Source organism: Paenibacillus sp. FSL R5-0713, from assembly GCF_037973325.1.
In the GTDB taxonomy this organism is placed as follows: domain Bacteria; phylum Bacillota; class Bacilli; order Paenibacillales; family Paenibacillaceae; genus Paenibacillus.
Map to the genome: position 1 here is coordinate 6,399,876 of NZ_CP150229.1, position 57,671 is coordinate 6,457,546.

The window sequence follows — 57,671 nt, forward strand, 5'->3', positions numbered from 1 at the left end:
ATATACAATTATGAAGGTAAACAAAACAGTAAAAACATACTTCTTCATTCTAAACTAACCTCATTTCTTTCTGATCACAGCAAAAGATCCACCGTCCATATCAAATTGGGAATTCGGGTTATTGAGATCAATGTAGTTAGCAACCCATAATCTTACTCCCTTATTGTTTTCTTTGAAGAATTGCTTTGTATTCATGTTAGGCAAATTAATGTACCCATACTTTTCATGCAATTTGTTTACTATTTTAGATCCACCTGTAAAATCAATAACACCATTTAAATAATGAATTACATCAAAGTCTTTAGCCTTAGGATAAATAGTGATTTCCGAAAATACTGGTAGTACATTTCTCATTTCATCATAAAAGGACTTATCATCTGCTGCGACAAAGAGTGGCGCATAGATGCTTTTCTTTTTATTCCATTCCTGCACATCCACAGCAATTAAACGGTGAAACACCAGACTCCCAGATCCATTTCTAAAGGTTTTTCTCTTACCTGAAATATCAGAGATAGAGGTATTTCCTGTTGTCAAACTAGATACTAATTCAAGATTAGATTTTTCTATTCCTACCATACGTAGCTCGTTTAAATCATCAAATGCAGCCGCATTCTTTTTTAGCACATTTTCGAGTCTTAGCAAAATGGCAGAAGATTCAGCTCGTGTTGTTGTTTTGTCCATTCCAAACGATCCGTCCGGAAATCCGTTCATCAGGTTGGTTCCCATTGCAAGCGCGAGGTAAGGAATTTTGTCTTGCGCGATTCCTGGTTTAAAGGACTCTTTGACTGGAAGTAACGTTTCTTTCGTTTCAGCAAATGCTGTTTTATACTCATTACTGGATGCAACCAATCCGGAACTCAGCCATTTGGCCATTTCTTCGCGAGTAATCGGAGTACTTGGTTTAAATCCGTTTGGATAGTCTTTGGTATTAATGAACCCCAAATTAACTGCCCGATCCACCTCCGCTTTACTCCAGTGTCCATTCAGATCCTTGAATGAATCCGTCTGGGCATCTTCCGGAAGTGTCATGTCTTTGGCTACTCGTGAAATTAGGGACGCAAACTCTGCTCTTGTTACCGAAGCATTGGGCTTGAACAATCCATTACCGTATCCTTTGAAGTATCCCTTTGAAACCGCAGATTCAATAGCAGACTTTGCCCAGTGATTAGCTTGTACATCTTTGAAGGTTGTTGTTGCGGCATAAACCTGGGAAGAAATCAATGTCGATACGACTACTACAGTGCTCATTATAGGTAACATTATTTTTTTCAACTTTTCCACTCTCCGATTAGTTAGATTTTTGGTTAGTTAGGTTCTTTTTCGTTTCTACATGTTCTTTGTGACGCCTTTGTTTTTTCGCACGGTTTACTACTATGTAAATGTTCACTGTGCTCCGGAATCTGCTTGTATAAAATCTTCTGCCTTCTGATTAATGTAGTCCACCAATTCCGACGTATGTCCCAGGTGCCATTTATCCAGTTGCTTAATCCTCATTTGAAGATCACACATGATGGTTACAAGTCACTGACTATGGTTACTTTAGGTACTTTCCGTTGAAGAATTTAGTCAGCCTGAGAAATTTTAAAATCCATCCACCCTGTGTAGTTTTGAATGTATTTTCCGTTTTGGAATTTATCTAACTGACTTACAACTGGATAGTTATTAATCCTAGTTTATCCTCATTATTAGCCATTTTCTAGCTTCTTCACCTATTAGAATAATTGGTTTTTCTTGCGTTCCAATATTGATACTTTTTATATGAGCCTCTCCTACACCTTTAATATTTTTTAATGTCACTCCTTTTAATAATGTTTCTTCAAATGTCGATACACTTATATCTACATCTTCTAATTTTGCATTACTGAAATCAGTGAGATGGAAAAGTGCATTATTCAACTTACAATCTATTAAAATTGCATCTTTAAATCCCACCTTCCAACAGTCACTCTTACTAAATCTAGATTTTTTAATGATACATTTAGAAAAATCAGCATATCTAAGATCAGATTTATAAAAATCGCAGTTATTTAGATACGCATTTCTAAAAGTCGAAGAACATAATAACGATGTATGAAAATCAATGTTTTCCAATTTTAATTTATCAAAGTTACGTTCTATTAAATATGCTTGTTCAACCATCTTATTGGATAAATCTATTCCTCTAAAATCACCCCCATCTAAATTTAACATTTCGCCTTCTTTACCAATTGTATCAATCCATTTTTTAAGAAGTTTAAATATTCTTATTGAGATTTACTTCCATATCCATACCCCTTATTGATACCATATTACTACCGCCTCTTCTTAATTATTGTAGAGAGACAAAGCAGAACCATCGTCCATATAATACATACCAACTAACCCTTTTCGATCTACGTAAATATTTTCTTTGATCCACAATTTCACTCCTGAACTAGTACTATACTTTGCAAAGAACTGTTCTGAGTTATAGGCTGGCAGCGTCAGGTAACCATATTTTTCAGGTAGTGAAGAAGGTGTAATTCTTTGTCCGCTCAATGCAGTTCTCAATCCAGTCCTAATATGATCAGAGCTAAAATTTTTCGCTTTAGGATAGATTGTGATTTCATGGAATACGGGAATAACATTAGAGTACTCTTTGTAGAAATCTTTATTTTCTTCCGATACAAAGAACGGTGCATAAACGCTCTTTTTTTTTGTCCAATTAGTAGTGTTAATATAGATGGTTCGATGCAAGACTACTTTACCCGCACCATTTTTTAATGTTTTTGTCTTCCCAGAAATCACTGCATATGTTTTATCATTTGCTGTTGAAAAAGGTGTCACTTGACTCAAATTAGACTTAGTTATCCCAACGGCTCTTATCTCATTCAGATCAGAAAATGAAGAAGCCTTTTTACCTTCCATATTTGCGATTCTCAGCAATATTACAGAAGCTTCTGCGCGAGTGGTTGTTTTGGTCATCCCGAATGAGTTATCTGGATATCCAGTCATCACGCCTGTTCCGATAACCACTGAGATGTATGGAGCTTTAGCTTCTGAAATTCCTGGAGAGAATGATTCCTTAACTGGTACAAGCGTTGTTTTAGTATCTTCCAATGCTTTTTTGAAGTCAGTGTCGGCGGTTGCTAATCCGGAACTAATCCACTTAGCCATTTCTTCGCGGGTAATAGGAGTATTTGGTTTAAAACCATTTGGATAGTCTGCAGGATTTATGAATCCCAGAGAAACTGCACGATCAACTTCCTTTTTGCTCCAATGATTGGATAAATCATTAAATACATTGGATTTGTCGACGTTGGGATCTACTTTAGACACACGTGCAAGCAACGAAGCAAATTCAGAACGTGTAACTGAAGCGGATGGTTTGAATGTCCCGTTGCTATATCCTTTGAAGTATCCTTTCGATACCGCTGAATCAATGGATGTTTTAGCCCAGTGATTGCTTGGAACGTCTTTAAACGATGCAGCTGCTTGTATGGACGCCCCCCCCATTATTGTTGTTACAGCGGTAAGTCCGGCAATAAGAGTAACTAATACTTTTTTCATGAATTGTGTTCTCCCCTCATTTTTTCATTTTCTTTCAATCTTTTCCCTTTACTTGAATGGATTGAAGATGGCCACAGCGTACTCATCCAAATCACCATCTCTCAAGAGAATATAATCTGCTGAAACTTCGTGTAATCATAATTCTCTACGAATTTTCCATCTTGAAAAAGATCCAAGCTACTTACTACTGGATAGTTATTCATTCCTGTTTTATCACCATTATTTATAAAAGCTGCATCTAGCACCGAACGCCCCTTTGCGAAACTTTTCACTAGGAACGTTATGGGATTTCCTCTGACACTACTTCTAATCTGTACCACATCGCCGCTACGTCCAGGACCCTTTTACCAAATTAATGCTGTACACCACTTGACTATTCCCTTGTTGAATCGGTAAATCACTCTCTTTGATAATCTTCACGCCAGGGTAAGTTTCCTTCTCCAAATTTTTAATATATTCCGTACTTTTTGTATATGCTTTAAAATAACTTAACTTGGTTAACTTAAACGACTTTTCATCTGTACTCCGGAAGTCTTTGTTCCCGATCCAGACCCAACGACCAATTTTGTCCCACTCAACCTTTTGGCCAAGCCCTTCACTCACCAGACGTAGGGGAACGAAAGTCCGATTTTGCTCCAGAATGATTTGCGTCTCGCCTAACCAATTATTCCATGGATTTTCTTGTGATACATTAGACGCATGAGACATATCTTGTTCTCCTCTGCGGGGGGTGGTTTGTGGTACTTCTATTTTACGCAGAGAGTCAGGTTTGTCTTTATTCACATTTCATGGAACTGATTTTGAGCAAGTACAGAATATTATTATTTTTCACGTGGTATGTATTGTGCAAGCATTCTCCAATAAGACAAAAGACGCAAATATATCAATACTATCTTGAGTTTTAGGACTCATCTGATATCAATTCTTCAATAAGTAAAGACTTGTCCTTCTATTCACCAATCTTTTTAAGATCTAAAGGAATACCAGTTCCTGTAACTTCCAAATCACGGTAATCCAAACTTATTTTAATCTTATCTTCTTCTTTACCTACAATATATCCGTATAGCACCACTCTAGTTGTAATATAAGAAGCCATAACTTGTGAGTCGACAAATTCAACCTCCACACCATAATTATCTATAAAGTACTTCTCGCCTATAACCGTAGCTTTCTCAACAATTTGTTTATCAGTCAAGTAATTCTTAACAATTAAAAAACAAATAAACAAAACTACTATAGATATAATAATCAACAGGACTTTAGAATTAAGTTTAATAAGAATCACCCTTTGATTTTATCAGGAATAATATGTATTACCTAATAATAAATAGCTTGGGAAATAAATACAGTTAGTTTCTTAAATAATGAGCTTTTACAAGCCATGTCTAAAGAATCATATATGTCATAATTAGAGCTCCCTGTCCAAAAATTTACTCCGATTCAAATATCCAGTCTGGTCCAGTTACATAATTAACTTCATAAGTATTATAATTTAATCGCAATAGAAAATATCTCGTTTACATCGTGCTCCACATATCCATAAAATACCACCTTCGAATCTATATAACCCGGAAAAACCTGAGAATCTGTAAATTTAACGGTAACGTTATACTTACTTTTAAAATATTCAGTTCCTATGGGAGTCGCCTTTTTAACAATATTATTATTTTTCACTTAATATGTAATTGCACATCCACTCACTAATAAGACTAAAGACGCAAAAAATATCAATACCCTCTTCATTTTAGGACTCAATCAATATTACCTCTCTTTACAGAACAGATACTGCAAAATTATACATTATTTCAACAGCAGATACGCTTGATAAAATGAAAGGGTTCGGCCCCCATGCATTTCTTATTTCAAGAGTGTCTACATTAATGGGAAGAGATGCTGGATGACCAAGACCTACCCCGACTTAAATTTTGTGCTTATATATTCATAATTAATCTTCTTGCCATCTGAAGGCCACATAAATCCCTTTTTTTCAAATAAGGGCTCCTTGTCCAAAAAGTTGTTCCGATTCAAACATCCACTTTGGCCCACCCACATGTTCAACTTCATAAGTATTATAGTTAATCGCAATAGAAATTTTCTGGTTAACATCACCCTTGACATATCCATATAAAACAACCTGTGGATATACATAACCCGCAAAAACCTGAGAATCTGTAAATTTAACGGTAACGTTATACTTACTTTTAAAATATTCAGTTCCTATGGGAGTCGCCTTTTTAACAATATTATTATTTTTCACCTGGTATGTAATTGCACATCCACTCACTAATAAGACTAAAGACGCAAATATTATCAATACTATCTTCAGTTTAGGACTAATTTCCTATGTCACCTCCTTGAAAAACACATTATTCTCAGGTAATATCTCCTATAATATATTAAATAAAAGGAGAAATATAGATATTGTTCATCTCTGATAAGACTTACCATAAAATTTCTGTTACAACCGGTCACTCATTGAGTGGAGCACTTGCGCAATATACAGCTATACATAACAACCTGTCATCTACTACATACAATCCGGCCAGCATTCGAGCAGTTGTATCCGATGATATCCTAAAGAAAATAGATGCCGGAGAATATGATAAGAAAAACACCGCTTATGTCAACCCAGGAGATGGTGTTGGAGCAGGTTTTTCCAATACATCGACGCGGCATGCAGCCAATACAATCATGATTAATAAGACGTACGAGGAAGCGAATAGACCCAAAATCGTTATACCTTTAATAACCAAACCAACCGATACCTCTTCCGGTTTCTCTACACCATTTTGGAAGAATCCGACTTTTGTTTCAACTACGCTTCCATCTGGTACGCAAAACATGGGAGTCAAACTTTTCAATTCTTTCGGTGGAGAAAAGGCCCCCGGCCTGGAGAACTTCAAGTTTGACAAGAATGGCTTTATTACAAATACACTTTATACAAGAGATGGTGAAGTGATTGGTGGAAATCCAAGGTACACGGAATACATAAATACCCTGCTTACCAATGAAAAAATGAAGGATACCGTAAATAAATTAATTGAAAAGTATGGTGCCAACCTAGGACCTCTTGGACAAATGGCTGCTGCCGGTGCTGGGGTTACCATCCAACTCTCACTAGAGAATCTTCAAAGAGCCGGACAAAAAATGAAGCAGCATGTAAATGAATTTCAATCTAGCCTCCCCACAGCAACCAATGCCATTCTCAGACTTATTGAGTCCAGCGATAGCCGCTCTCTTGAACCTATTGTGGATCGGTTAACAAGTGATTTGCACAAATTTAGCCGCTGGTATGAAGAAGAAGCACATGTCATTGCAGAGTATATTAATCAAAAAGCGGAAGATTTCAGACAAGCCGACGAGGGTTAAAAAGGAGCGACGAAGCATATGTCACGGAGCATTGTTGTAGAATTAGTGGATCTGATGAATGCCGAGAAGGAAATCAATGACTTAATGGATATGCTTGAAGCTAACAAACGTCATGTAAGATCCATTGATGAGAGTATTGGAGATTGGAAAGGTAAATCTGCGGAAGAATTGCGAAGAAAGATGGATCGTTTCCAGAACATTTTAGGAGAATGGATTGCAGATTTCAAGCAGCAACAGATTGAGCTTGTGAAGTATACATATCGTATGGAGCGTGCAGAGCGGGGCAATTAGGATAACGCTCAACTGATGAATAAGATACGAAAAAAGAGGCTTCTTACCATCAAAATGGTAAGAAGCCTCTTTCACTATAAATTTCATTTAAACGAAATACGACCAGACGGATGCTCAGGCAAAATGGACGATACCAACTGCTGCACAGCCGGATGATCCGACTGCATGACCGAATTCCCGGCATCACCGCTATAGACAATCCTACCCTGATCCATCACGGCAATGCGGTCACAGATGGTCATGGCGGCCCGGATATCATGCGTGATAAAGAGATACGACAACCCATAAGATGCTCTGAGCTCCGCCAGCAAAGATAAGATTTGTGTCTGGTGCACCATATCCAGGCTGCTGATCGATTCGTCCAGTACGATTAACTTTGGCTTGAGCGCGATGGCTCGTGCGATGTTGACCCGCTGTAATTGGCCACCGCTGAACTGGTGCGGAAGCTTGCTCCCATCCTCTGGTGTAAGTCCGACCTGCTCAAGCAGTTGTCCAACCACACGAAGTTGTTCTTTTGCCGACAAACGCTCGTAATTATCCAGCGGCTCACCGATGATCTGCGCGGCAGTCATAAGCGGATTCACAGCCGAATAACAGTCCTGGAACACGACTTGCAGATCACGTCGTAATCCCTTAAGCACGGGTTTGCTGGATCGATAGATATCCTGACCTTGAAATAAAACCTGACCCTGTCTGGGCTTCTCCAGACCAAGAATGATTTTGCCCAAGGTGCTTTTACCTGCCCCGCTCGTACCCAACAGTCCCAGACAAACACCCTTTTCAATCGTAAGTGAGATGTCTGCCAGCACAGGAGGACGTGCTCCCGAACGATCTAGCCAATTGCGTTTGCCATAGCTATGGCTCACTTCACGTACCTGAAGCATCAGGTCATCCTCCTCTCTTGTACTTGGCAGAAGCAATCTCCGAAGAAGACGAAATTACACATCACCATGTCCATTCCACCCCTACACTACCCACTCAAAATACAGTTCATACCCGCTCGCTCCACACATACACTCACTGAACGATTCAACTCACCTGTAATCACTATCGTCCCAAAGACATACTGGGTCTAGCATTTAACAACATCCGGGTATACTCATGCTGCGGCTGATCGAACAGCTGATACACATCTGCCTGCTCTACAATTCGTCCCTTCTGCATGACTGCGACCTCATCTGCCATTTGCGAGATCACACCCAGATCGTGGGAGATGAGCAAGATGGATGTGCCGTATTCGGTACGTAGTCGATCCAATTCCTGAAGCACCTTCAACTGATTCACAACATCCAGTGCCGTCGTTGGTTCGTCAGCAATAACCAGAGCGGGGCGCAGGCACATCGATATGGCGATCATCACCCGCTGCAACATGCCGCCACTGAGTTGGAAGGGATATCGCTTCATCAGCTTGGCCGGCTCGGGCAGGTTCATATCTGCCAAGGCAGCAATGGCCCGCTCTCGGGCCACGGCTTTGGACATTCCCGTATGCGTACGCAAAGTTTCAATGAATTGAGATCCAATCGTATATACGGGTGTAAAAGCATTCATCGGATTCTGCATAATAAATCCGATGTCCTTGCCACGGATGCGCCGCATCTCCTCGCCAGACAACGAGCCCAGCTCCCGTCCATTCAGACGGATGCTGCCCGATACCTCCATCCTGCGCGGATTAAGCAGGTGGAGCAATGCGTTACATGTAACCGTCTTGCCGCTGCCACTCTCGCCGACCAGACCGAAGACACGACCTTTTTTTAATTCGAAATCAATAGGCGCAAGTAACGGGACGGAACCCTCCGCTGTTCTAAGATTCACTTGCAGACCTCGAACTTCGAGTACTTTCGTTGCATCATCCACCGTTACGTTCACCTCCGTGTGAGTTTGGTTCCGAATCAACTACTGTTTTGCAATGCCATAACGCTCGGATAATGCTTCACCCAAGATGTTGAACGTAATGACGACCAGCAGAATCAATGCACCCGGGTAGATCATTAACTCCGGATGACTGCGAATATAACCCGTTCCTTCATGAATCATGGCGCCCCACTCTGCATTGGGTGGTTGAATACCGAGTCCCAGGAAGGACAGTGCGGATATATCCATAATCGCCCAGCCCATCTCCAACGTACCCATGACAACAATGGGACGCTGCACGTTGGGGATGATATGTTTGCGAATAATCGTCCACGAAGAAGAGCCGCTAATCCGCGCCGCCGCGATGAAATTCCGTTCCTTCAGACTCACGACCATATTCCGGCAGATGCGTGCATAATGCACCCACTGTACCATCATGAGTGCTAGGAGCACCTGCATCAGACCTGGACCAAAAATCCCCACAATACCGAGCACCAGCACCAGATTCGGAAACGCCATAATGCCTTCACACAAGCGCATTAGCAGACTGTCCACCCAGCCACCAAGATAACCGGAGATCGAACCCACAATGACGCCAATGAGCAATGAAGACAGAAAGATCAGGGTAGCAAAGCCGAGCGATACCCGCGCTCCATATATCAGTCTGGTGAGATTGTCGCGTCCCAGATGATCCGTTCCGAGCCAATGCTCAAGCGATGGACTCGACAGCTTCTGCAACAGATTCACCTTCACCGGGTCATGAGGGGCAATCCATGGAGCAAGTATAGCAATCCCGAAGAAAAGCAATATGATCACCGAGCAGATCTGGATGGCTCTCTGTCCTTTAAATACCGCACGCCATTTGTTTATCAATGTTCTGCCCGTCCCTTCGCCGAAATCCGTGGGTCCATATAGAGCTGCACCAGATCAACGAGCAGATTGCATACGATGAACAGGCATGCCGCGAGGAAGACATAACATTGAATCACGGGAATATCCCGGTTAAATATCGCATCAACAAAATATCGTCCGAACCCCGGCCAGGAGAACACCTGCTCTACAATAATCGTGCCTGTGAGCAGCTTGCCCATACTCATCCCCATCCCCGTAATGAGGGGGGATATAGCGATCTTCAGGACATGCTTGAGCATAATGACTCGTTCGCGAATTCCACGTGTTCTCGCGTACTGTACATACGTTTCCTGCAATTGCTCCAGTACACTGGAACGCAACAATCGGGTGTAGACCGCAATAAGAATCAAGGAGAGTGTAATCGTAGGCAGAACCAGATTCTCCCACGATCCACGCCCCTCCACAGGCAGCCAGTCCAGCTTCACCGAGAAAAAGAAAATCAGCAGATAACCGAGCCAGAATTGCGGAATAGATGCTCCAATATAGGAAATGGCCCGGCTGAGCATATCAATCCAGCTATTCTTATACACCGCTGCTAGGACTCCCAAAGGAATACTCACCAAGGCCGATAACAATATACTCCAAAAGGCCAGTTCAGCCGTAGCCGGAAGCCTTAATTTCACTTCATCCCATACGGGTTTATTGGTGAGGTACGAGGTGCCGAAGTCGAGCTTGGCAATCTTCTGAATCGTATGCGCATATTGGGTTAACAAGGGCTGATCCAGACCGAATTCATGCCGTTTTTGCGCAAGCAGCTCCGGTGTTGGATAGATATGAGCTGCTGTCAGATAAGCCTCGGCCGGATCAACTGGTGAGATATGAATAAGTGCAAAGGTAACAAGTGTAGCGATAAAAACGATAGGAATGATCGCGATCATTCGTTTACCAATATAGCCGATCACCAAACGTTCCTCCCTTTCATCAAGCTACATGGCCTTACCAAGGACCATCCACTTCCCTAATTAAAGTATTTACTATTTATTGATTGCCCAGTTCAATGCCGACAAACGGATTCTCATCACGGTTCGCCGGGAAAATAAAGTTGGAGATTTTCTTCTGATATACAGCCGTTTTCTTAATGTAAGAGATCGGTACGATCGCCGATTGCTCCTGAAGAGTTTTCAGGATGGAGCCATATAACTCCTGGCGTTTCGTCTCGTCTGTAGATGAAAGGGCTGCATGCACCTGATCGTCCAGTTCCTTTTTCATCGGCAACGCACTCAGGGTCTCGGAAATCCCGAATCCAGGGCTCGCTACAACGTTAATGAAAGAATGGGGATCATACGGCGCGCCATAGTTATACCAGAAATACAGGTCGAAGTCATTGGCTTTCAGACGTTTGATCTGAACCGTCAGTTCCAGTCCAGTGAGGTTTACTTTAACCCCCAGCTCGCTCCACTCAGCCTGAATGGTCTCCGCCATCGCTTTCTGAATCGGGTCCGTTTTGTCAAAAATCATTTCGAAATCAAGCTGCTGTCCGTCTTTCTCACGAACCGTACCACCAGCCGGCAGCTTCCAGCCCGCTTCACCCAGTAATGCTTTGGATTTCTCCACGTCATACGTGATCGGTTCCAGGTCTACATTGGTGTACGGATAGTTTTTGGACAATACGGTGTCGGCTGGTTCTTCCAAACCGGAAGTGACCCCCTCAACCATCGCCTGTTTGTTAAACCCTTGCTGGAGCGCCATCCGCACTCTGACATCGGACAGCTTGGGATTGGAAGAGTTCAGCAGCAGACTGCGTGTGCCCACCGGATCAGACAATTGCGTCACATATTCATCGTTGTCACGAAGCTGTTGGAATGCATCCAGACTGATCACACCTTCCCCGTAGATCAGGTCGAGATCGCCTTTTTCAAATGCAAGGACACGGGTTTCACCGTCAGGAATGATTTTGACCGTAATCTGATCTACCTTCGGTGCTGTTCCCCAATAATTCGGGTTGCGTTTGAACACAGCATATTCGTCCTGCTTGTAATCAGCCAGCATCCACGGGCCCGTTCCAACTGGCTCTTTGATGCCTTGGGAAGTATCTCCGTTATCCGGGAATCCAGCTTCACCCAGGAAGCGAAAAGGACGAACCACCGACAAATCCTGAAGAACAGGATAATACGGCTCTGTAAGTGTCAGTCGGAAAGTCTGGTCGTCCACAACCTCCGTCTTGTCGAGCACGCCTACAATGCCCAGCCAGCTATGTGTATCTTTATTTTTCATTACAGCATCAAAGTTCTTTTTCACAATCTCAGCATTAAATGGCGTACCATCTGAGAATTTCACACCTTGGCGAAGCTTGAATGTATATACTTTGCCGTCATCGGAGATGGTCCATGATTCTGCCAGCGCAGGTTCCAGTTTTCCGTCCTTCTGGTAACTGATCAATGGCTCATAGAGCATGGATTGGGCAAATAATTGCGAAGGATTGTACGTATGCGGATTCATTGTACCGATATCACGCGGCCATGACATCGTAATCGACTTCGTAGATGTTTGATCCGAGGCAGCAGATGAGGACTCATCTCCACTTCCTGTATTGCTGCAGCCCACGATAACCAATAGCAACAACAGCATCGTTGCCAGTGTGAGAGCCGAAGATTTGCGATGTTGTACAGACATGGATGTTGAACCCCTTTTCTCTATTTTGTGATAATGATTATCATATTCATCCATTAAGAATAGGCAGGAGTCCTTCTTTTGTCAACAAAATTCGACATTATATGTATCCCTATTAAATATGCCAAAAAAGCCCTTCCTGTGGGAGGAAGAGCCACTTGACCTGAATATGCCCACATATATAGGAATAAGCTTGCCTTTACGAATTATTCCTTGCTCACAGCACGAATATCATCAAAGATAACGTGCCCGAAACAGGTTGGGTTGAATCCACCGCATAGTATAGATGGAGAACTCCTGAATGATGATCTACATCTAAAGCTCCAAAAACGCCTGTAACGTTCGATCAGATAAACCCGGAATGTACTCGTGCCCGTACTCGTGATAGACTACCAACTCTTTATCCGAACGAATCCGGTTGTACGTTGCAAACTGGGTGGATGGCGGGCAGATGGTGTCTGCAAGTCCGGTAACAAACAAAACCTTGGCCTGAATTCGTTCAGCCAGATTGGAGATATCGATGTATCCCAGCTTGTTGAAAATAGCATCCTCCCGCTCATGATTTGGATCAAATAACCGGAAGTAATACACCAGTTCCTCATAGGCAGAGGTTGAGGCACCCAGTTCCCAGGCTTGTCTGTAATCTGATAAAAAAGGATATACCGGCACCGCCAGCTTCACGCGTGGTTCAAGTGAAGCACACGCCGTGGCTAACGCCCCACCCTGTGAACAGCCGTAGACACCCACCCGCTCCGCATCAACATGTGGCATTGACATCAGTATGCGTACGGTCTGTACCGTATCGAGGAAAACATTACGGAAATATAACTTATTGGGGTCAGGGTCATCGATGCCCCGAATGATATGTCCCCGCAGAGTTGTCCCCTTAACTTGCAGGTTATCCTCGGAAAGGCCTCCCTGTCCACGGCAATCCAATGCCAGCACGGTGATGCCATGAGCTGCATATGTAATCTTGTCGAACCAGTCGCCGCTATCACCGGAATATCCATGAAACATGGCCATTGCTTGGCCCTTGTCATCAATAGATGCTGCTATAGGCCGAACCAGCTTACCATGTATACGTGCGCCTCCCACACCCGTGAAATAAAGATGGAAGCATTCTGCAAGCGGCGATGTGAAAGCCGCTGGAATCAATTCATATTCAAGCGATTGCGCATCAAGCTCCGCGAGGGCCAGGCTCCAATAAGCATCGAAATCTTCCGGTTTCGGACTGCTTCCGCTGTATTTTTTCAACTGTTCCAATGGCATGTCGCCCATGGGATTCACTCCTGTCTGCATGCACACAACACGTCTCTTCGTGAGTCATGTTCATCTCGTATTTTAAATTGATACCAAAAGAGACGCATATGAGGATATCACTAAAGGTTCATCTTCACATACGCCTTCTTGCTTCTCGTTTAAACTTCTACAATGATGCCCTCATAGAACCGACGAATAACCTTCTCCGCTGGCTTACCAAATACTCCATATCCGTCATCCATCAGCGCATCCTTCTCTGCGTACAACTGTGCGCTCCAGTCCCATAGGCCGAATCCACGTACCCAGTCACGCTGACTGACATGCCGGAACATGGCTTCATAGAATCGCTCCTGTTCCTCCGCGCTGACCTCACCTGCAAGTCCCCAATCGTTCGGTACATGAGCTGATCCGCTGCGGCTAGGACAACCGGCTTCCGCAAAGAAAAAGGGTTTGCCATACGGAGCAATCGCCTGCTCGATTCGATTCAGCTGTGCCTCCCAATCTCCAATGGGGTAATAACCGCTGGATGAGATTACATCCACAGCATCCCACCACTTCACATGGGCTTCCTGATATTTGTCCGTGTTGTATGACACCAGTCCAGTGTACACTTCACGCACGCCAGCGATCACCTCGCGCCACTCCTGATCCCGACGCTCGGATTGCACCATCTCACAGCCCACGATAAACATCTCACACTTTTCCTGCTCTGCAATGGCTGCATAATGCTTCTGAAATGCCGTGTAGCTGCGGAACCAATCCTTCCACTTCGGTTCACAAGGCACATCGATATCAAAAAAGTTAATATGTGCACGCCATGTGCCATCGGTGCAGTTGACGGTTGGTTTCAGAATGACACGCAGCCCGAGTGCCCTGGCATAACGCATCATATCGACCAGTTCATCATCATCCACCAGATGGTCACCCCGATATTTGACCTCTACCGCCTGCGGATGATCCTGATGTGCCGCCAGTGCAAAAATAACATGCGAACTGCCTGTACGTTCAGCCATCAGGCGCAAGGACTCCTTCGCTTCCGGCTTGCGGAAGTCTCCCCTGCCACTCATCCAGCCAAATGTAAATCCTTTGATATATTCCATGTGCAATACTCCCCTGTGTCCCATTCACTTCATTTAAAAAACAGTCGAATATATTCACTTCCACTACGATTGCAGTACCATCTTCCGATCGCCGTTATCCCCAGATTTCTGTAAATCCCTTTTATACAAGGGAGAAATCCGGGGATAAATGCGACCACTTCGCTTCTTCAGATTGGTTCTGCACTTTCACTTCAATTACAACTGGCCTTCCTCGTGGTCTCCGGCAATGACTTCATCCGTCTCGATCACATATTTCACGATCTCTTCGACGGTCGTGTAAGCCACGCCCACATACGTGTCGGCAGCGCCGTAATAGATGGCGATACGCCCGGTCTCGGCATCATGCAGTGTTGCACACGGGAAGATGACATTATCCACGAAGCCTTGCTCTTCATACCATTTTTCCGGGGTCAGCACAAAGTTGGAGGAACGATATTTCACTTTGGACGGCTCATCCAGATCCAGGATGACCGCCCCCATGCTATAGACGAAACCGTTGCACGTTCCAGTTACGCCATGGTAGAACATCAGCCAGCCTTCGGACGTTTCGATCGGAGCAGGCCCGCCGCCAATTTTTACCGATTGCCACCAGCCTTGGCCGCCTTTGCTCATGACATGACGATGTTTGCCCCAGTACACGAGATCCGGGCTTTCACTCAGGAAGATATCCCCGAATGGCGTATGTCCACTGTCACTTGGTCTGGACAACATCACATAGTTATCGTTGATTTTGCGCGGGAACAACACACCATTCCGGTTGAACGGCAGCATCGGATTTTCGAGACGGACAAACGTTTTGAAGTCATCCGTCTTCGCCAGTCCTAATGCAGCGCCGTAGAAGTCCGTACACCAGATGATGTAATATGTATCCTCCACTTTGACCAGACGTGGGTCGTAAGCATAGTTCGGCATAAACGGATCGCCATTTTCATCGACAAAGGCAATGCGTTCCTCTTCAATCGTCCACTCCAGACCGTCCTCACTCGCTCCCATGTGAAGATGCGGACGTCCATTAACGGTTTCAGCGCGGAATACCCCAATGAATTTCCCTTCATAAGGTACAACGGCACTGTTGAAGATACGGGCAACGCCTTTAACCGGGTTACGCGGAACTACCGGATTCGCCGAATGTCTCCATACCGGCCCTTCTGTTCCCTCCGGTTTGGCTTCCCACGGCATATTCGGCAAAGCATCCCCCACAATGTGTACGTTTTTCTTTTCAGCAACTGACATTTTCATTTCTCCCTTCGGTTAGGCTTTTATGAAATGAACATTTTAAATTTACACAAGGCCACTTTGATGACAGAACAACCTTCCGATCGCCATTATCCCCAGATTTTTTGATCCCTTATGGAAGGGGAACATCCAGTTATAGCGTCTGCTTACGAAGTGAGCTTTCTTTCAGAAATCTTTTAGCGAACACTCCGTTTCTCCTGCTTTTTTCTGTCCTCTTCGTTCCTGTGCATTCTCATTGCATTTCATAAAACCTTTCGTCGTTTCATTCATTTAACAGAGCCTTGTGCGAAGCCGTTATAGATGTACTTCTGTAACAGCAGGAAGATGATCATCGTTGGTATAATGGCGATCATGATGCCGGCACTGATGACCTCCCACTGCGATCCGAACGGTCCCTTGAATTTGAACAAGGCAGTGGATATGACCTGTAGATCGGTCTTCGGCATGTACAGAAACGGTGTGTAGAAGTCGTTATAGATGTTAACGCCCTTCACGATAATGACCGTTACAATGGCCGGTTTCAGCAATGGCAAGATGATTTTCCAGTAGATCGTGAAGTACGAAGCACCGTCCAGCATGGCGGATTCATCCAATGCACTGGAGATGGAGCCCAGAAATTGCAGGAAGATATACACCGCGATGATATCTGTACCCAAGTACATCACGATGGCTGCCCAGCGTGTGTTGAACAGGTCGAGCGCGTTGATGATCTGGAATGTGGCAACCTGCGTTGTCACACTGGGGATCAGGGTAGCGAGCAGGAATGCGGCGACCATGATCTTTTTGCCTTTGAATTTGAACCGATCCAACACATACGCAATCATGGAACCCGTTAAGGTTGCACCGATAATGGAAATGACCAGGATAATAATTGTATTTTTGAAACCGACCAGCATGTTGCCGTCCACAAATGCCTTCGCATAGTTCGCAAAGTTCAGCCAGTTGGCTGGTGGGGCAAGCGGGCTGCTGGTGGCGTATTCCGCATTGGTTTTGAGGGATGCAAACAGGATCACCACGATAGGTAACAGTGCGATAAACGCCGCAATAATCAAGGAAGCATATTTAACTACGCTCGCAAGGGTGTATTTGAATTGTGTCACGTTCATTCCTCCCCTTTCATGGTGACGCGCTGCACGAGCGTAACGAGAATAACGATGAAGAGCAGCACGACTGCCATGGCAGATGCCAGTCCTAGCTTGCCATATTTAAACGCCAAGTGAACCGTTTGGATGACAAATGTCATACTGCCGTTGGAACCATCGGTCATGATATATGGAATATCGAACGCACTAATTGCGCCGCTAATGGCCAAGATCAGGTTAAGCTGCAGGATGCGCGTAATACTCGGCAGAATGATATGGCGGAATTGCTGCCAGCGATTGGCGCCGTCAATATCCGAAGCTTCATATACATCCTTCGGGATGGAGGAGATTGCACCCAGGAAGATAATAAAGTTGAAGCCCATGTATCTCCATACCGATGCACCTGCAAGGGACACATTGATGATATTCGGATTACCGAGCCAAAGCTGCGTGTATTGTCCCAGCCCTACAGCATGCATGAGCATATCGAGTGTGCCGTCCGGTTTGAAGAAAAAGAGGAAGATAAAACCGATAGCTACCCCATTCAGCAAATAGGGGAAGAACAGTATGCCTTTGAAGAAGTTTTTGCCTCGGACTTTGAAACTCAGAATCGTGGCAAAGTAGAGCGCCAAGCCCATCTGCACAAACGTAGCTGCGAAGTAGTACAAACTGACAATAAATACTTTGAAGTATTCCGGATCACTGAAGATGCGTGTATAGTTCTCAAACCCAACATAATCGAATCTTTTGCTGTATCCATTCCAATCGGTGAAACTGTATTTGAACATGTTGATGACCGGTAAGTATGCAAACGTGAACAGCAACGCCAGCGGAATAATTGAGAAGGCACAGATGATAAATATGCGTTGCGCTGAGTAACCCCAATTTGAAACCTTTAAGTACTTCATGCTCTCCACACCTCCAAGCGGTTGACCCGCCTATATATCGAAAGACTCCCGTTCAGGAAAATTGGGCTGAACAACTGCCGGGGAAGGCATCCGGCACCATAACTTCAGACACCATTTGCCCCCATACAACATGGATTTTCACCCATGCTCCCGTAGTCTGTTCACCACCTGACCACTTACGTTAATCCCATTATTTCGTGAGTTCTGCTCGTGCTTTTACCCACTTATCATTCAGGTCCTTCATGATGTCGTCATAGGATTCCTTGCGGTTACCAATACCTGCTTCGATAATGCGTTTCTTAAAGTCAGGCTGCCAGAGGCCGATTTCGCCTTCGTTATCAATCTTGTCAACGAGACCTTCCTGACCTTCTTTGGCAGGGGTGAGCGTGGAGAATTTCACATCTTTATATTGATCCAAAATCGGTGGCAATTCCGCGTTTTTGTCTGCATCCATACCGCCGCCCTGTTCAACTGCATAGTTTGACTTCGCCAGGAACCAGTCAATCCAGGCTTTAGCAGCAGGTTTGTTCTCGCTGTTCACGTTCATCCCGATGTTATAGTCTGCGGAGAGTGGTACCACAACATCACTTGCATTGGTTGGGAAAGGAAGAAATCCAATGTCGTCCGGCGTATCTGTCATCCCTTGAATCTGTGTGATGGCCCAAGAGCCAAGTGCCATTGTGGCAATTTTGCCTTTGGCCAGATCCGCTTTGGAGCTTTCCCAGTCGGTTGTCGTTGGGTCTTTCTCGATCAGACCATTCTTGGCTGCATCATAGAGCACTTTGTACAGTTCATAGTGCGGCTGACCAGGCACAAAGTTATCATCTGTGTTCGGTTGGTCCACGTTCACATAATCTACGCTACCCGCAACGGTTGGCAGATCCGCTTCCCATTGAGTAAGCGCCCAGCCGGATGCATAGTTGGTATACAAAGGAATTGCATCGGTGTTATCTTTCACCAATTGAAGCGCTGCCTGGAATTGCTCAGGCGTCTTAGGCACTTCATTGATACCGGCATCCTTGAATACCTGTTTGTTATAGATGATTCCTGAGAACGTAATAACGGTTGGTATACCATACACTTGACCGTCTACCATACGTTCTTCAATGGCCGTGTATTTGTCTTTCAATTCATCATAAGTGCCGAGCGGCTCGAAGAAGTCAGGGATATCCGCGATTGGAACACTGGTCGGAATCATCAGTACGTCACCATAATCCTTGGTGCTCATACGGATCTTCACTTGTCCTTCATAGTCAGCCAGCGCTTGGAAGTTTACTTTGACATCCGGGTATTCCTTATTGAACTCGGCCGCGTAGTCTTTGAACACAGTATCCACAATATCTGTCCGTTGTGTAAGGACGGTAATTTCACCCTTAATATCTGCCGGATCTGTACTGATCTCCTCTCCTGCCTGCGAAGATCCACCTCCGGATGAACATGCAGCAAGTAGTGAAGTGATGAGCAGCATCGTCAGCAACATCATCCAACCTTTGTTTTTTCTCAATTGTTTCGACCCCTCTCTTAATTTAATTAAGTTATCGTTAAGGTTACAAAATGAATTCTATTATGGTAACGCTTACCTGTCAATTCATTTATTTATAACCTAACAAGACAAATTGCGAGGCAATTCGTTGACATCTGTTTTTCAGAGCACTAATATTGTTTTATAAAGTTACCGTTAACTTAATAAATTGGATTGATGCACTATTTTGAAGGAGCGCTCACTTATGAATACAAAAACATCCCAACTCCAATCTGAGATTAAGGCGCATTGGGAGAAGCGGATTTTACCCTTCTGGTCCAACCTTAAAGATACAACCCACGGTGGATTCTACGGTTGGGTGGGCAATGATCTTCAGGTGAATCCGCAAGCACCCAAAGGCGGGATCGCCACGGCACGTCAACTCTGGTCTTTTGCAGCGGGGTATCGGGTTACCGGAAACGAGAGATGGCGCGATCACGCGGAACACGCATACCGTTTTCTCGCCGATCATGTGATGGATACCGAATATGGTGGTATGTACTGGATGGTAGATTACACAGGGGAAGCACTGGACACGAGCAAACATGTATATACGCAATCCTTCGGTGTGTACTCACTCAGTGAGTACTATCGCGCTACCGGGGATGCTTCTGCATTGGAACTTGCGAAAACGCTTTTTGCTCTCATTGAGGATAAAGGTCTGGATGCCGAGCTACCTGCATACAAGGAACAATTTGATCGCACATGGAAGGAACAGCCCAATGAAATGCTGAGCGAAAACGGGGTGATTGCGGATTACACCATGAATACGCATATCCATGTGTTAGAGGCCTACACCACACTCTATCGCGTGTGGCCAGATCAGCAAGTGAAGGCGGCGCTGGAACGCCTGCTCGGCATTCTATATGAACGGGTGTATGACCAAGACACCACGTTTCTCGGGGTATTTTTCAACAAACAGTGGGAGTCCATCATTGATCTGCGCTCGTTCGGACATGACATTGAAGCCAGCTGGCTGATCGACGAAGCACTGAAAGTTCTGGGGATGGAGCAACATCCGGAGTATGCGGCGATGGTAACGGATATTGCCTATAACATCTCCAATGTGGCCGTAAATGCCGATGGTTCCCTGCTCAATGAACAAGAAGGTGAACATATCGATGAGAAGCGAATCTGGTGGGTTCAGGCGGAGGCGATGGTCGGTTTCTATAACGCGTATCAGCGCACAGGTGATCCACTGTTTCTGGAGAGAGTGGAACGGCTGTGGAACTACACGAAGGAGAACATCATTGATCAGCGTGCTGGCGGAGAATGGTACTGGTCGGTGGACGGGAACGGAACACCGGATCAGAGCGAAATTGCCGGACCGTGGAAATGCCCGTATCACAACAGCAGATTCTGTATTGAACTAATCGAGAGGATGGGATCAGAATGATACACCCGAAATACAAGGAGTTACTGGAGGAACAGGAGCAGTTGCTTGCCCGCCCCAATGAGATCAACTCTTCCTTCTACAATGGCGTATATGATCGGTATCAATATCCGGTCATCACTCGCCATCATGTACCGCTGCATTGGAGATTCGATCTGGATGAGACGACGAACCCGCATTTTATGGAACGCCTGGGCATTAACGCAACGCTGAATCCAGGAGCCATCTATTTCAATGGCAAATACATCATGGTCATTCGTACGGAAGGATTGGATCGTAAATCGATCTTTGCGCTTGCGGAGAGTGACAATGGAATTGACGGGTTCCGTTTCACGGGTAAACCACTGGTCTGGGATGATATCGATGCCGATGAAACGAATCAGTATGATATGCGCCTCGTTCAACATGAAGATGGCTGGATCTACGGCATCTATTGTTCGGAACGCAAAGATCCGGAGGCTCCTGCATTTGATACATCCAGCGCAGTGGCACAGGCAGGACTGGTTCGGACACGAGATCTCACAAGCTGGGAACGGTTGCCCAACATCACAACGAATTCCCCTCAACAGCGCAATGTCGTACTGCACCCGGAATTCGTGGATGGAAAGTATGCCTTCTACACCCGTCCACAGGACGGATTCATCTCGACTGGCAGCGGCGGCGGTATCGCCTTTGGTCTATGTGAGGATATCTTGAACCCGGTCATTCATGAAGAGACGGTTATTGATGAACGGCAGTATCATACGGTTTACGAAGTCAAAAACGGCCAAGGCCCTGCTCCGCTCAAGACGGATCGTGGCTGGATTCACATTGCTCACGGGGTTCGGAACACCGCAGCAGGACTGCGTTATGTGTTATACACTTTCGCAACGGATCTGAATGATCCGACGCGTATGATTGCCAAGCCGGGCGGCCACTTCATTGCCCCTTATGACGACGAGCGTGTAGGCGATGTGTCCAATGTTATTTTCTGCAACGGTGCCGTAGTCAATGAGAAGCAAGAAGTCTTTATCTATTACGCATCCAGTGATACCCGCTGTCATGTGGCAACTACCACTCTGGAGAAATTGGTTGATTACACGTTCAACACACCGGCCGATCCATATCGTTCCCTGGACTGTGCCAGCCAGCGGGGTCAGCTGATTGAACAGAATGAGAAGCTTTTACAGAAACAATTAACGTAACATCGGTAGAGCGTCCTCTCAGGGAAACCTGCAATGTGCTGAAAATTAGCGAAGCAACAGCCAGAATGGCTTTATTCCAAGTGGGTAACGATGTATACTGATATGGATTGTTATTATGTTGGAGGAAAGCACTCATCATAGTGACAGCACATTGTGCCTATACCGGCTTGAAGGAGGCGACCATACTGAAGAACAATATCACCATGCGGGATATCGCCGACAGGCTCGGGGTCAGCAGTGTGACCGTCTCGAAAGCGTTGAATGATAAAGATGGCGTGAGTGGCGAATTAAAAGAAAAAATTAAAGTGCTTGCTGCCCAAATGGGCTATCGGTATAATGCCGCTGCCCGTTCGATGAAGGAAGGCTTAACCCATAATATTGGCGTAATTATCCCGGAGCGTTTTACCGGACCTACGCAGTCGTTTTATGTACGCGTGTTCCAGCGCATCACCAAACATCTGGAGGAACAGGGCTACTACGGCATTCTTCACATTCTGAATGTGGAGGATGAGGAAGAATTAACATTGCCCAAGCTGTACAGCGACAACAAAGTCGATGGTTTTATCGTGCTCGGGCAGATCAGCAAAGAGTATATTGAACTGGTGCGATCAATGGAAGTTCCCAAAATGTTTCTCGACTTCTATGATGAACATTCGGACATTGATTCCGTCGTTACCGATAACTTCTACGCTGCCTATGAGCTGACGAACTATTTGGTTCAGCAGGGCCACCGTAACATTGCTTATGTAGGGAACCTGTATTCCACGAGCAGCATCCAGGACCGATTCCTCGGGTATTACAAATCCTTGCTGGAACATCGGTTGCCGATGAATCCAAATCTAATTCTGAATGATCGGGATGAACGGGGTACCTTTATTGAGATCGATCTGCCCGAGCAGTTGCCAACGGCCTTTGTATGCAACTGTGATCAGGTCGCCCATCTGCTGGTTCAAAAACTGAATTCGATGGATATTCAGGTGCCTGGCCAATGCTCTGTTGTTGGTTTTGATAATGATATCTATGCCATGCTCTCCGATCCCAAGCTGACAACTGTCGAAGTGGATGTGGAACAGATGGCGCGCACGGCAGTCCAGTCGATGCTCAAAAAGGTCGACAACCCGAACCGCAGTTTCGGCCGTGTTCATGTGAAAGGTAATATCATCTATCGTGACTCGGTGAGTGCTGCGTCTGACTCACCAGATATAAATGGATAGCTAATAATAGAATTAAAAAAACGAACACAGATGACTGGCCTCTATCTTATTGGCCAGTCTTTTCTGATGCTCCGGGGCTTAATAACAACGACGATCGGTTGAATCCATCAAAAATGTAGTCGTTCTCCAAATCGAGAGAATGAGAATCAGCTCATACACATTGGTTAAAGCCCCACTCTTCACGGGCAGGGAGATTAGCTGCCCTGCAAACAATAACGCAGTCCCAATAAACAGCCATACCCATTTATGTTTGAAAAGCACAATCAAGCTAACAAACAAGAGTACAATGCCCACGATGATAACCATCATCGGCGGACCTCCATGACCTTCTGCCATATAACGCAGTACTCCATACTCTTCTATAGCAGTGAGATTTTTAACCTCGGATAAAGTAAAGCCTGCAATCTGATAGATAACCAGACCCAGTGTAAGCAGCCAGGCGATCACTTTCGTTATACTACTATCTGCAAACTTCGCACCCGAGCTGCGCAAGATATGGTAGCCAACAAGAATAAGGGTTGGCGTAGCGAAGGCATGTAGCCAAAATCGAAGGCTACTAAGAACGGTTAACAATTCCCCTTCTCCTATCAGGTTACCTACAGCAATAATTCCATTATCATATGCCAAGCTAAACGCTACGAATAGCTGAAAACTGGAATATGTGAGCCATTGCTTTCTCTGGGTTAAAACGACGGCCATCCGAATAACAAGTATCAAATAAACAAGAGTCAGTGCGGAGTATAGCCATACATCCAAGCTGCTTCACCATCCTTATATCCAAACTCATATTCACTTGCTCATTTTTGTTTATAATTAACTAGTTATCATTTCCATTCATTTATTATATTTACCAGTAAGTATAATTACAAGACGAACTTGTATTAATAACTGTTTATAGAGCTAATTTATACAATAAAGAGTACTCCCGGCTATCTCGCAGCTGCAGGAGTACTCTTTTCTTGTTTGAAGAATGAACCAGCAACAGGATACCCTGATACCCCTCGCTTTGTTCTCAGACTTACATCACATCATCGCCTAATAACTCGTCTTCAACCAATTGTCCTTGGACCAAGTCAGTTTACCCGAACCCGCCCCATTGGATGCTGTGAGGCGTGCATTCAGCGTAGATGGATCATCCGTGGTATAGCTATAGGGAAGTGTCGAGAAGCCATTCCAGGAGAATGATTTTACCACGGCCGGGACTGGTGCTAGCGGACTGCCAGATGTATCACTGCTGCCTCGGAAGGAGCTTCCATCCAAAGAATACATCGTATCGGTCACTCTGATTTTGCCGGTATAGGTCGGATCTGCCGGATCGGTCTGATTGTTACGAACAGGATACAGCACGTCCTTGATGACCGATTTCTCCACCAATACAGCTCCGCTTTCCGTAGAGATAGCGCCATTGCCAATAATATCGAACTTATAACCTTTGGACGCAATCGCTGTTGCCATTGCCGTTGTAATTTTGGCTTTAGCGGCACGTGCCCCTGTTGCATCCATCACGATGTTATACGCATGTGCGTTGCCTCCACGCAGGCGTGGCATCCGGTCCTGAATGTCTTTGTAGAGATTATGGTGTAGCGTCATGGACAGATTGGCATTAGCCGACTCCAGGCTGGTGGAACCGACCAGATGTCCTTTCTTTTGCGGTCCAGAGATGGCAATAATATCGGCTTTGCTGAGACCTACAGCACTGCTGCGCAGGTAGTTATACATCGGATAGGAAGCCTTATTCGCTTCCAACTCGTTAATCTGCTGGGTAACCCAGCTGTTCGAGCTGCCGTCATCCCCTTTGAAGAGGGACCAGGAGATGGTCACGCCGCTGGTTCCTTTTTTCGAATCGATGAGTCCGTCATAGGCTTTATTGAATGTACAGTGATCAATCCACACGTTGCTGTTCTCTTCCAGGGTGATATAATCCCAATCGTTCTTGTCGTAATCGCCTTTGGTCGATTCATCCCATTCCCATAACTCATCGAATTCCAGGTTGCGGATGATCACGTTGGAGCTTCGCTTCACGCTAATCGCAGCGTGTTTGATTTTGGAACCGTTGGCGGAGAAAATGGTGAGTCCATTGAAACCGTCCACTGTAATTTTACTTACACCTGTCTGTTTCAATACAGGATGCGTCAACGCATCATTATGCTTGGCAAACGGCGAAGTCTGCGCTACACTCGGAATCTCATTCCATCCCAGATTCAGATCGTTCATGATCTCAACGACTTTGACACCGGAGTTCTTTTTCAGAGCCAGTGCCAGATCAATCGCATTATACACTTTCTTATACGTAGCTGTGTTGGATTCGCTGACGATGCCGCCGCCCGCGTTGCCTTGGGAGAAACCTGTAAGATTGTAGTCCGCATTGCCCGCTGCCTGCACACTTGCCGGTCCGGACAATAATGTTAGCCCCAAGGTTAGAGCCAAGGCTGCGCTGCACCAGCTTCGAATTGTAGTTTTCATAGAATTCATTCCTCCCGAAATATGATGATTACATTCGTCCATCGCTGCCAAGCCATGTTACGAAGGACATGCCCTCAATGTAAGTGTTGAGAGCGATTACAACAATAATCCCTGTCTCACATGTAGGAGGAACTGCCGATGTGGCAAGGATCTGTACTGTAAGCAACCTTGAATCGTACAGAGTTAACTTGAGGAGTAAGATTTCCGGGATACTTTGAGACAGTAAGATGATGTCGGATAAATTGAAAACAAAAAAGCAGGACTGCATCTGCTGCAGACCTGCTCGATTTTACTTTTTGATGGAACGTGTCCAGAAGCCGCCATGGAACTGTTTAGGCTCTACGGTAATGACAAATGCTTTGGGGTCCAGATCGAGAATCGTCTGATAGAGCAGTTTCTGGTTTTTGCGTTTCGCCAGAATCTCCATCACAAGCCGATCCCCGTCACGTCCGCTACCCACCCATGCAGTAACGCCGTACCCTTTATCTCGAAGTGCATTCGCGACGTTGCCCCCCATCTGGTTACAGATGACTTTAACGGTAACGTAACCGAGTGCAATCTTTTCTTCAATCCAGGCTCCGAGCAACACACCAAGTCCGTATCCCACCGCATACACGATTAAGGCAGAAGGTTGGGTCAGATATTTGAGCACCAGATTCAGGCCGAGCACATAGATCACAATCTCACCCATGCTGATCAGTGCGGCGATATATTTCTGTCCTTTGAGCGTCAGAATCATCCGGAGTGTATAAGCCGATACGTACACAATCTGGATCAAAAAGATAAATACCAATATTTTAAACAATCGTAATCCCTCTTTCCTGGCCTTCACAAGTGAATCGGCCCTTTGCTGCATCTACTCGACGATTTCGTTTTATCCATACTTCCTGTACGTTCGCTCTATCTCCATCATTGGACGTTATACCCTTATTCTAAACGGTTGAATGTCAATTCGTAGGCATTTTCTGCTCTTCGTCATGCCGGAACTGCCATTATAGAACCGTTTATACCGATTATCAACCCGGGCGAAGGTCCCAGGGGCGAAAACTGGTGACTGTGAATATGCTATATCATCATAAAATCGAGCATAATTGCACAGGATACCGGGTCAGAATCAGGATGGATGAGGCAAAACAAAAAGGAGGTACCGGCATGCAGCTATGGAAGGAGATGGAACGGGAAGGCATGGAGGAACTCATTTTTTGCCATGATCCAGTTAGTGGGTTGAGGGCAGTCATTGCGATTCATAGTACAGCCCTTGGTCCTGCACTGGGTGGATGCCGCTACTGGACGTATGCATCCGAGGAAGAGGCTGTTCGGGACGCCGTGAAGCTTGCCAAAGGCATGACGTACAAAAATGCAATCTCTGGACTGCCCTATGGCGGCGGGAAGGTGGTCATATGGGATGGTCCTTTTGCAAGGAATGCAAAACCGGATGAGGTTAGTTGTGAATCTCAAAGCGTTGAGCATGTCGCTGGAGATCTGAAGATAGAGCAACGAAAGGCCGCCGGCGGGGAACGGGAAGTTGTTGCTGAGGAAGTGTCGCATCCTATAGATGGGAGCCCGGATACAGGCGTATCCAGGCGGGCGCAGCGCTTTCGCGCACTGGGTCGTTGTCTGGAGCGGCTGAACGGGCGCTACGTGACTGGCCTTGATCTGGGTACCACGGCGACAGACATGGACCAGATCCGAATGGAGACCACACATGTGACGGACACCACCGGTTCGCTTGGGGCGCAGGATGACTTCACTGCCGAGATGACCGCCTATGGTGTACACATCGGCATTGTGACTTCGCTGCGCCAGCAAGGCATTGCATCTTTGCAGGGCATTCCCGTTGCCGTCCAGGGACTGGGCAAGGTCGGGCATGCCCTGTGCCGTTACCTGCATGCAGCCGGGGCACGGCTCATTGTGGCAGACGTTGTACCGGAGCGTGTACAACGTGCCCTTGTGCAGTTCAGCGGCGCCATTTCGGCCGATCCGGCCCATATCCATGCCGCTGACTGCAAGGTCTTCGCCCCCTGTGCCCTGGGGGGCGTACTGACCCCGGCAACGGTGGAGGAGCTGCGCTGCTCCATCGTTGCCGGGGCGGCCAACAACCAGCTGAGTGAACGACAGCTGGTTGTTGGCCGCATGCAGGCGCGCGGCATCCTGTACGCGCCTGATTACGTGCTCAACGCAGGCGGAATCATCTCTACCGCCTACGAGCTGGAAGGCGCCGGGCCTGACCTGATCCGCCAAAAGGTGGCGGGGATTGCAGGCACGCTGAGCAAGGTATACGCAGAAGCTGCGCAATCTGCGATCTCTACAGCCGATGCAGCCGATCGGCTAGCGGATTCCATCCTCCGATCAGGCCATACAAGATAGGGTGCCCCCACTCTGCCACAAGATGCAGATAGAGAACCATTCCAATCGTTGACTCCTACGCCGTAAACATGTCGAGACCATCCCGTATTAGCTCACTCGCTTATCACAATTCAAGCGGCTGATTGGGTGCTCATGCGTCCTCACACGCCTGAACCTCAACTATGCTCTATGGACGGGACGTTACTGCGAGTCCTTATTACTAGACTGATTACAACATCTGTATACAAGCAAGCCCCTGCCACTTAAGCATATTCACAACGCCAACACATCCTCCGCCGCGTTATTCATTCAAAGGTATAGTATTACTCGGAACTCATCATGAGCTCCCTCGATTTCGGTATTTCGACATTCCGAAAGTGAGCCTCCACCGCTTCAGTCCATTTTTAACGAACCTGATACACCCTATTTGGTCCTTTTAGCATGGATCTAATATCTAACGAATCTCAGACACGTTATTGTGCCTAATTCGCTCCTTTTTCAAGCTATATAGCTACTTTTCCGAAGGATAGCGTTCCTGAGGTTCGTTAGAATTTATATTTCATGTTTTTTCCCCGAATAGGTTGTCTGAGGTTCGTTAGCGCTGAGGCCGAAGATTTCTTTGGGGCAGTATCACCTATCAAAAAGAGCTAACCCCCGACATCCGTGTTCAGGTTAGCTCTTATACCCTCTCTTATTGTTTAGCCCTCTTACTCTCTTTCTCTACTACTCTATTCTTAGACGGCAACCGGCCTCTTATCCGCTGTCTTCTTCTCCCGAAACAGCAGCGTCCACAGCAACACATTCGCCACAATCAGAATTGCACCATAGATCCATACGCCACCCGACACTGAGCGGAAAAAGACATGGACTCCCCATAACATGGCAAGCACAGGGAGGGCGGCAAATACATACCAGCCATCACTTTGTTGCGCCATACTGAAGGATTGGGAGAACGGCGGCTTCCGCAGCAACAACTTGCCTGCCAGCGGAACAAGGGCAGTCGCCGTTAACAAGATGATCGCAATATCCGGCAGTATCCGTAATCCAAATGTCCAGGTGAACAGAATGGCATTTGCCAGAAATATAGGCAGGAACATGTTGCACAGGAATGCCTTCAGAGCGCCTTTATACAATGCACTATCATTCGCCATCGGTGCAGCGCGAAAGGTCCAGAACGCCTTGTATTGTCCCGAAAATTTCAGCATGACTACCACCGTTACAACCAGCATCAGCACGATGTAAAACGTATATACGAACGAACTTTGCCTGAACTCCGCCCAGGTGGAGGATTGCAATTGGGTAAACCAAAATATATAAGGCAAAACAAAGGATAAGCCAAGCGATGGGTACACCTTCAGCTTGAATTCCCGTTCATTACGCATCATGCTGGCGGACAGACGGAAGCAAGCCTGCTCCTCTCTGGAACGACTGACCACCTTGGAGATTAACCGATCCCAGGTTCCGCGTCTGCGTCCAGAAGACTCACCCGAGTGTGCCATTTTCTCCAAATACAACTCAAAGGAAGGCATTAGCTTCACATATACGATCAGACTCACCAAAGGAACCAAGACTGCGAGTGCTGTAAAGGTATACATCCATACATTCCCGCCCCCTGCAAATAACCATTCATAGGCAGCCGCATACCATAACGGTGGCAACAACAATTGCCACCAAGCGGGGGTAAATACCATACCAAAATCAAACATGTCGAACGAGCGGATGACCAACTGATAACCAATTGCAATTCCCACGGACAGCAGAATCTGCACCATATTGATCATATCCTTCAGCTTCTCGCCATCCAGAAACTTCATCATGAGAAGATAAACCAAGGACGTGGTCACTAGAATCAGCATGTTGATCAGAATTAATTCCACAAGGAAGATCAGAAAGAATCCGATGCCATGCGTAATTAATGCGGCAATTAGCGGTACACCTGTTAACGAACCCGTCAGCAGGAACAGATAGACACCTGCATGAATGGCTCGGGCCATACCTACCGTTCGCCCATTAACAGGCTTCGTCATGATAATATTACGGTCCCGGATGTCCAGCAGTACGGAGGAGAAATCCGAAATCATGGACGTCATGATCATAAACATTAAGATGCCGAACACCAGACCCATCTGAAGCATGAAATGCCCTGTATCCCACACAATAAAGGGAACCATCATCAGTCCCATTAATCCATACAACCACAGGGATCGATGAAACTGATTACCTTCCTTGCGCTCTTTTTTCCCTGAATTGTTGGACAAAATAGTAGGAACTCTGCGTTGATCCATCTGGAATTTCACCCGCAAAATCAGGCGCAGTGCATCATAATCTGCTCCTGTTCTGGCGATGATTGGACGAAAGCGATCCAGAATCTTCAGCGTGCGGAAGTCGGAGTTTTCCTCCATATCAGTACACCTCCTGCACAATCGATACGAATCGCTCAGCAATGGCTTTGTGCTCATTGAAACCCGTCAATTGATTAAATACTTCCTCGAGCGTGCCTTCCATGGATTGTTGTTGGAGCTGCTTAAACGTACCGTCTGCCACGACGCGTCCTTCAGCGATCAGTACAATCCGACTGCTGATCTTCTCCACCACATCCATGATGTGGGACGAATAAAAGATGGTTGTACCTTTGGCTGACAACTGCGATAAAATCTCTTTCACCACCATCACACTATTGGCATCCAGTCCGCTGAGAGGTTCATCCAGGAACAACAGATCCGGGTCATGCAGCAGTGCAGAGATTAACAACACCTTCTGCCGCATACCTTTGGAAAAGGAGGCAATACGGGAATGATATGATTTTTCGAGTCCAAAACAATCCATCAATAGCTTGGCTTTATAATCCGCATCTTCATAGGACATGCCGTATAACTCTCCCGTAAACGTCAGGTACTCCGCAGGAGTTAATTGTTCGTATAATTCCGCGACCTCCGGAACATAGCCTATTTTGCGTTTATACTCCACATCCCCATCCGCAATATCTTTACCAAAGATTCGCACCGTGCCCACATACCCTTCAACCAGCCCGAGTAAAATCTTAACCGTCGTACTCTTGCCAGCCCCGTTGGGACCAATATATCCAATCATCTCACCGCGATTCACTTCCAGATCGATGCCATTCAACACATAACGCCCGTTGTATCTCATACGCAAGCCTTCAATGGATAGCACATGTTGTTCACTCATTTCGTTATCCACTCCTGTCTCTACTTTTTTCTACAATTCTACTAGTTTACCACAGTTTGGTATGATGTTGATCGGAATTAAATCATGATATGACCCAACATCTGCATATTCCATGGAGTAAGAGCATCACATAACAAGCGTGAACACATCACAAAGCCCCTGTCTCACCTTAAGGGAAGAGACAAGGGCTTTATCTGTAGCTTTATCTATAATGTAGCTTTATCTATAATGTAGCTTTATCTATAATTGGAATCTTATTTCTAATATCTAACCGTCTTACTGCACTTTAACAATCTGAAAATGCTGATTCGTACCGCCATTATCCGTCCACTGGATGGCCGCAGCACCATCTGCCAACGATTGACCGGAGATGTCCAAAACCTTGCCTGTACTGCGGTTCTTCAGTTTATAATAACCACCACCTACATGGACGAGCTGCCATTGCTGGCTAGCCCAACCCCCGTCATTCCACTGTTCAATAACAGCCCCATCGGCCGTGGAACCATTCTCCACACCGATCAGCTTGCCGCTGGAACGGTTGATGATATTGACATAACCGCCACCTGCATCGGTAATCTGCCACTGTTGACTCGTTGTTCCCCCATCTGCTCGCTGCTCCACATCCGCACCGTTGGCAGAAGAACCCCCGATGACATTTAGCAACTTGTTACTCTTACGGCTAATCAGCTGATATGAAGCATTCGGGTCCCAGACATCCGGTGTATTCACTCCGGTCACGGTACCTGTTGCTGTATCAATCGTGATACTGCTGGCCCAGTTCATCGCCAGACTGGTTGCACTTGGGAACGAGAGTGGCAGCCAGACATACTTGGAATCCTGCACAGGCCCGCTCCACGCTCCAGCCCAGCGATCGCCCATGTAGAGATAGGATGTGGTCTGAGAACCTTCTACCGGAACGACATAGGTGGATTGGGAACCATACGTTGTGCTGTCTCCGAAGTTGCTAAGGCCGCTCCATGTACCTGTAATACTGGAAGCTGTTGCATATTTGGCCTGATTCGGATTCCAGCCAGTTGCACCCGAGGTGATCAGGAAGTATACGCCATCTTTTTTGAATAAAGCAGGTGCTTCACGATATTGTCCGGGCCACAGTGTTGTGACAAGGGATTCCACACCCAGGAAATCCGGGGTCAGCTTATATATATTCAGATCTGCATTCACTCGGGTCGCGGAGATTAGGTAAGCCGTTCCGTTATCGTTGTAAACCGTCATATCTCTGGAATCATACCCAAGTGGACGATAGCTGCCCACATACGTGTAGTTCCCATCAACCGTACTAGAAGTAGCTACAGCCACTCTGGCTTCGTCATAATCCAGACCATTCTCCTTGTGCATCCAAAGCACGTATTTGCCCGTGGCACTGTTGTAGATGACCTTCGGGCGTTCAATGTTGGAGATATTTAATTCGGCTGCCGAGCTGCTGGTGAGCACATCATTGCGATACTCCCAGTTCTTCAGATCGGATGAACGATACACGGACACGGCCTTGAACGTTCCATTCGCATTGCGGTTCTCCCCAAACCAATAATAGTACCCATTCGCCTTGATCATCCCGCCCCCATGAGCATGAACAATGTTGCCATTGGTGTCCTTGAACTGTACCCCGTTCGTTACATTGAGCGGAGCAGCTGAAGCATTTGGTGCGGGTGCGAGCAGCATGCCTAATGATTGCAGCGCTAGCACCAAAATAAGCAGATAACTCAAGCGCTGAGTAAAGCGAAAGCGGCGTGAGTGTGTATTCTTTTTCAACCATCCATCGTTCATAGCCATATCGTAATGCACCTCCATGTTTTTTTTATGAAGCGCTTACATAAAATAAAGTCGATATGTCACATCTGCCTCCGATCGATGATGCATTTAACATTAGAATTCCTGGCAAGATTAATTGGCTCAGCTTCACCTCCTTGTTTCCGATTGTAGCTGCCATGTCCCTGCTCGAATAGTGAACAATCCGGCGGAACATGTACAATTCCATACTCCCCGCTCTCCAAAGAAAGCAAAAAGACGCTTCCTCCGAAGCGTCCTCTGCTATACCTGATCTGCCCCTTCATGATGTAACAATCTCTAGCTGTGTAGGCTGTTCATAGGCAGGTTTTAAATATATGTTTTATCAGCGTATACTCGTCCTTATAGCTTAGTCTCGGTCGTCAAAATCCTGGTCGAACGATAACACTTTACCCGTGTTGGCATCGATATCTACATCTGCTTCACCTTGAGCGGTTCTCAGTTCGATCTCATACACATAGCGTCCATCATCATGATCCAGCTCGACTTTGGTTACTTTACCACCCGTAACTTGTTTCAACGCAATGTTTGAAGCTTGGTATGCCGTCAATTTGACCTGCTTGGAGGCAGAGCTGTTGGATGTATTGCCTGTAACAGAGCCTTGATAGTCATCGTCATCATCGTAGTCTTCATCATCCACGACCGCCAGGATCTTGCCGGTATAAGCATCCAGACGAACGACAACATCATTTTTGCCTTTTCTGTCGATCTCAACTTCATAGAACGTTTGGCCGTTTCTGCGCTCCAGATCCACGTCATCCACTTTCCCATCGGCTGCTTTTAGCGCCAACGCTTTTGCTTGGGATGCATTCAGCATTTTGCCTGTGCTGTTCTGATTCTGTGTTACGGATTGTGTCGTTGATGTTGGTGTAGTTTGCACCGGTTGTCCGTTCACATTCCCGCTAGCCGCTACTGCCGATCCTCCGAGCAGCACCGCTGCTGACAAGCTACCAATCCAAAGTTTATGTTTGTTCATCATCATCATTCATCTCCTCGTATGTTGTTTCGTTCTCGTCTACATTCATAGAATAACCTGCCGGAATGAGAGATCAGCGAGAGTTAGATTAGAATTTGATGAGAAAATGAGGAGATTGCTCATTTAGATGTTGTTCATGATGCATGTATTCAAAAACATGTATTTAAAAGCAAATGAAAAAGATGACTCCACATTAGGAATCATCTGTCCATCGAATTAACGCTATATTCAATCGGTCTTTTGCAAAGGTTAATCCTCGTCATCATCCCATGTCACCGAACGGATGGCTCCCGAGATCGCGTTCACTTGCACAATGGCCTCCCGGCCATCCTCCAGATCAATTTCCACCAGATAATACGGATTCCCGCTGTTGGTTCCACGCAATTCGATGTCATCCACTTCCCCCGGGACCTCCGCAAGTGCCTTCTGCTTGGCTTGTTTCTCGCTCAGAAACTGGGGCTTGGGATCATCCTTGGTTGGTTCAGTTGTTGGGGCTGCTATTGTTTTGGAAGATATCGTCTCTCCCGTATATGGATCAATCGTGAGTTCTTCACGGCTGTTATCCTTCGCCTTCACTATCGCAGTGTATACCGGACTGCCTTGTTGCTCTACAAGTTCAAGCGAGACCAATTGGTTATCTGCTTGTCGTTTTAACAACGCCGTCTTGATCTGCTCGCGGCTCCATAACGTCTTCTCTTCCGCTTGCGGGTTCGACTCCAGCCGTTTGATGGAATTCACGGTAGCCGTAACGGCATCCACCTGAACGTCATATAATCCGGTCTCCGAACGGAGCTGCATAATATACGTCCCGTCCTTCAACGTGGAATTCACAATCTCGCCCGGATATTGATCCAGTACGGATTGGGCTGCCGCATCTGCCGTAAGTACCGCTCCAGTCGATTGCCAAGGCTTCCACCAAGCAACTGCTGCCACAATCAGCACAATGAGAAGCCCTGAACCCCACCAGAGTGATTTGCGCGATTTCGCCCATCCACTGTTCCCCTGTTCATGCCGCTTCATTTCCGGTGGCCGCTGCTCATGCTCTGTCATCACGTATCCCCCCTTATAGCTCTCCCCATAGCCCAAGTTCAAATGCTATATATTCGGTCTGAGTTTAGTTTCCAATGGCTACTACATAAAATGAACTATTCTTTTACACAGCGCGGAGAGGACAGAAAAAACCTGAAAAAGCGAAGCGTTCGCCTTTATCCCCGGATTTTCCCCTTTGAGCAAAAGAGAATCCAAAAAATCTGGGGATAACAGCGATTGGAAGGTTGTTCTGTCATCGTAGTGTCAGTGTGAACAATCTTTAGTTCAGTTTATATAGTATATAAGAGAAGAATGAGAATTTCATGAGAGCGGCCCGTTCTGAACCGATAAAGGCAAAATAATTGAAGCCTCGGTACCTTCACCCTCGGTACTGCTCAATTCAATTCGGGCTCCCACTGCACCTGCCAGTTCTTTGGCTAGCGATAATCCCAGACCCGAACCGCTTGCACCCAGGCTGCGTGTTCTGGCCGGATCAACCCGGTAGAATCGGTCAAATACCTTCTCCAGCTCGTCCTCCCGCATACCAATCCCGGTATCCACGATTCGAATTTGGCACTCCTGCCCCTTGGCTTCAAGCCTGACTTCAATGGAATCTTCACTATACTTCCGGGCATTATCCAGCAAAATAAACAACAGTTGCTTCAGCTTGCTCTCATCGCTGATTGCCCAGATTGGACCTGGATCGACACAACGGACTTCCCGGTGGTAGGCTTCGCGAAAAGCTCGTGTAGAATCCATCGCAAGTCTCGTGATATCCACTCGCTCCAACTGTACATTCCACTGCTCCGGCTGCTTCGCAAGCAGTAACAGTTGCTCGGTCATCTCCCGCATGCGAACCGATTCGGACAGGATCGCTTCTACAGCTTCATCGAACACCTCAGGTCGCTCTTTTCCTCGCCGCTGAAGCAGACTGGCATAGCTCTCAATAATGGTCAGCGGCGTTTTGAGTTCATGAGATGCATCCGATACGAATCGCTCCTGCCGCTCAAAGTTGGATTCGAGCAGGTCCATCATCCGGTTGAACGTCTGTCCCATCGTTTTCAATTCATCCTTCGATCCTTCCTCCAGAGGAAGACGTTTGAATTGTCCGCTGGACTGAATGTCACTCATCGTACGTGTCATCTGCTGAATCGGTCTGGTCATCCGGTTCGCGAGAATTCGGCTGGAGATAATGGCCGGAATCAGGGCAATAATCGTCACTGCCACCAGCACGGTACGCAGTACAGACAGACGATTCTCCGTCTCTGCAATGCTCTCGGTGACCTGTACATTCACCACCTCACCATCAGGCCAGATGACCGGAACGGAAACCCACACATAACCAACCTGTTCCACTTGCGTATACTCCGATTTCTTCTCACTTTCATACTTATAGGGCAGCTTGCTCAGCTGCTCGGAAGCTGATGTTGTCGTCACCGGAGAACTGGTGCCGTCTTCATTAACGATCCGAAGCATGCCGTTCACAGGCGCGTAGGCCCGCAGCAAGTCGTCCGGCGGAATGGAGCCGGCAGACTGACGCACTCCTTTGACAATAGACTCTGCTTCCGCTTCCACCCGATTAACCTCGTTATCAATCGACATTCGTTCAAACACGATATAGACCGACAGGTTCACCGCGATTAACAGCACAGCAAATAATACAGACGAATATCCGTAGATTTTACTGCGCAGACTCATGACTGTTCCTTCAGGACGTAACCTACGCCCCGTACCGTATGTATTAAGGGCGGTGTGAATCCGTTATCCACCTTTTTGCGCACATAACGGATGTACACATCCACCACATTGGTGTCTCCATAATAATCGTATCCCCACACGGCCTGCACAATCTGATCACGACTGAGCACCTGACGTTGATTCTGCAGCAGATACACCAGCAGGTCGAACTCACGTGGCGTAAGCTCAATGGCCACACCATCTCGGGATACCTCTCGCGTTCCTTCATTCAGTTTCAACCCGGCAGCCGTCAACCAGCCTGCATCAGCTTCAAGCTTATGTCCAGGCGAGTCATTGCCTGTATCAGCAGGTGTAGACGAAGAAGCGGAAGAAACAACCGATGCCACTGCCCCAAGACGCAATGCGGCCCGAACTCTGGCAAGCAGCTCTTCAATCTGGAACGGCTTGGTGATGTAGTCATTGGCTCCGAGATCCAGGCCAGATACCTTATCTTCCACGGAATCTTTGGCGGTGAGCATAATAATCGGAACTGTAGCATCTTTGGCCCGAATTCTGCGCAACACTTCAATTCCACTCAGGCCAGGCAGCATCACATCAAGCAGAATCAGATCCCACTGACCTTCCCCATACTTCTCCAGTCCTTCTGTTCCACTCCCCGCCTTGCCTACCTGATATCCCTCATACTGTAATTCCAGTTCAAGCAGACGTGCTATTTTGGGCTCATCTTCTATGACCAGCACGGCTTCGTTCATGCAGCGCTCCCCCTCATTCCCATCATTTCATTCTCCCGTTATCTTACAATACCTTTTACAGTTTGCCCAAGGCATCATCAATCTGATGCTCCCCAGCAATTAGATCAAAGGCCATCCTGTATGTCTTCTCTTCCTGCAAAGAAGCCACGATGACGCGAGCTACATCTTCACGCGGAATACTCCCGGGTTCCAGATCAGTCCCTACCGCAATCTTGCCTGTGCCTGGTTCATTCTTCAGACCACCCGGGCGGATAATGGTGTAATTCAGATCACTTGCAAACAAAGCACGATCCGCATAGTGTTTCGCCACGTAATAAGGCTTGATGGACTCTGACCATTTCTCCCGTTGATCCGCACCATATGCACTGACCAGAATATATCTGGAGATGCCTTGCTGCTCTGCCGCTTCCATCGTTTTCACTGCTCCATCGAGATCTATCAACAGAGTTTTGTCCTGACCCGTAGATCCGCCAGAGCCTGCTGTAAACACTATGGCATTATGGTCCTTCATGGCTTCAGTCAAGTCCTCCACACTGCCCTCCAGATCCCCGATCACCACATCGGCACCGAGTTCCTTCAATGCATTCGCCTGCTCCGGTTTGCGGATCATGGCCGTTACCTTATGTTTGCCTTCCTGTGCCAGCTGCTCTACCACAAACTTACCGATTTGCCCATTTGCTCCTATAACTAAAACGTTCATACATCATTTCTCCTCTCGGTTGAACGGACCACTTGTTGCAACTATCCGTTCGTTATAAATATATAGATACTCATCTATAATTTAAACGAAAGCCGGCGCTTCTAAGCGCCGGCTTCCAGGTTCATATTCGTTAAGTACATCTCTGAAATGTGAATTTTTCCGTTGTCCCATTAATATGCCATATCCCATATGTGGTTTATACACGATCTCACATCGACCATCCACTGACAACCAAAAAGGACGCCCAAAAGGGCGCCCTTGAATAGCATTTAAGATTAGTAAGCCAGTGCGAACAAACCGTGAATATGAGCCAGGTAACGGATGTTACTTGCTTCTTTCATCATGGTTGCAGGCAGACCTTTCAGACGAGTCTGGTTGCCACCGATCATGCCGACAGCATCTTTACGACCCAGACTTCCCAGCGTACCGGAGAATACTGGTGTGAAGGATTCCATTGCGCCACCTTTGAACATTACGCCCAGGTTGTGACCGATGGTTTCACCCATTTGCCAAGCCAATTGTGCTGTTGGAGGATAAGGGCGAGCGCCTTCGCTTGGGAAGACCACTGCGCTGTCACCAGCAACAAACACGTCTTTGTGAGAAGTGGATTGCAGAACTTCCGTAACTTTCGCACGGCCACGATCCACTTCAATTCCGCTGTTAGCAACAACAGCGTTGCCTTGTACGCCACCTGTCCATACGAGTGTATTCGTAGGGATGGAGCTGCCGTCTTTCAGCAGAACTTCATTTTCTTTCATCTCGGTAATCGCTACGCCAACGATGAAGTTAACACCACGTTTCTCAAGACTTGATTTCGCACGCTCAACCAGCTCTGGCGGGAAACCTGCCAGGATGGAAGGACCTGCTTCAACCGTGTACAGGGATACTTCTTTGAAATCGATCCCTTTTTCTTGACATACTGCAGGGAGCAGGTCAGCGAATTCGCCAACAAGCTCAATACCTGTCAAGCCGCCGCCACCAATAACAAACGTAGCGTCTGCTTTGTTGCCGGACTGTTTGTAAGCATCAAGACGAGCTTCAACGTGTGCACGAATACGGTTTGCATCGCTAACCGATTTGAGCGTGAAGCTGTACTCTTGCAATCCCGGAATTCCGAAGAATGCCGTTTCGCTGCCCAGAGCAACGACAAGTGCATCGTAAGAGTATGTGGAGCCGCTAGTCATCAGAACTTTCTTTTCGTCCGGCTTAATTGTATCCACCGTATCGATTTTCAAGTTCACGTTTTTGCCACGCAGCAATTTTTCAAGTGGAAGAGCAACAGCTTGTTCAGCAATGCTTCCTGCTGCAAGACGGTGCAGTTCCGTGATAATTTGGTGTGTAGGGTAACGGTTAACGACAGTAATTGTCGCTTCTTCCGGAGACAAGTATTGACGTGCAGTCAATGCAGTCAACAGACCGCCGTATCCTCCACCCAAGATCAAAATTTGCTTCGACATATCCATCCTCCGTTCTTCTAAGTCTTAACGTTTCGGTTGTTGACGCTCGTTCAGGATGCTCAGGAAAGATTGAGCAAAACGAAGCGATTGTTGTACGTTTGGATCTTTGAGCATTTTCAGCATAGCGAACAAGCCAACTGAAGTTTGCTCTGTTTGCGCACGGTCATTGGCTTCGATGGCAGCAGAAGCTACACCTTTAGCTTTGTCTACAACAGGCTTAGCGAACTCGCCCATTGCGCTCATTGTGTCGCTGATCAGAACTTTGTCTGTTGCTACACTTTGTGCAAAGTCATAAGCTTTCGTCATAGCAGTAACCATTTCAGCCAATTTAGGCAGGTTCTCCACCAGAACGGTTAAAGACTCCTGTACCTCAGGCTTCATCAGTTGATCCAGAACGTCCAAGGACTGGCGCTCGGAAACGTTGGCACCTTCTGTAACTGGCACCTCTTGTTGAGTAGGCGATTGTGACATAAGAGAAAGTCCTCCTTTACTTTGGGATAGAAGTCCGCGACTTTCATGATGCCTGTCAAGCAGAGCCGAACCACAAAATACATCGAATACATCTAAATGTACCAAATTTCACACAATAGGATGAGCGTAGCTCATGGCTACTTCCACATCATGCATTGTATCTTGGATCTATTGCGGACAACATGTGTTGACGCACAAAACGACAAGCAGGCCGAAACCGAACTCTATACCCTTATATTACACCTCTTACACATGAACATGAAAAAGAAATTTTTTACACTTGTGAAGATATTGTGAACATTGTAACAAAATCGATTTTTTTGTCAACCCGTTCAGGCAAGCCAAGGCCGCCAATCCTCCTGTCCAAGATCCGCTTTCCTACCACATGTGGTATTAAGACAAGATCACATATGACCAGATGTGCGATATGTACACAAGGAAGGATTGGTTTGCTGAATATTTACAGGAATTGTTTTCCAAATCCAATCATTTCGCGCAACGAAATTGGTCACTGTCGTTATTATGCAGCGATGAGCTCAGCCTTATTCCATCGTGGAGATATCTTTTCTAGCTCAAGTATGAACCTCTTCGACTGCGAATGCAAAACTTGGGTCAAACTTTTGGCGTTTAGAATGCTGGCATCCCGGTTAATAAGGACTACACCAGACAACGAAGGAGATGTTCGATATGAGTAATTCAACTGGCGATAAAATCAAAGCAGGCGTAAACAAGGCCAAAGGCGAAGTGAAGGATCAGATCGGTAATGCAACCAATAACAGATCCCTTCAGGCTGAGGGTAAGAAAGACAAAGCCAAAGGTGCTGTACAGGATAAAATTGCCGACATTAAAAAAGATCACTAGATCCTTTTGATGTGAGGTCAAGAAGCACGAAGACTTCGTGCAATAGATCGAAGTAAAATAGCCTAACCGTCCCTTTTCGGAGAAAACGGAAGATGAGACGGAGGCGCAAAAAAGCCAAGGAAGGTGTTACTCAATACACCCTTCCCTGGCTTTTTTTGTGCATTTTATACGGCTGGAACTGTGTATCTTGCCATATCAATAATGAAACTGCGCGTTTCCCTTGTTGTATGATATTCACGGCTGAATTGTCTGACCCATTCAGGATGTTCCTGATACCAGCGGAAGGTTTTTTCCAGTCCCTTTTCCAATGTGGTTTGAGGTAACCAGCCCAATTCCGCCCGTAATCTACCTGAATGCACGACCAGACTGGACCCTCTGGACTGGGTTGGCTCTTGCTCCCGAATCTCTACAGCAGCTACGGATCGATCCATCGGTTTCAATATATCCCCGATCTCCTGCATGGTTGTTCCAAGCCCTGTCGATATATTATATACCTGTCCGTCTTTGCCTTTTAGCATGATCTGTTCAATGGCCCGGAGGGCATCATCTACATACAAGAAATCACGCACTGCCGATCCCTGAATATCCAGAGGAAGTCCGTCCAGCATCCGACCGAAGTTGCGAGGAATAATACGGTCTGGCAATTGCCACGGACCATAGAGGTTGGTCAAACGAAAGAGTTTGACTGGAAGCTGGTAACATTGTGCGTAGGAATGAGCAAGCATTTCACAGGCGACTTTGGACGCAGAATAAGGAGAGACCGGCGCATACGGATCTGATTCATGATAGACCCTGCCCCAATCTCCGCCATACACTTCAACAGATGATGCCAGCAAGACAGGGATGTGATGTTCGGTAGCATACTGTAAAATAGCCTGGGTGCTGAGCGTATTATTGCGGAAGACCTCCCCGGGTTGATGATACGAATAATCCACGTGAGGCATGGCTGCCAGATGAATAATGTAATCTGTTCCAGAAGGCAGATGAATCCGGTCCGATGCAAGGTCACAACAGATGAACGGCATCTCGTGCAGAGGAGAGACGTGAACGAGCCTCTGACAATAATCATCCCGATCCAGAAGGGTAATTCGATGTCCCTTTTGCGCCAAATACTGTGACAGATTGAATCCTACAAATCCAGAAGCCCCTGTAATCACAATGTTCACACACGATTCCCCCTTGCGATTTATACAACGAGTGCATTGAAGAGAGTCTATGTACTGAGTATAACCTTAAAATGATACATTTTGTATCATTTTACAATTGTTTTTTGTTCGTCCTTGCGGATATCGGGTAATTTATCATGAGGTGATATGAGATGAGTGATAGGAAAAAGAATATAGAGACGTTATATTTTCAGAATAACGGTGTGATTCCCAATCATCCGACCCTGCCTGTGCTTTTGTATAAAAACGTATGGGCTGAAGAGGCTCTTCATGCAGAATCGTTGCTGAACCGTCATGGATGGGGAAATAGCTGGTTGAATGGTGTGTTCAATTATCATCATTATCATAGTAATGCTCATGAAGCTCTTGCGGTGGTGAGTGGATTCGTGAAACTGATTCTAGGCGGAGAACATGGGCAGAAAGTTTATCTTCAAACAGGTGACGTTGTTGTGCTTCCTGCCGGGACAGGACATAAACGACTGGAGGCCAGCGCCGACTTTCGTATTGCGGGTGCCTACCCAGGCGGTATGAGTTACAACACACGTACAGGTGAAGAAAACGATCGCGCCAAGGCTCTTCAGGAAATCCAAGAGGTTCCGATTCCGGATACCGATCCGGTCTATGGGCAGAATGGTCCTCTAATGGAAATTTGGAGTGGGAAGAAGCCATAATACGAATGAAGATCATAAAAATGAATGGTATTGGAAAGGTATTGGACAATGTTCAGACGATGCTGGTTCAGCACTTCACGAAAAACAAATAGACTGTTCCCCGGACATGTAGGAGTTGCTCACCGGAGAACAGTCTATTTAAGTGGGAATTCTAAAAAGCTGGAATTCGAGATACTTTGTGATTATCTTCTTGTATGAGGAAGGAAACGCTCAGGTCTTCGTCTTATTTCAACCTTTTCGATCACGTAGCTTGTTTTCTATCTGTCAGTTTCAGCCTTAGGCCCTTTCAGCGTTCGGCAAGCCGAACACTGTAATACCTCATTGCAAGTGGCTTTCCATCCATCTCAAGCTGGCCTTGCAGCACCAGTTGTCGTAGACGGTACTCCACGAACGCATCACCTATATGCTGGCTGCTCGTCCCAATCACTTCGCCCACAATACGAGCTGCTCGGATATACTTGCCTGGCTCCCAGTTCGGTGTCAGTTCCCTTACCTTCTGCATAATGTACTCGTCCAACGCATCTTCAGGCAGACTTTGAATCTCGCCATTCTCCATCATACGCAATAGTCCGGGCTGTACCGAGAGTTCCAACCAATCCTGCTCCAGTTGCAGGCGTTCTTGCTTGGACAGCTGCTCTTGCTCAGAGCAGACGTGCCACATCGCCAGAAGCTTCTCAGGAAGAATCTCGCCTGTGTGGAGCACATCATATTGAACGTCAGGTGTATTAAATAATTGCTGATATAAGCCGCTCGTTTCGATCAGATATATAGGACTCTTACTGTCGCGTAATAAATGCATCGCATAGAGTAGTCCCGTCTTCTCACGTGCATTATTCGAATACCAGATGATGATTGACGTCTTGGAATCAAGAGACTGCATTGTGGAGTTAAGCTCAATTAATGATTCAAGTTCATGCATGGCATAAGCCTCGCGGTCACTGAGACACATTCGTTCGGTCAGCCAGAGATGCCTGCGCTGCAGTTCTGCACGATGAGTCAGATCACCTAACGGGCCCACAGCATAATCATCATCCATAGAGAAAAAGCTCCGCTTTTCCTGATTAGGTAAAGTGCTCATTCCCATTTTCAGACTACTCAGAGGTGATTCTCCAAACGTAATATGCATTTCATTTGTCTTGTCGGTCTCAGCCAGAGCTTGTTGTTCCAGCAATTCCAGATCAAAAGGGGTATCCATATTCCGAAACAGAGACTGTACCGACTCCGCAAAATCCACCTTTTCACCTTGCTCCTCCTGCCGCTTGACCACCTGTGCTGATTTCATATAAAGCACACGCAGAGCTGAACGAAGGTCATTCTCATTCATGCGATTCAACACTCGACTGAAAGCAAAGATATCATCAATCATGCTGATCCTCCTTCAAGCTAACGTCAATATTGACAGAGATTAAATATCTGAACACTGATATTCCTTTTGTTTATGAGGAGATTGATTTTCCAGTTGGTTGATTCAGATCACTCAACTCTTCACCATCTGACGATGACCGGGTAAAGTGTCGCTCCAGTTTGCGGCTTGCCCACAAGGAAACCGCAATGAACAACAATACGCCCACCCAGCGTGCAGGGTGCTCCAGAAATTGTTCCACATTGGAACCGATATACGTCACAGAGAAGATCATGATCGCTTTACCACAGCCCACCGCAAGCAGGAAGGATAATAACCGCATTCGCGCGATCCCTGCCGCCACATTAATAATGACGAACGGACCCACCGGGAAGATACTGAGCAGAAAGACATACCCGAACGCGTTCCTCCGAATCCACACCATGCTGCGTTGCACACGAGGTTTGCGTGCCCACCGTTCCACAAAGGCAGATTTCCCGATCTCCCGTACGATCAGAAATGTCACGGTGCAACCGAGAATCATGCCGATCCATGAATATAAGAACCCTGCCCACAGACCGTATACCGCACCGTTCACACCCACAATCAACAGCGTTGGAAGTGGCGGCACAAATGATTTCATAAACGTAAGCAATATTCCCGGTAATGGGCCGAAAGAGCGAAACTTCTCCAGCCAGAAACGAATATTTTCTTCCGTAATATATGACATAATATCCAATGCTGCCGGGGTCATTAGCATCCATCCAATCTATACAATCTACATTCTTAGGTTTGATGCTCACTATACCTTTCATCATTCAAGTGAATGATGAAGCTTCTTTCACAACTCACTCCAAGTATAACGTACATCTTCCATGAACAACGTTGTCAATTTGAAGAAATTATCGCACAGTGAACTGACGTCCCACCGAAATCAAAATGAAATCCAAAAAGCACACCTCGACCCTCTAGTGGTTTGGTGTGCTCTTCATATTAAAACCCGATGTTATCTTCGGGAGTATATCATCCTTCTTCCAGCTGTGCTTCCTGCATTGCGAGTTCAATCAACTCTGCCTGATGGGCAGCATTCCATTCAGGAATCCCGGAACGCATGAACTCTTCAGCATCCATTGCCGCTTTGGACTGGTTGCAGAGATTGCAAGCGCAGACACAGTTAAGCGGGGTGGTATGTCCACCTTTGGCACGCGGCAGCAGATGGTCGATTGTATCCCCGTACGATCCACAGAAGTAACAGGTATAGTGATCCCGCGTCAGAATATACCGCTTGAAATCCTTGTTGCTGAACAATCGGCGAATCGTGTACCGATTGACCACCACAGCAGCTTTTTCCTTGACCAGGGTGACCGCAAGTTCCATGTCCACTTCTTGATGCCAGCGACGTCCCTTGTCCGTTTTGCCGCGCATCCGTACCATGCCTTGCCGGTTGGTCCGGAGCGAAGCCGGATCTTCCGGATCGATGGCTACCGGAGCCGCCGGCGTCTGGCGGCGAGGACGGCCGTCCGTGCCAGCGCCGTGACTACGGCTGGCATGCGCGGGCCGCTGCCCGGATGCACCGCGGGCAGCGTCTTCGCCGTTCGCCTTAGGCACACGCTCCTTGCGCGCCTGGCGCGGCTTGGTCCCTGGCGAGCCAGGCTGGCGCACGGGCGCAGGAGGCCCTGCCTCCGCAGCAGCCCCCGGCGCTTGCCCAGGCTCGCGCCCGGTGGCGGCAGGCTGTGCCTCCGCCGCCGTCGGTGCAGCGACCGTGGTTGCATCGCCACGGTCGCTCAGTGCCGGCGCATGGGCCTCAGCAGCGATGCTGCGGGCCTGCCCTGCGCCGGGCGCGAGCGCGCCAGCACGCTTGCGGCGGCGCTTGCGCTTGCGTTTGGCTGCGGTCGGTTGATCCGCAGCCATGGGCTCTGCTGCCGGGCCTTGCGGCTCAGCAGGCAGCAGAGCTTGGTGGGCCGCCGCAGTCTGTTCGGCGGCCTGCACTGCAGCGGCTGCTCGCGCGCCAGCCCGCTGTGCAGTGCCCTTTGCATTCGCAGCAGCAGGGTCCTGCGACTGCATTTCCCCACGCCAGCGATCGCCTGGCTGTGGCTTAGCCAGATCGGTTGCTGCCTCACCCGCCAAACCATCATGCTCCAGACTAGCCTCTTTCTGCGTATTACCTTGCATTCCGTCTGGCTTGCTCTTCCTCCGTCTTCTCCGCTTCTTCCGAATTCCTGAAGAAGGGGGGGAGGAAATCACCAAGTCAGCGTGTTCATCGTCATCCGAAGATGTCGAGTCCAATGTGGGCTCAGGCACTCGACTTCGATCCGGCTCAGTTGACATAATAGATCCCCGCTCCATACCATGAGCGATCTGACCTGCTTCATTTTTCGCAGAGACAGATGATCTGTCCGTAACCGCAGCACGGGCGACCATTCCATCCCGTTGACGCTCTATCTGTTCACCTGTATGCCCGATTGAACGAGTACCACGTTCAGCCTGTCCACCGAGCTGACGACAGCTTCGGCAGGCTCCCCGCCTGGCTCCGGGACCTGCCCGCTTTCCGGTTCTGCGCCGGAATTCGGACATCGCCCGCTGTTGTCCGCAATACATACACGTTTTGCTCAGTCGCGCTTCTTGTTCCGTCTTTCCTTGCCGGAAAGGGGCTGGACCCGTCTCCATGTTGTCACCTCGGTTCCGTATGAATCCGGTTTCTTTCTATTGTATCACATCTGCTCGTGAACACCCTCATGGCCATAGGCCTGATAATCTTTCGAGTTGTACTCCTGTGCCTGTTCATTACATTCGTGAAGAATGTGTTCCACATATTCCAATATATCCTGCATCGGTCTCCCGCATTTTTCGCATGTTGTCATGTTATTCACCTTAACCCTGTTATCTATAATGTATTAACGTTCCGCCATATGATTACCCCTCAACCATGAAAAAGAAACACTCGTTCCCCATAATCCAGATTATCGTATAGATAAAAAAAACCGCTCCTTGTTCTCCCCTAAGGTCGACCAAGAAACGGTTTATTATTCCTGTGTTGGAAATACATCTTAACGAACGTCCAGTTGGCCCGAGTTCTGTTGAGGTACCAGTCGCGGTTTCGGTTTCGGCAGATTGCCAAAGATGACCCACGCATAGGGAACGAACCTTGCCGTCAATCCAACGACAATCCACGAAGCGATCAGCGCTACCCCGAATCCTCCGGCATACCACAGATGCACTAACCAGGAGACTCCTGTTTGCGGTGGAAATTCACGATACACCAGCAGGAAGAATGGATGAATCAGATAGATCCCAAACGACAGAGCTCCAAGCCGGTTTAGCGGCTTCACGATCAGTGATGGCCCTTTGCGATAGAGCAGATAAGCGACCTGGATCAGGACCAGGGCACAGGCGAAAGTATGAACATTCCAGAAGAATTCATACCATAGCGTGTTATACGTTGCGATCTTCAGACGCAGCAGATAATAGATATACACATGGCCAAGTCCGGCAATGATCCACACCGCCCAGAGCAGAATCCATGAAGCTACGCGCCCTTTGGTTGCATTGGCCCGACTGATGACGAACCATTGCTTGATTTTAGGGAAATACACCCCGATAAAAGCACCCAGCATGAAATAGGAAAAATACGAGAACGCCCAGCTTCCCTTGTTGGGTACCTGGAATCCATATTTATTACTTACGATGAATGCCCATTGAATCAATAGACCAATTGGTACAGACCATTTCACCACAGAAGGATACTTCTTGAGCAGCCATAACACCAATGGGAATAACAGATAAAATTGCATGTTAATGAATACAAAGTACAGATGCGTATATGCTTTCCCCGTAAACAATTTCGTTATGAAGCTTACAGCCGTTTCGCCGAACGGTCGACCCTGATAGTGCGTGAAGTGCAGAATAACAAAATACATCAATGAGAACAGGAAATACGGAAGCAATATATACACGAATCTTTTCTTGTAAAAATTACTTACGAGTTTCTTGTCCAGCGGACGGGAATAATAGTTGTAGAACAGTACGAAACTGCTCATAAAAATAAAGGTTGGCGTACCATATTTCATAAAAATATTAATAAAGTTGTACAGCCAGTAGTAGCCTGAGCCCGTCATGTCCACCGTCGCATAAGATGTGGAGTGCACGCATAGTACGCCGATAATTGCCATGGCACGTACCAGATTCAGCTCTGGAATTCGCTCTCTTTTCAGTGTTTCACTCATGTTCACGTTTCTCCTTCATATGTTCGTCAATATGTCAGATATGACTTAATACATTAAAGCTCTCTATCTATTAAAAGCCATATTGCTTAAGATGGGTAGTCCAATTTCTTAATAATTCCTAAATTTTCAACACATTTCACACTATTTTCATGTCTATATATGTAAAAAAGACCGCGAGTACGCGGTCTTTCGAACATCCTGCTTTCAACCAAATTATTGTTGGTTCGTCCGGATGAGAATGGTAAATCTGGTTAGACACTAAACTCGCCCTGCCCGAGTCTACTTCCCACGACTCGCCAAAATCTGTTTGTACACCTCAATTGCTGACTGTCTCGATGCCTTGAGATCCACAATGGCATCCTTGCGCGGCTGATGGATGTCTTTGCTGTGCAAGTCTTTCAATTCAGGCAACCACTTACGAATATAATCGCCTTGCGGATCATATTTCTCGGATTGCGTTACCGGGTTGTTCACCCGAAAATACGGAGCCGCATTCTCCCCAAGCGAGGCACACCATAGCCAGTTACCCCGGTTCTGAATGTTGTCATAATCACTCAGCTTGCGCCTGAAATAGGCTTCACCCAAGGTAAACGGACATTGCAGGTTTTTGGTGAGAAACATCGCCGTGAGAATCCGCAACCGATTTGGCATATGCCCGGTTTTATTCAGTTCCGTCATGGCTGCATCAATAATTGGAATGCCCGTCTCTGCCCTGCACCACCGTTCAAAATGATTATCATGGAGTGACGAGAGATCATACACCTTTTCATATGTAAAATAGTGACTCTCATAGACCGCCCGATACAGATAAAAGTCGCGGAAGCACAGCTGTCTGATCCACTCTCCAGCTTCCGCCGTGCGATTCGCGGCATCGTACATTTTGCGGATCGACACGGCTCCAACCGCTACATACGAACTGAGATGACTCGGCTCGTAAGCCTCATATTCATCCCGATGATCCCCATATTCAGCAATTCGATCCGATAAGAATTGATCCAGCAGGAGATGCGGGTCCTCGTCATTCGAACCACTGCCCTCCAGCAACTCTGAAGGAACCATCATCGCATCCGGCCATTCAATCGGACGATCGCTCACCTTCAACTCGGCAACCGTTGTTGCCGAAGGAGGATTGGGATGTTCATTCATGAATTCCACCCACCGCCGATGAAAAGCCGCAAATACCTTATAAGGCTCCGACTTGCCCGTGAAATTCGCGAATCCATTCAGATCCATCAGCAGATGATCCGTCAGTTGCGTAAAGGGAACCTCGTATGCCTCACTGACTTTGCGTATGGCCCTATCCCGCTCAATTGCATATGGCGTCATGTCCCGATGGACCACAACCTCATTCATCTCGCCTTTGAATTCGTTCAGGATAAAATCAACCACTTCAGCCGGTTTGCCATAAGCAACATGCAGTTTTCGTTTGGCTTCAAGATACTGCCTGCCTAATGCCGCTGCATGCTGTCTAAAATTCACACCGCTGTGTTCCTTCTCTCGGCCTTGCCGCAGGAGAAATGGATCATAGATGAGAACATGCACACTCTCTTCTTCGTGTTCCCGCAAATAATCAAATGCCGCCAGATCATCCGTACGCAGATCTTTGCGGTGTATGAATAGCTTCATGCCTCACCCTCCTGTCTGAACTTCGTTTATTTATCCGTCAGATTCTGATATAACCGGCTTGTCTCCGGCTCCGGCTGATGCCCCAGATCCTCACTTAATGTCAATGTAAATGAATGATATAAACGAAGTATGCCTTGCTGATCATCCATAGATGCATACACTTCCATCATGAGTCGGCAGACTTCTTCCAAATAAGGCTCCCGTTCCTGCAATAACGTTAATTGCTCAATTGCTTCCTTGCCACGACCATGCTCCATATCCCATCTCGCGATGTCCATAACCAGCCCTGTATACTTGCGTCTGAGTTCCCTTGCTTTGGCCTGTGCCCAACGATAATCATGCTCTTCCAGATAATCGGCACGATAGAGTGGAATCATATGTCTCAGATCATCGATATTGTCTGATGTGATGGCGTTGTAGACCATGGCTTTCTCAAATTGATCCACATCACTTACCAGGTTGCCTGATAACAGACGATAGCGGTTCATATTGTACTCCAGCTTGCCTGTCATATTCCATTCCTTAAAAAGCTTTCGAATCTGGTACACGGAGGTATGTAGATGTGTTAGACCTTTTTCCTGGGAAACATCACCCCATAGCTGATCAAGCAGAATCTCCTTGCTTACCCACTCTTCCCTGTGATGAAACAAAAAAGCAAATAGTTCCTGCGCTTTGGTTGTACGCCACTTATGTTTCTCGGCACCCTGTTCTAGGCTTTTATAGATGTCCAGATGTTTGAACGTTAGCAGCCCCGGAACCTCGGTATCCAGCTCCACAGAGACAGGTTCCGATGCCTGTACCTCGGCGCTAGCTGCAACCTGGGAATGATACGACATTATGCCCGCGATCCGATCAATGGTTTTGGCCAATCGTGCGGAGCTTACCGGCTTAAGCACATAATCCAGTGCATGCAGCTCAAATGCCTCAACCGCATGATCCGCATAAGCCGTCACAAAGATGATACGAATACTCTGATCCAATTGCTGTATATATTCAGCCGCTTCCAGGCCATTCATTTCCGGCATTCCAATGTCCAAAAACACAACATCTACACGTTCCTTTGCCAGAAAATGAAGACCATCACGAGCTGTTGAAAAACATTGCACGGATGTAATCCGTCCGTCTGTCCGTAGTAAGCGCTCCAGATGGAGCTGCGCTGGCTTCTCATCATCGATCACAATGGCTCTCACCGTTCTTTCAGCCTCCTGCCATGAAAGATTCAATTAGAATGCCGATTCTATCGGCATCCGCTTATTAGGTCGTGTCTCAAAACTCGCTGAAGTGCATCTTTTACCGCCTTTTCGCCCCCTGCTGCGTCACTTTCCCTTGACGTGCCCCGACACGCCTGCGTAAAATTTCCTGGCTTGGAACGAAAATTCGGCAAAATCTGCTTCCTTCGGAGTTTTCAGCCCCTCCCTAGTCTGTTAACCATAAATGCTTAACTCGGCACACTATTTGGTATAATCCACCTTTTGCACAGGGATGCGGAACCGGATCTGTGTGCCTTTACCCACATGGCTATGAATCTCCAGTCCCTGACCATAGAGAGACATCAGGCGGCGGTTTATATTTTGCAGCCCGACACCTCCAGGACCTTCGGTTTTCCCAGACTTGACCTGAGCCATACGCTCGGGAGGGATACCCACACCATCATCCTGGACCTGCACGACCACATGCTCACTCTCTTTGAAAATCCTAAGATGAACTGTCCCGCCGGCTGCCCGCTCCATCACGCCGTGTCGAATGGCATTCTCCACAAGTGGCTGGATGCTGAGAGGTGGCAAATAGAGCTGCACATCCGGCTCCACCTCATATTCAACCACCAGTCTTTCCTCGAATCTGGCCTGTTCCAGATGCACATACGATTCCACCAATTCCAGCTCTTTGGTCAAAGGAACAAGCTGCTCCCTGTTCTGGAAGTCAAAGCTTCCACGCAGGTAATGACTGAGTTCAATCAGCAGATCGGTTGCTTTGTCCGGATTCACTGCACAGGTCGCGATAATGACATTGAGTGCATTATATAGAAAGTGAGGCTTGATCTGGGCCTGCAAAAAGGCCATTTCGGTCCGGATAGCTTCCTGCACCGAACTCCGCATTTCAATTAACGTCCGAACTCTGGCTCGCAATTCACCGGCATCCACCGGTTTGCTCAGAAAGTCATTGGCTCCCGCCTGAAATCCGTGTTTGATATCTTCAGGCAACCCTCGGGCGGTCAGCATCAGAATCGGCAACTCAGACAAGGAACTGTGCTCGCGCAGCTTGCGACATAACTCAAGCCCGGACATTTTGGGCATCATCCAGTCCGTAATAACCAGATCAATGGACGGAAATTCATCACGGAGTTTCAATGCAGTGGACCCGCTGTCCGCTGCAATCACACGATACCGCTCCGTCGATAACAGGTTAAGCAAGACCTGTCGATTGACGGGATCATCGTCTACAATCAGAATGGTATGCTCTCCTTCCACAAGATCTTCCGGCTCATCTGACTCTCTCGTCACAATCTCCTTCGCCCCCACCCCTTGTGCAGCAACATATCGTGCGGCAGCGGGTTTCGTATGAGATTGCAGCAGCGGCAATTTCATAACAGGCAGGGTGAAATGAAAGGTCGAACCTTGTCCCGGCTCCGATTCAACCCAGATCTCACCTCCGCCAAGCTCGACAAGTTTCCGTGTAATACTCAGACCGAGTCCGGTTCCATTATTCACCCGTTCCACGGTTCCGTTACTCTGCTCATACGCCCGGAAAATATCTTCTTGTTTGTCCAGGGCGATGCCTACCCCCGTATCGGCAACGGATACCTTCACCCAATCCCTTTCAACACTGGCATACAACCGAATCTCACCCTGCTCAGTATATTTATAGGCGTTGCCCAGCAGGTTATACAAAACCTGCCGGAGACGGTCTTCGTCTGCCTCAACAAGCGGCAAGGACTGGGGCCATTGCTGAATCAATATAACCGGCTTGTCCTCAAACGTGAACCCCGAGACTTCAACTACAGTACGAGCAACGGATTCCAGATCTACAGCTACCCGTTTCAACTCAATCTCACTATTTTTTAATTTGGAAAAATCCAAAATGTCGTTAACCAACAGTGAAAGTCGCTTGCCGGTTGAAGTAATCATGGACAGATTTTTGGCTTGCTTGGGTGTGACTGCTCCGGCCGCACCTTCCAGCATCGATTGTGCAATATTAATGATGCCATGCAGGGGAGTTCGCAGCTCATGAGACGTATTTGCCATGAACTCGTCCTTGAGGCTGTCGATGGCGAGCAACCGCTCCGACAGGGCTTCCACGTCGCGGAATGATTGGGCGAAGCGGATGGCGGTCACAATCATCTGGGCAAATACAAATAATAAAAGTTCAATCAGCGCTAGGAACGCTGTGTCTAGGGTAGTGAATGCACCAATTGTATGCAACACAACAACCATGAGTATGCTCATCATGCTCACCAGTGCAAAGTGGCTATCATTCGGCCGTCCTTTTAACCAATAGAACATGGCTCGCAGCGTGTAGAGCATGACAACAAGCGAGATCAGCAACATGGGAAGCTCAAGCATCGAGAATAGAGCTGGAGGGAGCGTAAGACCGACAATGGTCTGCGTAACGAGTAGCACGACAGCCAGACGTACAAACCACTGATGAACTGCTCCTGGCACCCGGGCATCCATATACCGAAGCAAAAAGTAATAGGCAAAGGCTGAACTAAGGAGTTGAATTCGAAGCATCTCATTGTTGGTCAGAAACGGTACAAACGTCCCAAGTAACTTCTCCCCATGGGTCAGAGCGTATACCGCACCGGAAAGGCTGAATAATCCGAGGAAACGAAGCTCCTTCTCCGTACGCCGCAATCTGAACAGAAGTAGAAAAAAGGCGGCTGGCAAGATAAAACCGAATAAGGTCATCAGATCCTTGAGCCAATCCTGCTGCTGGCTTTTCAGAATACTATGTTCGTCTCCAAACAAGATGGGCGCTACAATGCCCCCGGAAGAATAACTATAGTTTGATACCTGAATGATAATGTCAGCCGTGTTTCCTTCAATGGAGGTGAACCCTGTAAAAGGCAGGTTTAATTGTACATCTGTCGCCGGGGTCTTTCCTGGCAGTCCATTCCCGCCAATCTCTTTGCCATCAATAAATACCCGGTGAGCCATACGTATATTCTTCGTGCGTATGCCATAATCGTTTTTGGTCGTTCGGGGTGTAAGCTGTACTTGCACATGATAGGTTCCATACCCATGTGCTTGTCCGAGAGATTTGTTCCATCGGGCCGGAACCTGAGTGCCAGACGAAGCCGGCAATGGCTTGCGTCCAGATACACTCGCTTCAATATCTGCCGGGCTCAGTAACTGCCCAGGGTAGAAATCCCAAACTCCCTTTAAAGGCGCTGCACCCTTGCGATCAAAGTCCCATTGGGTCAGATCAATTTTCCCATCCATAGCCTGGGGGTTACCCCGCTCGCTAATTATCGTCTGGGCAATCCAGCCCAGCGGAAAAATGACAATGCATATGAAACTTAGGGTCAGCATAATCCAGTGTTTTCTCATCTATATATTCCTTCCATCCACAAGGGCGAGAGACGTCTAATTTTGTCGTTTTATTCCTATTCATCATTTTAAACGTTTCTAGTGCTCACTGAAATAGTTTCCGTATCATAATCGGTAACTTCCTTATAATTTGAAGGTTTCCTGTCTCTTTCCGCCGAATCTTGGTTTGGTACAGCAACGAACCCCAGGCCGCTGTTCACCCGAATGAACGGGCTAGAGGTCCTGGGGTTGATGGAATGAATTAACTTAGATGATGATCTTTTATAAATCTGAATCGAATCTCACTGATTATTTAACCACTTGGGCAAGCTTCTGAACGATTCCGGCCCATCCCTGTTCCATACGTTCCCGCACCATTGCATGTGCCTGTCCAAACTCAGTTAGTTTATCCGCATCCCAACCGCTGTGAATCAGTGTGAAATCCGTACCTTCTGGCTGTTCATTCAGTTGGAACGTCAACGTCCAGTCCTTACCCCAGCGAAAAGACAGCTTGTGCAGCGGCAGAACCTCCGTTACCTGACATGGTGACTGACCGAAAGGGCCTGCTTCCAATATAAATTCATGCCCTTCCACAGGTTCCAGATTGCCCGGCATGAACCAAGCCTCCAGTCCTTGCGCGGTTGAGACCATCTCCCACACCTTCTCTACAGGTGCTTGGAGCACAAGCTCCTGCCGGATATCCGGTAATGCACTTGATGATGATTCCACTCGTATCGCCTCCTTGGATATATTAATTCATTGTTTGAGATTTTAAGATTCATGTCAAATGGATTCATATAACGGCCAAGAAAAGTATTGACCTCTATTCTGCTCTCACCCCATAATTGGAATATACTACATATAAGGTGCGTGATTCCTATGATAGTCTGCTCTGAAAAATCCAATTCCAACCGTTGCCGGAAGGGATAATTCCATTCCAGCCCTTCTACAGTCTCGATATTATATATTGAAATGTGGGGGATACCTATACCATGTCATTCAGTTATTACGGTCCATTATGCACCACCGTTTATGATCTAACCAAGCCAGTGGGACACTCCTTGGGAGGAGATATTGAATTTTATCGCCACTATCTTCAAGGCTGCAAAGGACGAATTCTTGAAGCCATGTCTGGTTCAGGCCGGATGCTCATTCCTTTGCTTGAAGCAGGCTTGAAGGTGGATGGACTTGATTATTCAACCGATATGATTGACTCTTGTCGTTCTCGTTGCACCGAGCGTGCACTGCCTATGCCCGAGCTGTTTGTTGCCGATCTGGAGAAGCTTGACCTTCCCTATCGATACGAAACCATTATCATCCCTGGAGGTTCCCTGCTCCTCATTCAAGACAGAGAGGCTTCGATTAACGCATTGCGTAGTCTATTTCAACATTTGGAACCTGGCGGCAGACTTGTGTTTGATCTGTTTCTACCCGATGTAACACAGCCCTCTTCGATAGAAACATCAACCGTTCCATTACCTGATGGTGATACGATTACAGTAGAAGTCACAACCATTGAAGTGAACCTTCTACACCAGTATAAAGAAAGTCTGATTCGCTACGAACAATGGCATCAGGGTCAACTTGTCGCTACAGAGATGCAACAACTCACTCTGCGTTGGTACGGCGTAGAAGAGTTACGCCTGATTCTTGAACATATTGGTTTCTCTGATATTAAAGTATACGCTGACTTTAACCCGGATCAGCCGCCTACACAGTCGAATCAAAAATTCGTCTATGAAGCAACTCGAAGAGTGTAGTAATCAGTAAATTAGTCTACATGAATCTCACTAATAGAAAATTAGGCCACAGCATAAGGTTTAGCCCCTGCTGTGGCCTTCTTTTTTTACTATATAGGATTTGCAATGAACATTTACACGAGAACGCAGAGGACAGAAATAACTTGAAGAAGCGGAGCGTTCGCCTTTATCCTCAGTTTTTCACCTTTGTAAAAGTAAATCAAAAAATCTGAGGATAACAGCGCTCGGAAAGTTATTCTGTCATGGGGGTGGCAAGTGTAAATATAAATTTAGTGCAAATTAGTATCCACGAGAATATTGCTCTGCAATGGCAGCTTGATCCTTGCTGACACCCAGTTCCAGAGCGGCATGGTTCGCCCAATACGGATCACGCAACATGCCTCTTCCTACGGCAACCAGGTCCGCATCGCCGTTTCCAATCACTGCCTGAGCCAATGCTGCATCCTCCAGCATACCCACTGCGATGACAGGAACGTTCAATTCTTCACGGAAGCGACGGGCAAAGGGTACCTGATACCCCGGATAGTTCCCCGGTTTCCGCTGTCCCGAAGGTCCTTCGCCACCTGAACTGATATGGAACATGTCCACGCCTGCATCTTGGTAGGCACGGGCGATGTTGATCGTATGGTCGATGTCGTATCCACCATCCGCGTATTCTACAGCCGAAATCCGCATAATCAGCGGCATATCTGCGGGCATTTCTTTTTTCACTGCCCGAATGATCTCAACGCCGAAACGGGAGAGATCTTGCCCATATACATCCTCACGATGATTCATCAGCGGGGAATGGAATTGGTGGATCAGGTATCCGTGTGCACCGTGAAGCTCTATGGTATCCACTCCAGCCTGTACTGCGCGGCGAACACCATCTGCGAACTTCTGCACCATGGCTTCTACCTCTTCCGTACTTAACGCACGTGGCTCCTTGTAGTTTTCTCCCGGGAATGTAACTACCGATGGGGCAACCGGCTGCGGTGCATCCTCTGCTTTTCGTCCCGCATGTGCGATCTGAATGGCGACTTTGGAGCCGTAGGCATGGATTCCCTCTACCAGTTTGGTGAAGGCAGGTACATGCTCATCTGACCATATACCCAAGTCATTATCGGTAATACGTCCATCCGGATCGACATCGGTCATCTCAATCACGAT

General features: G+C 47.0%; 48 protein-coding genes and 1 pseudogene (1 of these 49 only partly in view). 9 read left to right on the top strand and 40 right to left on the bottom strand.

The genetic code is table 11. The features are described 5' to 3' along the window. Positions 1-60 precede the first annotated feature (60 nt). The 6 genes from MKZ12_RS28480 to MKZ12_RS28505 form a co-directional block, all read right to left on the bottom strand. Entirely contained in the window at positions 61-1,272 is a 1,212-nt protein-coding gene (locus MKZ12_RS28480; RefSeq protein WP_339257865.1) for an S-layer homology domain-containing protein, read from the bottom strand. Between the two features lie 396 nt (positions 1,273-1,668). Next, the gene (locus MKZ12_RS28485; protein WP_339257866.1) at positions 1,669-2,190 is read right to left on the bottom strand and encodes a pentapeptide repeat-containing protein; all 522 of its coding nucleotides are present in this window, start codon (positions 2,188-2,190) and stop codon (positions 1,669-1,671) included. A 114-nt stretch (positions 2,191-2,304) separates the two neighbouring features. Beyond that, the gene (locus MKZ12_RS28490; protein ID WP_339257867.1) at positions 2,305-3,528 is read right to left on the bottom strand and encodes an S-layer homology domain-containing protein; all 1,224 of its coding nucleotides are present in this window, start codon (positions 3,526-3,528) and stop codon (positions 2,305-2,307) included. A gap of 327 nt (positions 3,529-3,855) precedes the next feature. Next, a complete protein-coding gene (locus tag MKZ12_RS28495; protein ID WP_339257868.1) occupies positions 3,856-4,236 on the bottom strand; it encodes a stalk domain-containing protein in 381 nt (126 codons plus the stop codon). Positions 4,237-4,477: 241 nt separating this feature from the next. Then, the gene (locus tag MKZ12_RS28500) at positions 4,478-4,723 is read right to left on the bottom strand and encodes a hypothetical protein (RefSeq protein WP_150365109.1); all 246 of its coding nucleotides are present in this window, start codon (positions 4,721-4,723) and stop codon (positions 4,478-4,480) included. A 792-nt stretch (positions 4,724-5,515) separates the two neighbouring features. Beyond that, a complete protein-coding gene (locus MKZ12_RS28505) occupies positions 5,516-5,785 on the bottom strand; it encodes a hypothetical protein (RefSeq protein ID WP_339257869.1) in 270 nt (89 codons plus the stop codon). 164 nt (positions 5,786-5,949) lie between these two features. Here MKZ12_RS28505 and MKZ12_RS28510 point away from each other — a divergent pair, with 164 nt between their 5' ends. Together MKZ12_RS28510 and MKZ12_RS28515 are read left to right on the top strand one after the other, a co-directional pair. Beyond that, positions 5,950-6,897 (top strand): hypothetical protein, encoded by a 948-nt coding sequence (locus MKZ12_RS28510; protein ID WP_339257870.1) that lies wholly within the window; start codon positions 5,950-5,952, stop codon positions 6,895-6,897. An 18-nt stretch (positions 6,898-6,915) separates the two neighbouring features. Further along, entirely contained in the window at positions 6,916-7,188 is a 273-nt protein-coding gene (locus MKZ12_RS28515) for a hypothetical protein (protein WP_339257871.1), read from the top strand. Between the two features lie 83 nt (positions 7,189-7,271). Here the strand turns inward: MKZ12_RS28515 and nikE are convergent, their stop codons facing one another. From nikE to MKZ12_RS28570, 11 genes are all read right to left on the bottom strand, one after another. Beyond that, positions 7,272-8,072 carry a nickel import ATP-binding protein NikE gene (gene nikE / locus MKZ12_RS28520; RefSeq protein WP_339257872.1) on the bottom strand — a complete coding sequence of 267 codons (801 nt, stop codon included), beginning with the start codon at positions 8,070-8,072 and terminating at the stop codon, positions 7,272-7,274. 163 nt (positions 8,073-8,235) lie between these two features. Then, positions 8,236-9,042 carry an ABC transporter ATP-binding protein gene (locus MKZ12_RS28525; RefSeq protein WP_339257873.1) on the bottom strand — a complete coding sequence of 269 codons (807 nt, stop codon included), beginning with the start codon at positions 9,040-9,042 and terminating at the stop codon, positions 8,236-8,238. Positions 9,043-9,081: 39 nt separating this feature from the next. Further along, positions 9,082-9,912 (bottom strand): nickel ABC transporter permease subunit NikC, encoded by an 831-nt coding sequence (gene nikC, locus MKZ12_RS28530; RefSeq protein ID WP_339257874.1) that lies wholly within the window; start codon positions 9,910-9,912, stop codon positions 9,082-9,084. Continuing rightward, on the bottom strand, positions 9,909-10,853 hold the full coding sequence (gene nikB, locus MKZ12_RS28535; RefSeq protein ID WP_339257875.1) for a nickel ABC transporter permease subunit NikB: 945 nt from the start codon (positions 10,851-10,853) through the stop codon (positions 9,909-9,911). Before nikB ends, nikC begins: the two co-directional genes overlap by 4 nt. Before the next feature lie 76 nt (positions 10,854-10,929). After that, entirely contained in the window at positions 10,930-12,564 is a 1,635-nt protein-coding gene (gene nikA / locus MKZ12_RS28540) for a nickel ABC transporter substrate-binding protein (protein ID WP_339257876.1), read from the bottom strand. Between the two features lie 312 nt (positions 12,565-12,876). After that, entirely contained in the window at positions 12,877-13,839 is a 963-nt protein-coding gene (locus MKZ12_RS28545; protein WP_339257877.1) for an alpha/beta fold hydrolase, read from the bottom strand. Positions 13,840-13,979: 140 nt separating this feature from the next. Continuing rightward, positions 13,980-14,921 (bottom strand): 1,4-beta-xylanase, encoded by a 942-nt coding sequence (locus MKZ12_RS28550; protein WP_339257878.1) that lies wholly within the window; start codon positions 14,919-14,921, stop codon positions 13,980-13,982. Between the two features lie 195 nt (positions 14,922-15,116). Further along, positions 15,117-16,154, bottom strand: a complete 1,038-nt coding sequence (locus MKZ12_RS28555; protein WP_339257879.1) for a glycoside hydrolase family 130 protein — start codon at positions 16,152-16,154, stop codon at positions 15,117-15,119. A gap of 269 nt (positions 16,155-16,423) precedes the next feature. Continuing rightward, complete coding sequence (locus MKZ12_RS28560; RefSeq protein WP_339238628.1) at positions 16,424-17,263, bottom strand: carbohydrate ABC transporter permease; 840 nt, start codon at positions 17,261-17,263, stop codon at positions 16,424-16,426. Beyond that, positions 17,260-18,147, bottom strand: a complete 888-nt coding sequence (locus tag MKZ12_RS28565) for a sugar ABC transporter permease (protein ID WP_339257880.1) — start codon at positions 18,145-18,147, stop codon at positions 17,260-17,262. Before MKZ12_RS28565 ends, MKZ12_RS28560 begins: the two co-directional genes overlap by 4 nt. A gap of 190 nt (positions 18,148-18,337) precedes the next feature. Beyond that, on the bottom strand, positions 18,338-19,651 hold the full coding sequence (locus MKZ12_RS28570) for an extracellular solute-binding protein (protein ID WP_339238630.1): 1,314 nt from the start codon (positions 19,649-19,651) through the stop codon (positions 18,338-18,340). A 223-nt stretch (positions 19,652-19,874) separates the two neighbouring features. Here MKZ12_RS28570 and MKZ12_RS28575 point away from each other — a divergent pair, with 223 nt between their 5' ends. The 3 genes from MKZ12_RS28575 (at position 19,875) to MKZ12_RS28585 (ending at position 23,460) form a co-directional block, all read left to right on the top strand. Further along, positions 19,875-21,065 carry an AGE family epimerase/isomerase gene (locus tag MKZ12_RS28575; RefSeq protein ID WP_339257881.1) on the top strand — a complete coding sequence of 397 codons (1,191 nt, stop codon included), beginning with the start codon at positions 19,875-19,877 and terminating at the stop codon, positions 21,063-21,065. Next, positions 21,062-22,246 (top strand): glycosidase, encoded by a 1,185-nt coding sequence (locus MKZ12_RS28580; protein ID WP_339257882.1) that lies wholly within the window; start codon positions 21,062-21,064, stop codon positions 22,244-22,246. The genes MKZ12_RS28575 and MKZ12_RS28580 overlap by 4 nt, the downstream gene beginning before the upstream one ends. 140 nt (positions 22,247-22,386) lie before the next feature. After that, the gene (locus MKZ12_RS28585; RefSeq protein WP_339257883.1) at positions 22,387-23,460 is read left to right on the top strand and encodes a substrate-binding domain-containing protein; all 1,074 of its coding nucleotides are present in this window, start codon (positions 22,387-22,389) and stop codon (positions 23,458-23,460) included. 78 nt (positions 23,461-23,538) lie between these two features. Here the strand turns inward: MKZ12_RS28585 and MKZ12_RS28590 are convergent, their stop codons facing one another. The 3 genes from MKZ12_RS28590 to MKZ12_RS28600 form a co-directional block, all read right to left on the bottom strand. After that, positions 23,539-24,216, bottom strand: coding sequence for a hypothetical protein (locus MKZ12_RS28590; RefSeq protein ID WP_339257884.1), 678 nt, complete (start codon positions 24,214-24,216; stop codon positions 23,539-23,541). Positions 24,217-24,495: 279 nt separating this feature from the next. Beyond that, positions 24,496-25,923 carry a hypothetical protein gene (locus tag MKZ12_RS28595; RefSeq protein ID WP_339257885.1) on the bottom strand — a complete coding sequence of 476 codons (1,428 nt, stop codon included), beginning with the start codon at positions 25,921-25,923 and terminating at the stop codon, positions 24,496-24,498. A gap of 289 nt (positions 25,924-26,212) precedes the next feature. Continuing rightward, positions 26,213-26,728: a DUF2179 domain-containing protein gene (locus MKZ12_RS28600; RefSeq protein ID WP_062836740.1), complete on the bottom strand. Its 516-nt coding sequence runs from the start codon at positions 26,726-26,728 to the stop codon at positions 26,213-26,215. Between the two features lie 347 nt (positions 26,729-27,075). On the opposite strand from MKZ12_RS28600, the gene MKZ12_RS28605 reads away from it, so the two are divergent. Continuing rightward, positions 27,076-28,290: a Glu/Leu/Phe/Val dehydrogenase dimerization domain-containing protein gene (locus tag MKZ12_RS28605; protein ID WP_339257886.1), complete on the top strand. Its 1,215-nt coding sequence runs from the start codon at positions 27,076-27,078 to the stop codon at positions 28,288-28,290. A gap of 713 nt (positions 28,291-29,003) precedes the next feature. Here the strand turns inward: MKZ12_RS28605 and MKZ12_RS28610 are convergent. The 10 genes from MKZ12_RS28610 to MKZ12_RS28655 form a co-directional block, all read right to left on the bottom strand. After that, a complete protein-coding gene (locus MKZ12_RS28610; RefSeq protein ID WP_339257887.1) occupies positions 29,004-30,671 on the bottom strand; it encodes a hypothetical protein in 1,668 nt (555 codons plus the stop codon). 1 nt (position 30,672) lies between these two features. Beyond that, positions 30,673-31,458, bottom strand: coding sequence for an ABC transporter ATP-binding protein (locus tag MKZ12_RS28615; RefSeq protein ID WP_339238638.1), 786 nt, complete (start codon positions 31,456-31,458; stop codon positions 30,673-30,675). Positions 31,459-31,734: 276 nt separating this feature from the next. Next, positions 31,735-33,249 (bottom strand): RICIN domain-containing protein, encoded by a 1,515-nt coding sequence (locus tag MKZ12_RS28620; protein ID WP_339257888.1) that lies wholly within the window; start codon positions 33,247-33,249, stop codon positions 31,735-31,737. 364 nt (positions 33,250-33,613) lie between these two features. Then, complete coding sequence (locus MKZ12_RS28625) at positions 33,614-34,249, bottom strand: PepSY domain-containing protein (RefSeq protein ID WP_339257889.1); 636 nt, start codon at positions 34,247-34,249, stop codon at positions 33,614-33,616. A 240-nt stretch (positions 34,250-34,489) separates the two neighbouring features. Next, positions 34,490-35,290, bottom strand: coding sequence for a PepSY domain-containing protein (locus tag MKZ12_RS28630; RefSeq protein WP_339257890.1), 801 nt, complete (start codon positions 35,288-35,290; stop codon positions 34,490-34,492). Between the two features lie 300 nt (positions 35,291-35,590). Then, the gene (locus MKZ12_RS28635) at positions 35,591-36,967 is read right to left on the bottom strand and encodes an ATP-binding protein (protein WP_339257891.1); all 1,377 of its coding nucleotides are present in this window, start codon (positions 36,965-36,967) and stop codon (positions 35,591-35,593) included. Next, complete coding sequence (locus MKZ12_RS28640) at positions 36,964-37,719, bottom strand: response regulator transcription factor (RefSeq protein WP_339238643.1); 756 nt, start codon at positions 37,717-37,719, stop codon at positions 36,964-36,966. The genes MKZ12_RS28635 and MKZ12_RS28640 overlap by 4 nt, the downstream gene beginning before the upstream one ends. A 55-nt stretch (positions 37,720-37,774) precedes the next feature. Then, positions 37,775-38,419, bottom strand: coding sequence for an SDR family oxidoreductase (locus MKZ12_RS28645; RefSeq protein WP_339238644.1), 645 nt, complete (start codon positions 38,417-38,419; stop codon positions 37,775-37,777). 275 nt (positions 38,420-38,694) lie between these two features. Beyond that, positions 38,695-39,876 (bottom strand): NAD(P)/FAD-dependent oxidoreductase, encoded by a 1,182-nt coding sequence (locus MKZ12_RS28650; RefSeq protein WP_036606574.1) that lies wholly within the window; start codon positions 39,874-39,876, stop codon positions 38,695-38,697. Positions 39,877-39,900: 24 nt separating this feature from the next. Next, positions 39,901-40,347 (bottom strand): DUF1641 domain-containing protein, encoded by a 447-nt coding sequence (locus tag MKZ12_RS28655; protein WP_017691658.1) that lies wholly within the window; start codon positions 40,345-40,347, stop codon positions 39,901-39,903. 687 nt (positions 40,348-41,034) lie between these two features. Between MKZ12_RS28655 and MKZ12_RS28660 the strand changes: the two genes are divergently transcribed. Beyond that, the gene (locus MKZ12_RS28660) at positions 41,035-41,208 is read left to right on the top strand and encodes a CsbD family protein (RefSeq protein ID WP_091012520.1); all 174 of its coding nucleotides are present in this window, start codon (positions 41,035-41,037) and stop codon (positions 41,206-41,208) included. A 164-nt stretch (positions 41,209-41,372) separates the two neighbouring features. On the opposite strand, the gene MKZ12_RS28665 is transcribed toward MKZ12_RS28660, so the two are convergent. Next, complete coding sequence (locus MKZ12_RS28665) at positions 41,373-42,374, bottom strand: NAD-dependent epimerase/dehydratase family protein (protein WP_339238645.1); 1,002 nt, start codon at positions 42,372-42,374, stop codon at positions 41,373-41,375. Between the two features lie 152 nt (positions 42,375-42,526). On the opposite strand from MKZ12_RS28665, the gene MKZ12_RS28670 reads away from it, so the two are divergent. Continuing rightward, positions 42,527-43,045, top strand: a complete 519-nt coding sequence (locus MKZ12_RS28670) for a cupin domain-containing protein (RefSeq protein ID WP_339257892.1) — start codon at positions 42,527-42,529, stop codon at positions 43,043-43,045. A gap of 286 nt (positions 43,046-43,331) precedes the next feature. Here the strand turns inward: MKZ12_RS28670 and MKZ12_RS28675 are convergent, their stop codons facing one another. The 8 genes and pseudogenes from MKZ12_RS28675 to MKZ12_RS28710 all read right to left on the bottom strand — a co-directional run bounded on the left by MKZ12_RS28675 (position 43,332) and on the right by MKZ12_RS28710 (position 55,497). Then, complete coding sequence (locus MKZ12_RS28675; RefSeq protein ID WP_339257893.1) at positions 43,332-44,411, bottom strand: DUF1835 domain-containing protein; 1,080 nt, start codon at positions 44,409-44,411, stop codon at positions 43,332-43,334. A 70-nt stretch (positions 44,412-44,481) separates the two neighbouring features. Continuing rightward, positions 44,482-45,141 carry a TVP38/TMEM64 family protein gene (locus tag MKZ12_RS28680; protein ID WP_339257894.1) on the bottom strand — a complete coding sequence of 220 codons (660 nt, stop codon included), beginning with the start codon at positions 45,139-45,141 and terminating at the stop codon, positions 44,482-44,484. 269 nt (positions 45,142-45,410) lie between these two features. Then, positions 45,411-45,845 (bottom strand): annotated as a pseudogene (locus tag MKZ12_RS28685) (HNH endonuclease); the annotation flags it as partial. A gap of 1,589 nt (positions 45,846-47,434) precedes the next feature. Further along, the gene (locus MKZ12_RS28690; RefSeq protein ID WP_339238651.1) at positions 47,435-48,610 is read right to left on the bottom strand and encodes an acyltransferase; all 1,176 of its coding nucleotides are present in this window, start codon (positions 48,608-48,610) and stop codon (positions 47,435-47,437) included. Between the two features lie 279 nt (positions 48,611-48,889). Beyond that, positions 48,890-50,236, bottom strand: a complete 1,347-nt coding sequence (locus MKZ12_RS28695) for a deoxyribodipyrimidine photo-lyase (RefSeq protein WP_339257895.1) — start codon at positions 50,234-50,236, stop codon at positions 48,890-48,892. 26 nt (positions 50,237-50,262) lie between these two features. Further along, positions 50,263-51,426, bottom strand: coding sequence for a response regulator (locus MKZ12_RS28700; protein ID WP_339257896.1), 1,164 nt, complete (start codon positions 51,424-51,426; stop codon positions 50,263-50,265). A gap of 261 nt (positions 51,427-51,687) precedes the next feature. Beyond that, complete coding sequence (locus MKZ12_RS28705; RefSeq protein ID WP_339257897.1) at positions 51,688-54,783, bottom strand: ATP-binding protein; 3,096 nt, start codon at positions 54,781-54,783, stop codon at positions 51,688-51,690. Between the two features lie 288 nt (positions 54,784-55,071). After that, positions 55,072-55,497, bottom strand: a complete 426-nt coding sequence (locus MKZ12_RS28710; protein ID WP_339261551.1) for an SRPBCC domain-containing protein — start codon at positions 55,495-55,497, stop codon at positions 55,072-55,074. Positions 55,498-55,754: 257 nt separating this feature from the next. Here MKZ12_RS28710 and MKZ12_RS28715 point away from each other — a divergent pair, with 257 nt between their 5' ends. Beyond that, positions 55,755-56,522 (top strand): class I SAM-dependent methyltransferase, encoded by a 768-nt coding sequence (locus tag MKZ12_RS28715; RefSeq protein ID WP_339257898.1) that lies wholly within the window; start codon positions 55,755-55,757, stop codon positions 56,520-56,522. 279 nt (positions 56,523-56,801) lie between these two features. On the opposite strand, the gene MKZ12_RS28720 is transcribed toward MKZ12_RS28715, so the two are convergent. Beyond that, positions 56,802-57,671 carry the 3' portion of an NADH:flavin oxidoreductase/NADH oxidase gene (locus MKZ12_RS28720; protein WP_339257899.1) on the bottom strand. 165 nt of this gene lie beyond the right edge of the window, so only the last 870 of its 1,035 coding nucleotides appear in the window; its start codon lies off the right edge, out of view; the stop codon is at positions 56,802-56,804.

Coding starts and splice junctions, on each gene's coding strand:
- MKZ12_RS28485 (WP_339257866.1), bottom strand. CDS start 2,190: ATGTTAAATTTAGATGGGGGTGATTTTAGAGGAATAGATTTATCCAAT.
- MKZ12_RS28490 (WP_339257867.1), bottom strand. CDS start 3,528: ATGAAAAAAGTATTAGTTACTCTTATTGCCGGACTTACCGCTGTAACA.
- MKZ12_RS28495 (WP_339257868.1), bottom strand. CDS start 4,236: ATGTCTCATGCGTCTAATGTATCACAAGAAAATCCATGGAATAATTGG.
- MKZ12_RS28515 (WP_339257871.1), top strand. CDS start 6,916: ATGTCACGGAGCATTGTTGTAGAATTAGTGGATCTGATGAATGCCGAG.
- nikE (WP_339257872.1), bottom strand. CDS start 8,072: ATGCTTCAGGTACGTGAAGTGAGCCATAGCTATGGCAAACGCAATTGG.
- nikA (WP_339257876.1), bottom strand. CDS start 12,564: ATGTCTGTACAACATCGCAAATCTTCGGCTCTCACACTGGCAACGATG.
- MKZ12_RS28545 (WP_339257877.1), bottom strand. CDS start 13,839: ATGGGCGACATGCCATTGGAACAGTTGAAAAAATACAGCGGAAGCAGT.
- MKZ12_RS28550 (WP_339257878.1), bottom strand. CDS start 14,921: ATGGAATATATCAAAGGATTTACATTTGGCTGGATGAGTGGCAGGGGA.
- MKZ12_RS28555 (WP_339257879.1), bottom strand. CDS start 16,154: ATGTCAGTTGCTGAAAAGAAAAACGTACACATTGTGGGGGATGCTTTG.
- MKZ12_RS28560 (WP_339238628.1), bottom strand. CDS start 17,263: ATGAACGTGACACAATTCAAATACACCCTTGCGAGCGTAGTTAAATAT.
- MKZ12_RS28565 (WP_339257880.1), bottom strand. CDS start 18,147: ATGAAGTACTTAAAGGTTTCAAATTGGGGTTACTCAGCGCAACGCATA.
- MKZ12_RS28575 (WP_339257881.1), top strand. CDS start 19,875: ATGAATACAAAAACATCCCAACTCCAATCTGAGATTAAGGCGCATTGG.
- MKZ12_RS28580 (WP_339257882.1), top strand. CDS start 21,062: ATGATACACCCGAAATACAAGGAGTTACTGGAGGAACAGGAGCAGTTG.
- MKZ12_RS28595 (WP_339257885.1), bottom strand. CDS start 25,923: ATGAAAACTACAATTCGAAGCTGGTGCAGCGCAGCCTTGGCTCTAACC.
- MKZ12_RS28605 (WP_339257886.1), top strand. CDS start 27,076: ATGCAGCTATGGAAGGAGATGGAACGGGAAGGCATGGAGGAACTCATT.
- MKZ12_RS28610 (WP_339257887.1), bottom strand. CDS start 30,671: ATGGAGGAAAACTCCGACTTCCGCACGCTGAAGATTCTGGATCGCTTT.
- MKZ12_RS28615 (WP_339238638.1), bottom strand. CDS start 31,458: ATGAGTGAACAACATGTGCTATCCATTGAAGGCTTGCGTATGAGATAC.
- MKZ12_RS28620 (WP_339257888.1), bottom strand. CDS start 33,249: ATGGCTATGAACGATGGATGGTTGAAAAAGAATACACACTCACGCCGC.
- MKZ12_RS28625 (WP_339257889.1), bottom strand. CDS start 34,249: ATGATGATGATGAACAAACATAAACTTTGGATTGGTAGCTTGTCAGCA.
- MKZ12_RS28630 (WP_339257890.1), bottom strand. CDS start 35,290: ATGACAGAGCATGAGCAGCGGCCACCGGAAATGAAGCGGCATGAACAG.
- MKZ12_RS28635 (WP_339257891.1), bottom strand. CDS start 36,967: ATGAGTCTGCGCAGTAAAATCTACGGATATTCGTCTGTATTATTTGCT.
- MKZ12_RS28640 (WP_339238643.1), bottom strand. CDS start 37,719: ATGAACGAAGCCGTGCTGGTCATAGAAGATGAGCCCAAAATAGCACGT.
- MKZ12_RS28645 (WP_339238644.1), bottom strand. CDS start 38,419: ATGAACGTTTTAGTTATAGGAGCAAATGGGCAAATCGGTAAGTTTGTG.
- MKZ12_RS28650 (WP_036606574.1), bottom strand. CDS start 39,876: ATGTCGAAGCAAATTTTGATCTTGGGTGGAGGATACGGCGGTCTGTTG.
- MKZ12_RS28655 (WP_017691658.1), bottom strand. CDS start 40,347: ATGTCACAATCGCCTACTCAACAAGAGGTGCCAGTTACAGAAGGTGCC.
- MKZ12_RS28660 (WP_091012520.1), top strand. CDS start 41,035: ATGAGTAATTCAACTGGCGATAAAATCAAAGCAGGCGTAAACAAGGCC.
- MKZ12_RS28670 (WP_339257892.1), top strand. CDS start 42,527: ATGAGTGATAGGAAAAAGAATATAGAGACGTTATATTTTCAGAATAAC.
- MKZ12_RS28675 (WP_339257893.1), bottom strand. CDS start 44,411: ATGATTGATGATATCTTTGCTTTCAGTCGAGTGTTGAATCGCATGAAT.
- MKZ12_RS28680 (WP_339257894.1), bottom strand. CDS start 45,141: ATGACCCCGGCAGCATTGGATATTATGTCATATATTACGGAAGAAAAT.
- MKZ12_RS28690 (WP_339238651.1), bottom strand. CDS start 48,610: ATGAGTGAAACACTGAAAAGAGAGCGAATTCCAGAGCTGAATCTGGTA.
- MKZ12_RS28695 (WP_339257895.1), bottom strand. CDS start 50,236: ATGAAGCTATTCATACACCGCAAAGATCTGCGTACGGATGATCTGGCG.
- MKZ12_RS28705 (WP_339257897.1), bottom strand. CDS start 54,783: ATGAGAAAACACTGGATTATGCTGACCCTAAGTTTCATATGCATTGTC.
- MKZ12_RS28715 (WP_339257898.1), top strand. CDS start 55,755: ATGTCATTCAGTTATTACGGTCCATTATGCACCACCGTTTATGATCTA.